The organism is Myxococcus sp. CA023, assembly GCF_010998615.1.
Taxonomy (GTDB): domain Bacteria; phylum Myxococcota; class Myxococcia; order Myxococcales; family Myxococcaceae; genus Myxococcus.
The window spans coordinates 1-55224 of sequence record NZ_JAAEAH010000065.1 but is presented as its reverse complement, the minus strand read 5'-3'; the positions used below and the strand labels follow the sequence as shown (position 1 = coordinate 55224).

Sequence of the window (55224 nt, the reverse complement as noted above, 5' to 3'; positions counted from 1 at the left end):
CGGGCTGGCCCGCCGCATCCTGGCCAAGAAGGAAGCGCGCACGAAGTTCATGGCCGGCTACCCCGCCAAGGTCGTGAAGGAATTCCGCAAGCTGAAGGCCGATCAGGAGAAGCAGCTCACACTGAGAGAGGCCCAGAAGGCGCATGGCCAGAAGAGCTGAGCGCTGAGCAACAAGCCTTGCGACGGCTGCACGACAGTCGCGAGAAAGTTGCGATGTGAGGGGTAACCAAACCCGCGGACCATGGGCACTGTGCGCCGGGCGGGAGAACCCCACGGGTCCTCCGTGGAAGGACTGGAGCGATGACGCTCCAACCAATGCTCTGCGCCAACTTGGAGAGCACTGCAATGTCGGGGCTACAAATCCACCGTGAGGAGTCCGCAGGTTCCGTGACGCTGCGACTGGAGGGCACGCTGGATGGCAAGACGGCGGAAGAGGTCCGGACCTCTCTGAGCGCCCTGAGTGGGTGCGAGGTCGTCCTGGACTTCGCCCACCTGCGGGAGTTCAAGGACAGCGCAGTGGGAGTCCTGACGCGAGGCCTGGTGGAGCGCCCCGTCCAGCTGCGCGGCCTGGCCACCCACCACGAGCGGATGTTCCGGTACTTCGGTGTGGGCACAGGGACGTCGCCGCGCCCTGCCTACTACACGCCCGAGGACGTCTTCCTGGCGTAGGCCCTTCGCCGCCTCGGGAGGGAGGGAGCGTCCGCGCTGCAAGCCCGGACGCGAAGCGTGTTGGCAATCGAGGGAGTCGGCTACAGTGGCGGCAGATGAACCAGCCTGCCCGCGCCCTCTCCCCGGTGCCTTCCCCCGCAAACGCGCGCTCGGCGATGGAACGCATCGCCACCCAGCTGGGCCGCGCGGTGCAGGGAAAATCCTCCCAACTCCAGCTCGTGGTGACGTCCCTGGTCGCCGGCGGCCATGTGCTGCTGGAGGACGTCCCGGGCGTGGGCAAGACGACGCTCGCCGAGGCCCTGGCCAAGGCCTGCGGCCTGAGCTTCGCCCGCGTCCAGTTCACCGCGGACCTGATGCCCGCCGACGTGCTGGGCGCCCAGGTCTTCCACGCGCAGACGGCCACCTTCCAGTTCCGTCCCGGTCCCCTCTTCCGGCAGCTGGTGCTGGCGGATGAGCTGAACCGCGCCCCGCCGCGCACCCAGTCCGCGCTGCTGGAGGCCATGGCCCAGGGCCAGGTCTCCCTGGACGGCGCCACGCACGCGCTGCCCGCGCCCTTCACGGTGGTGGCCACGCAGAACCCGGTGGACTTCTCCGGCACCTACCCGCTGCCGGACTCGCAGCTGGACCGCTTCATGGTGCGCATGTCCCTGGGCCACCCGACGCCGGAGGTGGAGGCCGGGCTGCTCGTCACCCGCGATGGCACGCCGCCCCTGGACGCGGTGGAGACCGTCTCCGGTCCCGAAGAGCTGGCGTCACTGCGCTCGTTCGCCGCGGCGCTGCGGTTGGACGCGTCGGTCGCGGACTACGTGGTGCGGCTGGCCACGGCCACGCGCTCGCACGGCGACCTGGAGCGAGGCGCCTCCACCCGCGCGGTGCTCGCGCTGGGCGCGGCCGCACGGGCTCACGCGCTGTGGGACGCCCGGGACTTCGCCACGCCCGGTGACGTCCGCGCGGTGCTGGTGCCCTGCTGGGCCCACCGCATCATGCTGCGCAGCGCCGTGCAGGGCGTGTCCGCGCGCGACGAGGCGGCGCACCTGCTGGAGGAGATTGCCCGAAAGGTCCCGGCGCCCCGTTGAAGCCCCGGCTGCCGTCATGGTGGGCCCGGGTTCGCTCGCGGCTCCGCCCGCCGCGCACCCTCAAGGTGACGCGCATCGGACGCACCTATCTGGTGGTGACGTTCGGCGTGGGCCTGGGCGCGCTCAACACCGGCAACAACCTCCTCTACCTGCTGCTGGGCCTGCTGCTGAGCATGGTGGTGGTGTCGGGCGTCCTGTCCGAGCGCTGCCTGCGCTACCTGTCGGTGCGGCGCGTGGGCGCGGACGCGGCCTTCGCCCAGGAGCCCTTCGCCTTCCGGTGGGCCATCTCCCGCGGTCAGGGCCACGCCTTCGCCCTCACGCTGTCAGAGGCGGACTCGCCGCTCACCGGCGCGGGCGGCGTGGGTTACCTGCCCACGGGCGTGGACCACGTCGTGCGCGCGGACCTCACCGCGCCCCAGCGCGGGCCCGTGCGGCTCACGGGCGTGCGTGTCACCACCACCTGGCCGCTGGGGCTGTTCGCCAAGACGCGCACCTTTCCGCTGGAGAGCACGCTGCTCATCTACCCGCGGCGGACCTACGCCTGTCAGGACCCGGGCGCGCCGGAGCAAGGCCCCGTGGGTGACGCGGGCAACCCCCGCCGCAATGACGGCAACGGGGACCTGAGCGGCCTGCGCGAGCTGGCGCCGGGTGAGGACGCCCGGCGCATCCACTGGATGAAGAGCGCCTCCGCAGGGAAGCTGCTGCGGGTGGAGCGCGAGCACGAGGAGCGGCGCACCTTCGTGCTGACGGTGGCGAACGGGCTCGACGCGGAAGCGCTCGAGCGCCGCTGCGAGGAAGTGGCCGCGCTGGCCCGCCGGCTCATCGAAGAAGGCCACGAGGTGGGCCTGGACACGCCGGAGGAGCGCATCCGGCCCGCCGCGGGCACGGCCCAGGAGCGGCGCCTGCTGCGGGCGCTGGCGTGGCTGGGGCACGAGCGCCCTCGCGGTGACGAGGAGGCGGCATGAGGAAGGGCACGCGGCTGAGGCTGGTGCTGCGAGACCTGGGCTCCGGGTTCGCCTTCGCCTCCATGGCGGTGTCGGGCCAGCTCCCCATCTGGTCGCTGGTCCTCTACGGCGTGGCCCTGGTGATCGCGCTGGCGGGGCGGCGCCCCTTCGCCAACCGGGTGAAGCTCACCGCGCTGCTGCTGCTGGCCGTGGCGCTGACGCTGGGAACGAACGTGCTCGCGGGCTCGCTCAACTTGGTGGTGGCGGCCTGTGCCTTCGCCGGCCTCATCTCCGCGCAACGTCTGCTGTCCACGCCGGACGCGGCCACCGACGGACAGGTCCACCTGTCCGGCCTGTTGATGGTCGCGGGCGGCGCGGCGCTCTCCGGCGAGCTCATCTACGGCCTCTTCCTGATTCTCTTCGGCGTGCTGGCCAGCATCGCCCTGGCGCTGGGCGTGGTGGAGTCCGCGGTCCCCGAAGGCGAGCCGGTGCCAGTGCGCGCGGTGATGGGCCCGCTGGCCATGGGCGTGGGCTTCGCCGTGGTGGGCGCGGTGGCCTTCTTCGTCCTCTTCCCCCGCCTCAACTGGAACATGATTGGCCCCAGCGCCTCGCCCGGACTGGGCGTGGCCACCGCGGGCTTCTCCAACACCGTGCGCCTGGGCGGCGCGGGCACCATCAAGGGCAACCCGCGCATCGTGCTGCGCGCCACCCTGACCCCGGACCCGGAGAAGGAAGCGCTCGACGCGTACTGGGTGGGCCGCACCTATGACGTCTTCGACGGCATGGAGTGGTCCAACGCGCGCGCCACCAGCGACGGCTCCGAGTTCATGACGACGCTGCGGCCGGGTCAGAAGAACCTGGTCCACCAGCACGTGGAGCTGATGCCCGCGTACGGCGCGCGCACGCTGGTGGCGCTGGAGACGCCCTCGCGGCTGGGCAACGCCGTGGCCAACACACAGATGGGCTCCCGGCGCACGCAAATCCACGAACTGGGCGGCGGCGAGGTGCGCTTCCGCGACTCCGGCATCTCCTATTCATATGAGGCCTACAGCCTCCCGCCCGGTGCCAGTGGCGACGACGTCCAGGACCTGCCCCCGGAGGAGCAGGATGCCCTGCTGTCGCTGCCGGAGGGACTGGACATCCGCGTCGGCCAGACCGCCGCGCGGGTGCTGAATGGCGAACGCGACCCGCTGGCCGCCGCGCGGAAGCTGTCCGCGTGGCTGCAACGCGAATACAGCTACACGCTGGAGTTGAGCGGCGACGTGCCGGACCCGGTCGCCGACTTCCTCTTCCAGCGCAAGCAGGGCCACTGCGAGCACTTCGCCACTGCGCTCACGTTGATGCTGCGCACCCAGGGCATGCGGGCGCGGCTGGCCACCGGCTTCTTCGGCGGCGAGCGCGTGACGGGCGGCTACGTGGTCCGCGCGGGTGATGCGCATGCCTGGACGCACGTGCTGGTGCCGGGGCGCGGCTTCATCACCGTGGACGCGACGCCGCCGGCCCACCGCGCGAGCCAGTCCCCTCGCCTGCTGGAGCAGCTCATCAACTTCTATGAAGTCGTGGAGTCGCAGTGGCGTGACGTCGTCCTGGACTACAACTTCCGCGATCAGCTGACGGTCGTCCGCTCGCTCACTCGTTCGCACGAGATCCCGAAGAAGAACGAGCCGCCCAGCCGCGCGCCGCCCCCCCGGGCCTTTGGTGCCGCGCTGCTCGCGGCCGCCGCGGCCTATACCGCCTGGCGGTTGCTGACGCAGTTCCTGTCGCGTGAGCGGCCGTTGGAGGCCACGCGCTTCGCGGACGCGGTGGAGGCGCAGCTCGCCTCCGCGCGAATCACACGCGTCGACGGTGAGACACTGGAAGCACTGGACGCCCGGCTTGCCCGGGAGCGACACCCGCTGTCCCCCGCCCTGACGCCCGTCGCCCGGCGCTACCTGGAAGCCCGCTTCGGCGGTCGTCCGCTCCAACAGGGAGAGGCTACGCGGCTGCTGACGGACTTGAGACGCGCTGTTCTCACGGAGTCCCAGCGCGTCGCCAGCGAGGGCACTCGCCCGCCCCAAGCGCGCGCTTCCTGACACCCAGACCTCGGTCCTCGCGCCTGACCGCCAGGCCGCCCACCGCGCGTGCCGGCGGCCCGGGTGTGTCAGCGGCCTGAGGCGTCGTTACGCCTTTTCCCGCGGGCGGCCACGTCGTGTGACGGGCATCGCTCCAATGGCCGCGCCCTCACAGGGAGCACGGCCCTGCGCAGCCCCCGGGAGGCTTGAATGCGAACAGTTCTGAAGCTCCTACAGCTAGCGCATCCGGCGATTCATGCCGGTGCGACGTAACGGTTACAGGATTGCGGCGCTGTACACGCCGCTGGAGCACGCCAACCCCTCGCAGACATTGGGAATGGCCCTTCGGGGCAGGTTGGCATTTCTGTTGCTCAAGCTCCCTTCGTCACGTTGTCAGACGAAATCCATCCATCCCAGCCTCACCGCGAGGCTCACTGTCGGAGAAATCATTCATGCAGGCATCCACCGAGCAGTCGTCCAACTCCGGCTCCCTGGCGATGTACCTCTCGGAGATCAACCACTACTCCCTCCTCAAGGTGGAGGAGGAGCAGGAGCTCGCTCGCCGCTTCCTCAAGGGCGACCTGGCGGCCGGGCACCGGATGGTGACGGCCAACCTGCGCTTCGTGGTGAAGGTCGCCTATGAGTACCGCTCATACGGCATCAAGATGTCCGACCTCATCCAGGAGGGGAACATCGGCCTGATGAAGGCCGTGCAGAAGTTCGATCCGGACAAGGGCATCCGCCTCATCTCCTACGCGGTGTGGTGGATTCGCGCGTACATCCAGAACTACATCCTCAAGAGCTGGTCGCTCGTGAAGCTGGGGACCACCCAGGCGCAGCGGAAGCTGTTCTTCAGTCTGGCCCGCACGCGCCGCGAGTTGGAGAAGTTTGGCAGCGGTGACGCGGCGGTGAACGTGGATGACATCGCCCGCCGGCTCCACGTGAAGCCGGGCGAGGTGCGGGAGATGGAGCAGCGCATGGGTGGCCGTGACCTGTCGCTGGACGCGCCCATGGGCGAGGACGGCGGCAACAGCCACGTGGATTTCGTGGTGAGCGCCGCGGCCCCGCAGGACGACGAGTTCGCGGACAAGGAGGAGGCGGGCCTCATCAACGCCCGCGTCCGTACCGCGCTGATGCGCCTGGACCCGCGTGAGCGCTTCATCATCGAGCAACGCGTCATGAACGAGCGCCCCATGACGCTCAAGGAGCTGGGTGAGCACTTCGGCTTCTCGCGCGAGCGGGCCCGCCAGTTGGAGATTCGCGCCAAGGACAAGCTCAAGTCGGAGCTGGCCGCGCTCATGGCCGAGGTGGACCCCGAGGCCGTCGCCGCCCAGCAGTGAGCCGGGATTGCCCCGGCCAGTGCCCCGGCATTCCGGGACAGGCCCGCATCAAGGCGCCTCCGCCCTACTGGCGGGGGCGCTTGCCTTTTGAGGGTGTTGTTTCACGGCCAGCCGGGGGCCTGCTAGAAAGAGCCGGTTTCCCTTCGAAGGAGCCCCCTGCTTGGCCCACGGTTCGCCGCCGCTCTCCGAGGATCGCGTCCCGATCGCGCAAATGCTCGCGACAGTCGCCCATACCCCGTACGTCCCCCCCGACAAGTCTCCGGCGGAGATGACGATACGAGCCCTGGTGCTCGGCTCGGTGCTGGGCATCGTATTCGCCGCCTCGTCCGTGTACCTGGCCGTCAAGGTGGGCCTCACGGTCTCCGCGTCCATTCCCGTCGCGGTGCTCTCCATCGCCATCTTCCGGGCCCTGGGCAACTCCAGCATCCTGGAGAACACCATCGTCCAGACGACGGGCTCGGCCGGCGAGTCGATCTCCTTCGGTGTGGCCGCCGCGCTCCCCGCCCTGCTGCTGCTGGGCTACGACATCAGCCTCACCCACGCCTTCCTCACGGCGGCGCTGGGCGGCGTGCTCGGCGTGCTGATGATGATTCCGCTGCGCCAGGGCCTCATCGTCCAGGAGCACGGCAAGCTGCCCTACCCGGAGGGCACCGCCAGCGCGGACGTGCTCATCGTCGGCGAGCAGGGCGGCACCAACGCCCGCACCGTCATCACCGGCTTCGTGGTGGGCGGCGTCTACAAGCTCGCCTACTCCGGCATGAAGCTGTTCCGCGAGGTGCTGAGCACGCCGCTGCAGGGGCTCAAGAGCGCCACCGTCTCCACCGAGGTGAGCCCGGAGCTGCTGGGCGTGGGCTACATCATCGGCCCCCGAGTGGCGGCCATCACCTTCGCCGGTGGTGTGCTGAGCTACCTCATCCTCATCCCGGCCATCTCGTTCTTCGGCAGCGGGCTGGAGACGCCGCTGCTGATGCACAACGGCCAGCTCATCCGGGACATGTCGCCGGACCAGATTCGCAATGCGTACGTGCTCTACATCGGCGCGGGCGCGGTGGCGACGGGCGGTCTCATCAGCCTCATCCGCTCGCTGCCCACCATCATCGGGGCCTTCAAGCGCAGCCTGGAGTCGCTGAAGGCGTCGCGGGGCCAGGGCGCCATGCCGCAGCTGCTGCGCACGGAGCAGGACCTGCCCATCACCGTGGTGCTGGGTGGCAGCGCGCTGCTGGTGCTGGCCATCTGGCTGGCGCCGCCGCTGGAGGTGAACTTCATCTCCGCCGTCCTCATCGTCATCTTCGGCTTCTTCTTCGTCACGGTGAGCGCGCGCATCACCGGTGAGATTGGCAGCTCGTCCAACCCCATCTCCGGCATGGTGGTGGCCACGCTGCTCATCACCTGCCTCGTCTACCTGCTCATGGGCTGGACGTCGTCCGAGGACCGCTTCATGGCCCTCACCACGGCGGCCATCGTCGGCATCGCCGCGTCCAACGGCGGCACCACCGCGCAGGACCTCAAGACGGCCTTCCTGGTGGGCGGCACGCCCCGGCGCCAGCAGTTGGCGCTGTTCGTCGGTGTGCTCACCAGCGCGATGTTCATCGGCCTGGTGCTGGTGACGCTCAACCGCGGCGCCACCGTCACCATCCCCGAGCCCCACCCGGGAGTGAAGGTGACGGAGTTCTCCGACGAGACGCGCGTCCAGCACACCTTCCCCTGGGCCGTCTCCGCCGACACGATGGCGGCCCGCGGCCTGGACGAGGCAGCGCTGCGCAAGGCCGTCTGGGCGCAGGGCTACGAGCTGAACACGCAGAGCGGCGCGATGGAGCTGCGCAGCTGGCGCGACGTGTCCTCGCAGGACCTGGGCGCGGTGACGCTCAACGTTCCCAGCGGCGCCCCCATCAAGGTGGCGGACCTGGGCACCGTCACGGACGGACCGGAGCGCACGTACAAGGAAGGCTACGTGCGCGGCGCGGACACGGTGGTGCCCGCGGGCAAGTACCTGCCCGATGAGTCCGACACCATCCAGTACGTGGTGGACCCGGGCATCGGCGGCCGCATCAGCGTCTACGAAGGCCAGCAGCTGACGCGCTACGCGGCGCCCAAGGCGCAGCTGTTCTCGCTCATCATCGACGGCATCCTCACCCAGAAGCTGCCGTGGGATTTGGTGCTCCTTGGCGTCTTCATCGCGCTGATGCTGGAGCTGTGCGGCGTGTCCTCCCTGCCCTTCGCGGTGGGCGTGTACCTGCCCATCAGCAGCAGCGCGCCGCTCTTCGTGGGCGGCATGGTGCGCTACTTCGTGGACCGCATCCGCGGCGGCGAGTCCGACTTCTCGCCGGGCACCCTGCTCTCCTCCGGCTTCATCGCCGGTGGCTCCATCGCGGGAGTGCTCATCGCCTTCCTGGAAATCGTCACCGACGGAGCAGGCACCCGCGCGCTGAACCTGCCTGCCCTGCTGGGCAACCATGGCGGCCTGGGCAGCTTCCTCAACATGGTAGGCGAGAGCGAGCACGCCCACCCGCTGTGGTCCAACCTCTGGGGCCTGCTCTTCTTCGCCGGCCTGACGCTGTTCCTGCTGCGCTCCGCCCTCAAGGGCCCGAGCGCCGCCGTGTCCCCGCCGCCGCAGAAGGAGGCGTAGGCCACGTGCCCGGGCCTCCTCCTGGAGGCCGGGTGAAACACCGCTGAGACACCCGGGGCGGCGAGGAGCAATCCTCGCCGCCTCGCTCATTTCCAGGGCGGGTGCGGCGTGCCTCCTGAAACCCCGTCCAGGAGGCGGCGAGCACCCACCCGGGCCGTCTCGCTCAGAGCGGCGAGTGGGAGGACGGCACGGGCTCGGGCGGCACGAGGCCAGCGGCATCCGCGGCATCCGCGCACACGTACTCCGTGCGCAGCGGCGCGACGACGCCGAAGGTCGCCGCGAAGACGACGGGGCCCCACCACGGCCAATACACATCCACGCGGGAGAAGCCGTGCTGGCACTCCGGCGTCACCACATTCGAGGTCGTCAGTCCGGCGACCAGGCTCACTCCGGTCTGCTCTTCGGGCGCTCCTCCGCGCGGCGCTCCGGAACGGAGGCTCATCCGGAAGCACCCCGTCAACGAAACCAGCAATAGCGAGCACGTCAGCAACCGAGCCATGGACGTCGCCCCGTTCCGGCGGATGACGCATGTGGCAACACAACCGGGAATCCCCGTCATTCTCATGCCCCGTCACGGGGACGACACCCAAGCCATGAGACTGCTACGGGCCGTCTCCTGGGTAGCCGTCCAAAATCGGGTTAGGCTTGGGTGACAGCATGGCCCACCCCCCTAAAGCCATCCAAGAATCCAACGCGGAGCCCCAGCTTTCGCCTGAGGCACGCGAGAAGGTTGAATTGGCGAAGACGTTCGCCTTCCACCTGCTCAAGGGCATCAAGCAGATCGGGATGTATCGCCACAACGAGTCGCGCTTCCCGGAGTTCCTCGGGAAGGCGCTCGAGTCGATTGCCTCCTACACCGACAAGTTCGGTCCCCTGTCGATGAAGGTGGAGCAGCAGAACTTCCTGCTCCTCGGTGAGTCGCTGTTCTCCGAGGACACCCCGCTGCCCTACAAGTTCTTCCGCGACGGCATCCGGCAGCTCATCTTCCGCCCGGGTCTCACGGTGGAGGAGCTGACCACCTTCACGCTCATCGCCCTGTCCGAGCCGGAGCGCGGCGCGGAGGATGTGCTGGCGCAGCTGTGGCGCGCGAGCATGGAGCACGTGGAGTACGTGGTGGTGGAAGGCTTCTCCATGGAGAACGCCAGCGAGGAGGAAGTGCAGGTCGAGGTGGACAAGGTGGTGGGCTACCTCTACTCGCGCCTGCAGACGAACTCGGATGACTACCTGCGCTTCGCGCGCGTGTCCGCGGAGGACTTGGACGCCAAGCTGGACGGCGTGGAGCAGATTCGCGGGCTCGTGGTGGGTGGACGGCATGCCTCGGACGAGCTGAAGGCGAAGCTGCAGCGCGAAGTTTCCGAGGAGGAGAACGCCCGGCTGTTTCCCAAGCTGGTGAGCGCCGTGTTCCAGGTGGTGGAAGGCGGCGTGGATGACGCGTCTCTGCTCGAGGAAATCTTCGTGCAGTTGCTGGACATGCTCCTCCTCCAGGACGACTTCGGCACCATCAACCAGATCGTCCTCAAGCTGCGCGCGCTGTCCCAGCGCGAAGGCAGCGAGGACCTGGCGAAGATGTTGGAGAACTTCCTCCACAAGATGGGCGAGGAGCAGCGACTGATGCGGGTGGGCGAGTCGCTCAAGTCGACGCGACCGAAGAACCCCGCGGACGTGTCGCGCTACCTCCAGGTGTTGGACCGGGACTCCATCATCCCCCTGCTGTCGGTGCTGGAGAGCATCGAGGTCGCCGACAACCGCACCCTGCTCTGTGACGCCCTCGCGGGTTTCGCGCGCGAGGTGCCCGAGCCCTTCGTCGCGCGGCTGATGTCAGAGCGGCCGCAGACAGTGCGCGACATGGTCTACATCCTGGAGAAGAGCAACCACCCGGACCGGGTGAAGATGTTCGGCCAGGTGCTCAAGAGCCCCAACCTGGTGGTGAAGTTGGAGGTGCTCAACATCATCGGCCGCGGACGCACGGGCGAGGCCCGGCGCATCATCGCGGACGCACTCACGGACTCCATCTCCCAGGTGCGCATGCTGGCGGCGAAGCTGCTGCCGGAGTTCGACCGCGACAAGGGCTACGCGGACCTGATGCGCCTGGTGCGGGAGCCCGGCTTCGACAAGAAGACGCCCGACGAGCGCGCCGCGGTGTACGCGGCCATCGGCTCCACGGGCACCCCGGGCGCCCTGTCGATGATGCAGCAGATGCTCGCGACGAAGCCCTCGCTGCTCAACAAGAAGCGCGTGCTGGAGGACAAGCTGCTGGCCATCCACGGCCTGGGCGGCGCGTGCTCCATCCAGGGCTACAAGCTGTTGCAGGCGGTGGTGGAGGACAAGAACCAGCCATTGGAGGTCCTCACCTCGGCTCGCAAGGCGATGTACCAGACGAAGAAGGCGCTCTTCGGAGACTCGGCGCTGTCGGAGGAGGCATAGGCGTATGGCCGACAACCTGAAAATCACCCAGTCGCAGGACGAGAACACCAGCGAGTTCGGCCGCGAGCACAACGAGAAGCTCCAGAGCCTGGCGCGCTCGCTGGTGGCCGGCCTGTACATGCTGGTGCGCTCGGTGAAGATGTATGACCCGGAGAACGCGGTCTTCCAGAAGCCGCTGCACCAGCTCCAGGACATCATCAATCAAATCATCGGCAAGGAAGGCCGCCTGGAGCTCACGGGCGTCAAGGAGTCGTTCTACCTGAACGGCATGCTGGTGAAGGTGGACCTCAACTCCATCGAGAACCAGCGATACCTGCTGACGGAGCTGCGCTCGAAGGACGTGGGCGGCTTCACGCTCACCAAGCCCGTCACCGTTCCGGAGCTGAAGAACTTCATCTGGATCTTCAGCAAGGAGCAGACGACCGCGTCCGAAGAGGACGGCCTGTCCAACCGCAAGCTGCTCAACATGCGGGTGGCCAAGTTCTCCAAGCTGAAGGAGAAGCTGAACAAGGACCTGGACAACCCGGGCGACCAGAAGGTGGACCGCAAGAAGTACGCGATGACCATCTACGCGCGCGCCGTGTTCTTCCTCACGAAGTACCTGCAGTCGGTGCGCGCCGGAAAGCCCATCAACGCCTCCAAGGCGCTGCGCCTGGTGCAGGACTTCGTCGACATTTCCTACGAGCAGCGGACGCACTTCCTGGGCATGACGACCATGCGGCGCGAGGATGACTACCTCGTGTATCACCAGGTCAACGTGTGCCTCATGAGCGTCGTCTTCGGCGCGGAGCTGGGGCTGACGAAGCCGCAACTGCGCGACCTGGGCTACATCGCCCTCTTCCACGACGCCGGCATGGCCACGCTGTCGGAAGAGCTGTCGACGAAGCGAGGCGCGCTGACGCCCGAGGAGAAGCAGACGGTGCAGCGCGCGCCGCTCATCTCCGTGCGCAACATCCTGATGGAGAAGGGCTTCAGCCGCTCCACGCTGCTGCGCGTGGTGACGACGTTCGAGCACAAGACGGACTTCGGTACCGCCGTGCGCGACTCCCGCGGCAACATCCAGATGATCATCCCGAAGACGAACCTCGGGGTGTACGCGAAGATCATCGCCATCTGCGACGCGTACGACGCCCTCACCTCCAAGCGCCCGTACCGGGATGCCTACGGCCCGGAGGTGGCGCTGATGTTGATGTGGTCGGAGATGCGGAACAAGTTCGACCCGGAGCTGCTGTCCGTCTTCATGCGGGTGATGGCCATCCAGCCCGTGAAGGTGCTGTCCAAGCGCCAGCAGTCGCTCAGCGTGTCCGGCCTGTAGTCCGCTTCGAGCCGCCCGCCGCCTTCCGGGGCGCGGGCTGCTTTCGGGTGGCGGGCGGGGCCTCCGGCGCGGGGACGGTGGCCCGGAGCAGCGTCAGGGCCGCCTCCAAGTCCGCGGGAATGGGCGCCTCCAGCTTCAGCACCTTGCCCGTGCGCGGGTGCGCGAAGGACAGGCGCCACGCATGGAGCGCTTGGCGCCCCAGCCGCTCCTGGGCCTCCGCCGCGGCGCCCTTCGCCTTGCGTCCGGCGCCGTAGAGCGCGTCGCAGAGCAGGGGGTGGCCGGCCTCGGAGAGGTGCACGCGAATCTGGTGCGTGCGGCCGGTGAGCAGGTCCACCTCCACCAGCGCGGCGCCATCGAAGGCCTCGAGGACGCGGTACTCGGTGATGGCGTTCTTGCCCTCCTTCACCTTGCCCGTGAAGCGCTGGCGGTGGATGGGGTGACGGCCGTAGAGCGTCTCGATGCGCCCTTCCGCCGGCGGCACACCGTGCACCAGCGCCAGGTACGTCTTCTCCACCGCGCGCGTCTTGAAGGACTTCTGGAGCGCCACCAGCGCCTGCTCGTTCTTCGCCACGACGAGACAGCCGGTGGTGTCCTTGTCGAGCCGGTGGACGATGCCCGGCCGCAGCTCGCCCCCGACACCGGCCAGGTCCTTCACCCGGTGCAGCAGCGCGTTGACCAGGGTGCCGGAGGCATGGCCCGCGCCGGGGTGGACGACCATGCCCGCCGCCTTGTCGACGACGACCAGGTCACGGTCCTCGTGCAGCAGCGCGAGCGGGAGCTCCTCCGCCAACGGGACGGCGGGAACGGGCGCCGGAATGTGGAGGACGAGCAGCTCACCGCCGCGCAGACGCCGGGCCGGTTTGGCCGGCTGGCCGTCCGCGAGCACATGCCCGGCCTCGATGAGGCCGTGGATGCGAGAGCGCGTGAGGTCCGGGAACGCGCGCGCGAGGTACTGATCGACGCGCTCGCCGCGAGCTTCGGGCGGAGCGCGGTGCTCTCGCGTGTCGGGCGCTACCACGGGGAGGGGGTCACCAGATCTTCGACTTCACATGCGCCTTCGAGCGCAGGACGATGTCGTTGATCGCCCGCTCGAAGAAGTTCATTCTCGTGAAGATCTCCTGGCTGACGCGGCTCTTGTAGAGCTCGCGGCCCTCTTCCAGTTCCTCCTTGAGGACCTCGAAGAGGTTGTCCTGTTCGATTCCCTTGATGATCTTCTGCTCGTTGTAGAGCGAGATATCCGAGGCAATCGCACGGGCGAGCCGCATCGCCTTGACCTTTTCCTCGTCCGTCATCGTGCTACCTACTTAGGCAGCGGCTGGAGGCGAGTCAACTTTCCTCGCAACGCCGGTGACATCCGAGCACTTCCGGGCGCCTCCCCTACTTCCGGCCTGACTTCTCAGAAGACAGGGCCAGGTAGCTCTTGGAGACGCGGAGTGGATCCAACCCCAGCTCGCGGGCGAGGCTCATCAGGATACCTCGCAGGTAGACCGAGGGCGGGAGCAGGTTGTAGCGGTCCGCCTCGACGTTCTCCAGGTGCATGCGCGTGATGCGGGTGCGGTCGGCCACCTGCTGGAGGGTCACCCCCCGGGCCTCGCGGACCTGCCGGAGCAGTTCGCCGTTGAACTCGGCATCGGACGGGATGTCCGGGGCGCGAGGCCGGGGCTCACGGGCCCGCGACGCGGCCTGGGACGCCTGCGCCAGCGCCGCCTCCGCCGTGGCGATGGCGGAGTCCTGGGCGATCTGCGGCGCGTCTCCCAGAGGCCGCCCGGGACGCGCTCCAGCCCGGCCCGGCTCGGACGGAGCCTCCGAGGCGGGCGACGGACGGGCAGGGACGATGGCGGTCGGCTCGGCCTCGGGCGCCTGAGGGGCCGGCGGTACCGGGCCGGCACTCGCTGGAGCCGGCGGGAGGGGCGCAGCGCTGGCTTCCGATGCCGGGGCGCCAGTCACGGCGGTAGCAGGCGCCGAAGGGGGCAGAGCCGCCGCGGCGCTGACCGGAGCGCCTTGCGTGGGGACCGGCGCGGCGGCTGGGCCGCTGCCCGAAGTTGCCGAGGCAGTCACCGCGGCACTGCTTTCCGCCACCGGGGCGCTGACGGGAGCGGCCGGGGCGGGAGTCGGTGCGGCGGCCGAAGCAGTCGCCGGGGCATCACTGACTGAAGCCGGCGCGCTGACGGCCGCTCCCGATGCAGGCGGCGGCACGGCCGAAGCAGTCACCTGTGCATCGCTGGCCGAAGCCGGAGCGCTGACAGTGGCTGCCGTCGCAGGCGTCGGCACGGCGGAAGAAGCAGTCACCGAGGCATCACTGCCCGAAGCAGGGACGCTGACGTTGACCTGCGGAGACGTCGCCGGAATCGGCGCGCTGCCCGTTACCGCAGGGGCGCTCGGGGAAACCGAAGCAGCCTCGCTGGCCGGAACGGAGCCAGGCGCCACCGCAGCAGCCCCCTGGGTCACAGCCGTCTCACCCACCGGAGCCGCAGCCACCGCACCGGAGGCCTCGCGCTGCGACTCAGCGCTCGCGGCCCCCGTGCCCGTTCCACCACCCGAAACCTGGGGCTGAATCGACGCAACGGGAACATCCACCGCGCTCCCCAGCCGCTGCGTGTCCTGCAACGAGCTGGACACGTACGCGAACGAGAACCCACGGAAAAACGACGCCCGGAAGTCCGCCTGTCCCAAGGACGCCGGCACCGGCTCCACCCGAGGCTCCGTCGCATTGGCCCCGGCCTCCCCTTCCCCATCCCGCCCCGTCACCGCGGTCTCCGAGTCCTCCACCGGCACGTCTCGCACTGCTCCTGGCCTCCCGTTCGTCCCCGTTTCGGGGACCTGCGTCGAAAGGTGGCCAGTTTGATCTTCCGCGCCGGAAGCGGCAACCCCAACGAGCTCCGGCTCCTCGCGCCTCTCCACCGGCGCGTCGGCGTGTGCCACCTCGCCCCCGGTCGACACCGCGTCCATCAACCGGCGGGCCGGGAGCCCCAGGTCCTTGTCGTACTCGGCACGCAGCTCTTCGTCGGAGAGAATCTCCAGCGCCTCGGCGATCCGAGTGCGGAGCCCATCCACCTGGCCCTCGTCCACGAGCGCATAGACGGCGATGGAGTCCGGCGAATACAGCTCCGTCAGCCGTTCGTACGCCGCCCGAATCTCCTCCGTCGGAGCGGTAACGGGGACTTCGAGAATCTCGTAATAGGTCTGCTGCTCGAAGGGCTTCATGGTGTGGAGCGCTGGGGGGAGCCGTCGAGTGTGAGGATACGTGTTGCGATGCCCTGAATGGCAGTGGCCGCCGCGGAATCCGGTCGCTCGATGAGGACGGGCTTGCGCTTGCGCACCGCGCGCCACGCCTCGTCGTCGTAGCGAATGGCACCCAGGACATCCATTTCGATGCCAAAGAACTTCTTCCATGCGGCGGCCACCGAGGTGCCCACCGACAGGTCCGCATCCGTGCGCGCCTGGTTCACGATCAGCCGGATGCGGAACGCGGAGAGCTCGCGCTCCAAGCGGTCCGCGATGGCCGGGTCCTTGCGCCGGGCCTGCGCCAGCACGTCATGCAGCGTGCGCAGCGCCCCCTCACGGGTGGTGAGCGCGTCCTCCACCAGGTCCTCGATGCCGTACTGCGACTCCACCTGCTGGAGCTTGCGGAAGAAGGCCGCCTTCGCGAAGCGGTAGGCGTTCTCCACCGACGTGGGCTCGGGCAGCATCACCAGCACGCCGTGGTCGGCGAGGATGAAGAAGTCGATGGTGTTGAAGCTCGTCCCCGCGCCCAGGTCCAGGATGAGGTAGTCCGCCGACGTGCCCATCAACGTCCGCAGCAGCTTCTGCTTCTGCGCGTACTTGAGGTTGGCCGCGTCCAGCGCATCCTGCGCGCCGGCGATCAGCGACAGCCGGGGCACGCCCGTCGGAACGATGACCTCTTCCAGCTGCGCCTTGTTGCGCCGCAGGAAGTCGGACAGCGTCGCGGTGGGCTGCCCCACCCCCAGGCACGTGTGCAGGTTGGCCCCGCCCAGGTCCACGTCCACGAGCAGCACGTTGGCCCCGGATTGGGCCAGGGCCACGCCCAGGTTGGCGGACACCATGGACTTGCCAATGCCCCCCTTCCCGCCTCCCACGGCGATGATGCGCCGGGGGCGAGGACGGCGTGACAGACCAGGAGGGCCGGAGACCATGGAGCCTGGCTCCGTGGGGCCCAGGACACGGGATTCGGTCCGGGGCGCTGGCGAGGGTTGGGGCATGCCCCCCCATCAAATCCCGAACCCGGGGTCGCGTCGACTCCCCGGCCTTCTGCATCCGTTCAGTGGAACATCCCGGCCCGCGCATGCGCCGGAAACCCGTCACTCCCGGAGTTTCCAGCCCCTGCGGCGAGCCCGGATGCCCACTAGGTAGGCGCTACTCGTCGAGCAGCTCGACGTTCCAGTACGACGCATCCGCCAGGTGCAGGAACGGCAGCCACTCCCGGTACGTCACCTTGCGGGTGGCGCCGCGGAACAGCGGCGTCCAGCGCGGGCGCACGGGCTTCTTGAGCAGCTTCATGTGGGCCTGCTCCGGCGTCCGCCCGCCCTTCCTCAGGTTGCAGGGCACGCAGGAGCACACGACGTTCTCCCACGTCGTCTTGCCGCCCTGCGTGCGCGGCATGACGTGGTCCAGGTTCAGCTCGCTGCGGGGCAGGTTCTTGCCGCAGTACTGACAGGTGTCGTTGTCGCGCGCGTAGATGTTGAGTCGGGAGAAGCGCACCCGCCCTCGGGGCAGATGGTCATACGCGCTGAGCACCAGGACACGGGGAACGCGAATGGTGCGCTCGATGGTGGTGATGCAGTCCTGTGTCGCGCTCAGCTCTGCCCAATCCGCGAACTCGTAGAGCCGGTACTGCGAGTCGATGGCCTTGGCCACCCCCAGGTACAGGAGCGAGAACGCCCGCTTCACCGAGGTGACATGCACCGGCTGGTAGTACCGGTTGAGGACAAGCACGGCGCTGTTGATCATGGCGGGTTCCCTGGAATGGCGGCCGCGACGGCATCCGCGACAGCCTGGAGCTCCTCCTCCTCGAGACACCGGACGTCGAGGAGCACCTCGCCATCCGCGATCCTCCCAATAACCGGCGACATTCCTCCGCGCAGGCGCTCCAAGAATTCTTCCGGCGTCCCTAGGGTGAGGATGCACGCGGAGGACGGCAACCTGGCCAGCGGCATGGCACCCCCACCCACCTGTCCCACCACGCTGGCCACCCGCGCACGCACACCCCGCCCCGCCAGCAGGCCCTGCAACCGTACCGCCCGGGCGCGCAGGTCTTCCGGCGACTGGGCAAGCAGGCGATGCACCGGAACCTCGTCCGCCCGGCCATCCCGGTACAGCGCCAGGGTGGCTTCAAGCGCGGCGACCGTCAGCTTGTCCACCCGCAGGGCCCGCATGAGCGGGTGAGCCTTGATGCGTGCCAGCAGCACGGACCGGCCCACCACGACTCCCGCCTGGGGTCCTCCCAACAGCTTGTCTCCCGAAAAGGCGACCACGTCCGCGCCCGCCGCCACGGCCTGGGCCACCGTGAGCTCCCGGCTCAGGCCCTCGCCCTTCAGCGGCACCAGCGCGCCCGCGCCCAGGTCCTGGAACACCGGCACGCCGCGCGCGCGGCCCAACGCCGAGAGCTCCGCGACCTCCACCTCTTCCGTGAAGCCCACCAACGCGAAGTTGGAGCGGTGCACCTTCACCAGCAGCGCCGACTCCGGGCCCAGCGCCGCCGAGTAATCCGACAGCCGCGTCCGGTTGGTGGTGCCCACCTCCACCAGCTTCGCGCCCGACTGCCGCATCACCTCCGGGACACGGAAGCCGCCGCCAATCTCCACCAGCTCACCGCGCGACACCACGCACTCGCGGCCGGACGCCAACGCCGCCAGCACCAGCAGCACCGCGCCCGCGCAGTTGTTGACGACGACCGCGTCCTCCGCGCCCGTCAGCGAGCGCAGCAGCCCCACCAACGGCGCGTAGCGACTGCCCCGCTCTCCCTCATCCAGGTCGTACTCGAGGTTGGAGTACCCCCGGGCCACCTCCGCCACGCGCGCCACGGCCGAGGCCGCCAAGGGTGCGCGTCCCAGGTTGGTGTGCAGCACCACCCCGGTGGCGTTGAGCACGGGCCGCAGCCCCGGTGTGGCCAGCGTGTTCAGCGCGTGCTGGACGTCCGCATCCTCGAAGCCCGGACCGCCTGAGGCCACCAACCGGCCCCGGGCCCGGTCGACCGCCAGCCGGAGCGCGGCCACGGCCCGGGCCCTGGGGACTCCACTCAACAGGGGTTCCAGCGACGGGCGCCGCAGGAGCTGCTCGACGGAGGGGAGCGCGCGCAAGAGCGCATTCTTCCCACCGTCTCCACTGTTCGACGGGGCGCCCACGCCCCGAGTCTAGGGGAGCCGCCGGGCAAGTTCCAGGCGAGCCCTGGAACATCGGGGTGACAAAAAGGAAAAGGCCCAGCCTCCCTCGGGGAGACTGAGCCTTCGGACTAAGCGCTATGAGCGCTCAGTAGGTACTCAGACCGGGCGAACGTTCTGAGCCTGCAGGCCCTTGGGGCCACGGGCCACGTCGAACTCGACCTTCTGGCCTTCCTGCAGCGTGCGGAAGCCCTGGGTCTGAATCGCAGTGTGGTGGCAGAAGAGATCCTCGCCCCCGCCGTCCTGCATGATGAACCCAAAGCCCTTCGCGTCGTTGAACCACTTCACGGTACCAGTCGCCATTACGCTTCTCTTCGTCTTTCTCTACCAGCTTCATGAATTGAGCTGGTTGCCACGCCGTGTGAGGGTGCGGCCCTGGCCATGTGTCACGTTTCCGGCCAGTTGCATAGGGGGTCCCCCACACGCAGGCACCCTTTTTCCGGGCGTGGACATAACCCGCGGCATTCGCGCCCCATTCCGCACGAATTCTCCACCGCCACCACCCGGCATGCGCCCGGATGGCAGCGGCGCACCTACTTCGCGGCGCTCTTGAGCACGGGCAGCTTGGGCGCCCGTCCGTACAGCAGTTGGTACGTGTTGAAGGAGCGCAGCACGCGCTTGATGTAGCCGCGCGTCTCGGAGATGGGGATTTCCTCCACCCATGCGTCCAGCGCCAGGTCCGGCCTGTCGGACCTCCAACGATTCACCGCGCCAGGACCGGCGTTGTAGCTGCCCACCGCAAAGGGCGTGTGTCCGTTGAAGCGCTTGAGCAAGCCGCCCAGGTAGTGGGCCCCCATGCGGATGTTGAGGTCGGGCTGGAGCAACTGGTCCACGCTGAAGCGCTTGAGCTTCAGCTCGCGCGCCACGCCCTTCGCGGTGGACGGCATCAACTGGGTGAGGCCCATCGCTCCCGCCCACGAGAGCGCCTTGGGGTCCAGCGCACTCTCCTCCCGCATCAACGCCTGGAGCAGGTCCGGCTCCACGCCCACGTCCGCGGTGTGCTTCTCGATGCTGTCGCGGAAGGCGTTGGGATAGGCCACCTCCCACACCACGCGCGTCTCCGGAGTGATGCGCCCGCTCAAGTCCTTCCGCAGCGCCAGCCGCGCCACCGCGTGGGCGGAGCGCTCGTCCCCTGCCTCGTGCAGCACCAGCACCAGCAGGCGCACGGACTCCGCGGGCAGATTGGTCCGGTTGACGGCCAGCATCTCGGACGACACGGCTTCCTTGAAGCCCAGGCGGTACAGCTCCACGCCCGCGCGGAAGTGCGGGTCCTCGCCCATGGGGCCGGCGAACAGCGGCCAGGGGCTGGCGGCCTCGGGCACGGCGAAGATTTCGGCGGACACCTTCTCCAGCCGCGGCAGGTCCACCTTCGCCAGCTGCGAGCGCGCCATCAGCCCGTAGTAGGTCGCCGGGTGGTCCACGGAGAGCTTCTCGAACAGCTCCGCCGCGCCCTGGACGTTGCCCTTCTCCTGCATCGTCCGAGCACGCCAGTAGCGCGCGCGCTCCACGTCGTAGCTCTCGTCCGCCTTGGCGAACTGCGCCTCGATGCGGTCCAGGAACGACAGGCCAGAGTCCTCCACGCCAGTGGTGCGGGCAATCCAGAACGCCTTGAAGAGCGCCTCGCCCAGGAAGTCCCCCTGCGGGTACAGCCGGGCCAACGTGTCCAGGCGGGCCATGGCCTCCTTCGGACGGCCCGTCTTCAGGTAGAGGTCGGCCGCGTAGAAGAGGCCGTCATCCGCGAACGAGTGGTCCGGGAACTCGCGCGCCAGCCGCTCGTAGGTCTCCGTGCCCCGCGCCTGGTCGACGATGGAGCGCGACGAGCCGAGCACGTACAGCACGCGCGCTAGCAGGTCGCGGTCCTGGCACTTCTCCGCCACGGGCGTCAGCACCTGGATGGCGCGCGTGTGCTGGCGCTCCTTGCGCATGCCCTTCCCGTAGGCGAAGTGCGCGCGACAGGCCAGCGGGTCCGGAAGCGCCAGCTTCGGCAGCAGCGGCTCCAACTGCTCCAGGCCGGCCTTGTTCCGGTGCAACTCCACCAGCGCCTCGCCACGCCCCACCCTCGCATCGACGGGCGGCGTCTGCCCCTTGAGGCGCTTCTCGGCCTGCTTCGACAAGGCGGACAGCGGGTGCGCGGCCCACAGGCGCCACAGCGCGGCGCGCTCGGCGGCCTTGTCTTTCTTCTCCGCGGCGATGTCGGCGATGGCCATCAGCGCCTCGGCGCCCACGTTGCGGCCCCAACTGGGCGCCGCGCGCGACGTGAGCGGCTCCAGCGCGGCCATGGCGCCCGCCGCGTCCTTCTTCTTGCGCAGCACGCGCGACAGGGCCAGCCGCGCGTCCACGTACAGCTTGGACTCGGGTGGCACCTGCTCCAGCAGCACCGCGGCCTCATCGAAGCGGCGCAGGCTCTCCAGCGCCACGCCGCCATGCGTCAGGCAGCGGTCCTTCAGCGCGGGATAGTCCGGGGCCAGCGCGGTGAATTCCTTGGCGGCGGACGCGTCATCTCCGGCGCGGACGGCGGCCAGGGCGCGCAGGTAGCGCACCGGCGGGCTGTCGCCCTCGTCCTTCAGCAGCTCGCGGGCGCGCGTGTACTGTCCACGGTCGAACGCGTCACGGGCCTCCTTCTTCTTGCCCTCGCCGAAGTAAGGCGCCAGGTCCTCCAGCGCGTAGCGGCGGCCTCGGTGCACCACCGGCGTGGGCGGCGCGGCATTGGGGAAGGCGGGGTTGAGCACCTCCACGTAGCCCACCGGAAGCGGCGCCTTCTCCGAGTCGGGAGGGGGCGACAACTGCGCCTCTGGAGGCGCGTTGCTGGGGTGCTGGGCCGGCGCTTCGGACGCCTCGGGCTCGGCCGGGGTGGACGAAACCGCCTGAGGGGCGGGGGCCTGCGCGGTCATCAGGAGCGCGGAGGCGGCGACGGCGAGCTTGGAAAGGAAGGGCTTCATACGCGGGGGCTGGGTCCCAGGGAGATGCGCGCGGGCTCGCCCCAGGACAACCGGCAGGTCATGGAAAATTTCCGGAGGCTGACACAGGTTAGACTGTCCGCCTCCTCATGGACATCCGGACACAGAGCGCGCTGCTGGCATCCATCATCGGGCTCGCCCTGGGCGTGTCCATGTTGCTGCGGCCCGGCAGGCCCAGGGTACTGACGCTGTACTCCGTCTTCGCGCTGACGGTGGCCGGCTACTACCTTTCGCTCTTCTTTCACAGCGTCTTCCCGGCCGGCGACTACCCGTGGACATCCCGCATCTTCGTGGGCGCCACCATCCTGGTGGGTTCCCTGGTGCCGGGCGCGGCTGTTGCCTTCTTCCTGGAGTTCCTGGGCGTCAGCAAGGGGACGAACCTGGTGGGCCGCCGGCTCGCCCTGCTGTCCGCCGTCCTGGGGCTGACCGTGGCGGTCACCCCCCTGGCCGACAAGCTCTGGGCCCGGGTGGGCATGGGCGTGTGGGTGCTGGGCACGTTGCTGACCTACGGTTCATTGCTGCTCCACCGGGTCCGCACCACGGAGTCGCGCATCGAGAAGTTCCGGCTGGCGTACCTGGCCATTGGCGCGGGCGCGGCCATCCTCTTCTCCGCGCTGGATTTCCTGGTCAGCTTCGGCATCCCCTTCCCCACGCTGGGGTCGGTCTTCTCCACGCTGTACCTGTTCTTCCTGGCCCACACGCTGCTGCGTCTGCGGCTCATGGACCTGCACGAACTGCTGGGCAAGATTGCCTCGCAGACGGTGCTGGCCAGCATCCTGGCCGCCGTCTTCACGGTGCTGACGGCGTGGGGCAAGGAGAACACCGGCCTCTTCCTCTTCAACACGGTGGTGGCCGCGTTCGTCATCCTCATCCTCCTGGAGCCGCTGAAGGTGAAGGTGGAGGAGATGGTGGTGCGCATCTTCTTCCGCGAGCGCTTCGCCCTCCTGGACTCGCTGGGCGCGCTGCGCGCGCGCATGGCGAACGTCATCGAAATCTCCGAGCTGGCCCGGCTGGTGCTGGACACCCTCCACGAGACGGGCCGCGTCACGCACGCCTCCGTGTACCTGCTGGCGGAGGACCGGCCCGGGTACCGGCTGCTGGATTCGCGCGGCCCGCTGCCGGTGGCCTTCCTGGACACGGCGGTGGCGCGCGGCCTGCTCTTCGCGGCGGCCAGCGGACAGAAGGCGGTGCTGCGGGAGAACGTGGAGCGCCGCATGGCCACCATGCGGCTGCAGGCGGTGGAGGGCAAGCGCTACCGGGACGAGCTCAAGCGGCTCAACGATACGCGCACGGCGCTGGTGCAGGTGAAGGCCGGCATCGCCGTGCCGCTGATGGGCAATGACCGCGTCATCGGGTTCCTCAACCTGTGGGACGAACGGGTGCCGGAGGCCTTCGCGTCCGACGAAATCGCCATCATCCTGGAGGTGGCGGAGCGGCTGGCGACGGTGCTGGAGAACTCCAAGCTCTACGAGAAGATTCGCGAGCGGGACCGCCTGGCTGCCCTGGGTGAAATGGCGGCGGGTCTCGCGCATGAGATTCGCAATCCGCTGGGCGCCATCAAGGGCGCGGCGCAGTGCCTGGACCCGGCGCACTACCAGGGCGAAGACGCGGAGTTCCTCGAAGTCATCGTCGAGGAGGTCAACCGGCTCAACGGCGTGGTGACGGCGTTCCTCGACTACGCGCGCCCGCTGAAGCAGAGCTTCGGCACCACCGACCTCAACGAGGTGGTCACGCGCACCATGCGGCTCATCCAGAACGATGTGCCGTCCAACCTCCACCTGGTCGTGGAGTTGGACTTGATGCTGCCGCGCGTGGACGGCGACGCGGAGCAGCTCAAGCAGGTGCTCATCAACCTGGTGCAGAACGCGGTGCAGGCGCTCGAGACGCGCGAGGGCCGCATCAGCGTGCGCACGGAGAAGCCGGAGCGCTTCGGTGAGCTGCGCAGCGCCGGCACCGAGTTCGTGGAGGTGCGAGTGTCCGACAACGGGCCCGGCATTCCTTCGGACCAGCACCCGCACATCTTCGTGCCGTTCTACACGACGAAGCAGAAAGGCACCGGCCTGGGGCTGGCCATCTGCCAACGCATCGTGAAGAACCACGGCGGCAGCATCTCCGTGCAGAGCAAGATGGGCGAAGGCACCACGTTCGTCATCCGCCTCCCCTCCCTCCCCTCCGAGCAGCCACCCGCGGAGGCCATCTCCGTGGACGGCCTGCCTGCCGGGAAGCGGCCGTCGCAGTCATTGCCCGTGTCCGACGAACTGCGCGACGCGGGCAAGCCATCGCATGTGGACGCCCGCGTCAAGCGGGAGCGCCGCAAGCGGCTCCGCGCGTAGCGACACCGGGCGGCGCACCTGGGGAACACACCTTCCGGACATTGCTGCTTTCGCCCCTGGGGGCGAGCGCCTATAGGTCATCCCCATGAGCGCATGCCCCTTCTGCCAGAACTCGATGCAGCTCACGCCCAGCGGTGAGCTTCCCCTGGAGACCTGTGGCGCCTGTGGCGCGGTGTGGTTCGAGGGCGAAGCGCTCACGAAAGTCATGGGAGGCTCCGTGTCGGATGCGCTCCTGCGACGCGCGGAAAACCGCCCAGGATGCTGCAAGGGTTGTCAGGGCGAGCTCCGGTTCGTCCCGGAGTGCGCACACTGTGGAACCCGCGCCCCCACCTGTCCGCGCTGTGGCCACGCGCCCCTGCCCGTGGTGGAGGTGTTCGGGGTCCCCATGGAGGTGTGCTCGGGCTGCGCGGGCGTGGCCCTGGACGCGGGCGAGCTCCAGCAACTGCAAGACGCCGTGGAGACGTACCGCAATGAGCCGCTGGATGCCCGCGCCACGGTGCGGCTCGAAGGGCCTCCCTGCTGTGCCGCGTGCCGACGCAAGCTACGGCTGGAGCACGGCTTCGTCGCGGAGGAGCGCCTCTACTGCGGGAGCTGCGCGCCCAGTGGCGCCACCCCCTACAGGGAAACGTTCAGCAGCCATGACATCCCGATGTTCGTCCCCACCCGGCGTGGAGGCCAGGCCTTCAACCTGGGCGGGTACGCCTCCGAGGGCTTGATGTGGCTGCTCCACCGGATGCTCACCCAAATGACCCGGGCGAGCGCCACGCGGCCCTCATCCCAGTGACGCGGACGCCTCGGCCAGCTTCTCCTGCGCGGCCTCCCAGCGGGCATAGAGGTCTTCCAGTTCCTCCTTGCCCGCGCGGTGCGTTTCCATCAGCGGCTTGGCGCGCGCGAAGTCGTTGTAGAGGGCCGGGTCCGCTAGCTGCGCCTCGCGCTCCTTCTGTCCGGCCTCCACCTCGGCGATGCGCGCCTCCAGCTTCGCAATCTCCTTCTTGAGGGGCCCTTCCACCACGCTGCGGCGCTGGCGCGCCTCCGCCTCCAGCCGCTTGCGGTCCTTCTCCGTCATCGGCCCGGAGGCCACCTTCTCGCCCCGCGCCAGGCCCGCCGCCATGGCCGCGGCCTCCGCGGCCGCCTGCTGCAGCTTCTGCTGGTGGTACAGGTAGTCGTCCAGGTTGCCCGGGTGCGGCGTGAGCTTCCCGTCCGCGACCTCCCATACGTGCGACGCCAGGCCGTTGATGAAGCTCCGGCTGTGGCTGACGAACAGCAACGTGCCGCCGTAGCCCTTCAGCGCTTCAATCAGCATCTCGGCCGAGTCCAGGTCCAGGTGGTTGGTGGGCTCGTCCATCAGCAGGAAGTTGGACGGCACCAGCAACAGCTTGGCCAGCGCCACCCGCGCGCGCTCACCACCACTCAGCACGCCAATGGGCTTCTCCACATCGTCGCCGCTGAAGAGGAACGCGCCCAGCACGCCGCGCACGTAGCTCTCCGGCTTGTCCGCGGCCAGCGGGCGCACCTCTTCGATGATGGTGTTCTGCCGGTTCAGCTTGTCCGCGTGGTGCTGCGCGTAATAGCCCACCACCACGTTGTGCCCCAGCGTCACCGTCCCGGTGTCCGGCGCCAGCTCGCCAGCGACCATCTTCAGGAGCGTCGTCTTGCCCGCGCCATTCGCGCCCACCACTGCGATACGCTGCCCGCGCTCCACGCGCCCGGTGAGGCCGTCGTAGATGGTCTGCGCGCCGTACCGTTTGGTGATGCCCTCCAGCGTCACCACGTCGCGCCCGCTCCGCTCGACCTCGGGGAAGCGGAACTTCATCGACGTCCGCTCCTCCAGGACCTGCACCTTCTCCAGCTTCTCCAACATCTTGGCGCGGCTCTGGGCCTGACGCGCCTTGGTGGCCTTGGCGCCGAAGCGGTCGATAAAGCCCTGCAGCTCCGCGCGGCGCGACTCCACCTTCTCGGCGCGGGCCCTCAACAGCTCCTTCTCCTCGGCGCGCAGGCGCTTGTACTCGTCGTAGTTCCCCGCGTATTCGCGCACGCCCTCCACTTCCAGGGACACCACCCGGTTGATCTGCCGGTTGAGGAAGTCCTTGTCGTGGGAGATGAGCACCAGCGCCTTGTTGGAGCGGCGCATGAAGTCGTCGAACCACGTGAGCGTGGGCACGTCCAGGTGGTTGGTGGGCTCGTCCAACAGGAGCAGGTCGGGGTCCTGGAGCAGCAGTCCCGCCAGGGCCGCGCGCATCCGCCAGCCGCCGGACAGCGCGGAGGTGGGCTTGGCCAGGTCCGTGTCGCGGAAGCCCAGGCCCTTGAGGATGCGCTCGGCGTGGTGGCGGCCGTAGCGGTTCTCGAAGTCGTCCAGCTCCGCGTGCAGGTCCGCCAGGGACTGGGACAGCTCCAGCTGGTCCTCCTCGTCCATGGCGGCGGCGAGCGCCTCCTCCGTCTCCTTGAGGCGCGCCTCCATGGCATCGCGGCCGGGCACGGTGCTCATCACCGCCTCCACCACGGTGCCATCCGGCAGCCCGGCGATTTCCTGCGGCAGGTAGCCCGCTCGGGCCTTGCGGCTGTACTGCACCGTCCCCGAGTCGGGCTGGGCCACGCCCGCCAGGATTTTCATCAGCGAGCTCTTGCCCGTCCCGTTGGCCCCTACGAGGCCCACCCGGTCCCTGGGACCCAGTGTGAAACTGTCCTGTTCGAAGAGGACCTTCTTTCCGTAGGAGAGACAGAGGTCCTGGGCGATGACGAGGCTCATGGCGCCGGGGATGTAACAGCCCGCGAGCCCCTCGGGAATGTCGGATGTGCCCGCCCGTTCGCTCTGGGGCCCTACAGGGGCTTTCCGGGTTGGGCCGGGGCCTGTCTATACTCCGGCCCCACATGGCTGCCCCCTGTCCCCATTGCGGAAGCACCGACGGCGTCGACCACCTCTGTTCAGGCCAGAGCCTCCAGCTCCTCGGCCAGGTGCTCGACGGCCGTTATAAAATTGAAAGCGTCCTGGGCCAGGGCGGCATGGGCATGGTGTTCCGCGCCACCCAGACGTCCGTGCAACGCCCGGTAGCGGTGAAGACGCTCAACCCGTCGCTGGCCGCCGCCCCCCAGTTCTTCGAGCGCTTTCGCCGGGAGGCGGAGCTCGCCAGCCGACTGCGGCACCCCAACGTCATCACCATCTTCGACTTCGGCCGGTCGCCGGACGGCACCTGCTACTACGTGATGGAGCTCCTGGAAGGCGAAAGCCTGAAGGAGACGGTGAAGCGCCAGGGCCCCATGTCCCTGCGACGGGCCTTGAGCCTCGTGGAGCAGGCGTCGCAGGGCTTGGCGCACGCGCACGCGGAGGGCTGCGTCCACCGCGACCTGAAGCCGCACAACATCATGGTGCAGCAGCTCAGCGGCCAGGACTTCGTCAAGGTGCTGGACTTCGGGCTGGTGAAGGCCATGGAGTCCGAGGAGGAGGAGCAGCTCACCTCGACCGGACAGGTGCTGGGCACGCCCCAGTACATGCCGCCCGAGCAGGCCGGCGGCGAGTCCGTGGACCAGCGCTCCGACCTCTACTCCATGGCGGGCGTGCTCTATTTCTGCCTCACCGGCAGCTCGCCCTTCGGCGCGAACACGGTGCGCAAGGCGCTGACCGCGTCGCTCACCCAGGCGGTGCCCTCCGTCAACACCAAGCGCCAGGGCGCCCCCGTGCCGGCCGCGCTGGATGCCTTCTTCAAGAAGGCGCTCGCCCCGGAGAAGGAGGATCGGTACCAGAACGCGCAGGAGTTCATCGACGCGATGCTGGACACAGTGGCGGACCTCTCCTCCGAAGAGCTGGACGCCATGCCGAGCGGCGGCGTCCCCAGCGCCAGCGAGCGCGGCAGCAACAGCCGCAGCCGTTCCAGCCGTCAGGGCAGCCAGAGCGGTATCCGCTCCTCGCGGGTGGGCGCCGCGCCGACCCTGGGCCGGGGCTCCACGCCGTCCAACGTCGTCGTCGCCAGGCCCCAGGGCGGCGGGAGCGGCTCGTCGTCCTCTCCCAGCCGCGTCCGCTCGCAGACGTCCCGGTCCGCGCCGCCTCCTCCGCCCCCGCCTCCCGAGCCGGAGGGCATGTCCACCGGCAAGAAGGTGGCCCTGGTCGCCGTGCCGCTGGTCCTGCTGGGCATTGGCGCGGCCGTGGTTCTTGGCAACCCGGGCGGCAGCGCCCCCGCGACGCCGGTGGTCGTGAACGTCCCCCGCGACGCCTCATCGGCCACGACGCAGACCGCGACCGGCACGACGGGAACGCCCGAGGAGTCGTCCGTCCTCACGGTGAGCCTCGATTCGACGCCGTCCGGCGCATCCATCTACGAAGGCGAGGAGATGGTGGGCACCACGCCCACGAAGCTCCAGCTCCGCCGCGACAAGGTGCACTCCTTCAGCTTCCGCATGCCGGGGCACCAGGACAAGGAGCTCACGCTCAACCTGCGCCGGGTGGCCGGGGATACGCAGACGGCGAACGTGGTGCTTGAGCCCGTGCGAACCGCGGCCCCCGGGCGTTCGCCGCGCCCCCCGCCGAAGCCGGCGAGCCCGTCCGGGCCTGACATCTCCGTCTTCGAATAGTCCCCACGGGGGCACGCGGAAGCGCCGCGGTGCCCCCTGTCCTTCAGACACCCGCTTCAGGCGAGCTTCGCGAGGGTCGGGAGGACTTCCCCGCTCTTGCCCACGATGCGGTGCTCGAAGCGGTTGGAGTTCTCCGCCGGGTCCAGGTTGACGAGCCACGTCTTCCCGCCCGCCTTGCGCACCTGGTCCACGATTCCAGCGGCCGGGTACACGGCGCCGGAGGTCCCCGCCGCCAGAAAGACGAAGCGTCCACCCGAGGTGGCGGCCCGCAGCGAGAAGTCCTCGATGCGCTGGATGTCCGCCGGGTCCAGGTATTCGCCGAACCAGACGATGTGGGGCCGCAGCAGCTTCCCACACGCGTCGCACTCGGGCACCGACCCCGTGGGGTACACGGTGGCGTCCTCGAACGGGGGCCGCTCGCAGCGGCTACAGCGCGTCTTGAAGAGGTTGCCGTGCATCTCCACCACCCGCTGACTTCCGGCGCGCGAGTGCAGGCCGTCGACGTTCTGGGTGGCGAGCAGGAAGCGGTCCCCCAGGTGGCGTTCCCAGGCGACGAGCGCCTCGTGGCCCGGGTTGGGGTGGACGGCGGCGGCGGCCTTGCGGCGCTCCGAGTAGAAGCGCCACACCAGCGCCGGGTCCTTCCGGAAGCCCTCGGGCGACGCCACGGCCTCCACGGGTTGGTCCTCCCAGAGTCCGCTCATCCCGCGGAAGGTGGGGACTCCGCTTTCAGCGGAGACTCCCGCGCCCGTGAGAACGAGCAGCCAGGTATTCGAATCGAGGATGAGCGAATCCATGTCGGCTCCTGTGCGGTGGAAAGCGAATCAAGCTATGGATGGGACGCTGACCCTACCGGGGCCTGACGCTCGCGGGGGTCGCCTTGCGAGGTCCCATCATGGCGGAAGTCACCCTGGATCTGCGCGGCATGCCCAAGGCCGAAGCCTACGCCGAGCTGAAGCAGCATGCGCGCGCGGTACTCGAGGGCATCGACGACGACATCACCGGCATGGCCACCATGAGTTGCCTGCTGCACCACGCCTTCGGGAACCTGTGGACGGGATTCTACCGCGTCGTCACGCCGGGCCGGTTGCTGCGGGTGGGCCCTTACCAAGGCACGCTCGGGTGCCTGGAAATCCCGTTCGGCAAGGGCGTGTGCGGTGTCGCCGCGGCGAAGGGCGAGTCGGTGGTGGTGGCGGACGTCCACGCCTTCCCGGGCCACATCACCTGTGACGGGCGCTCGGCATCGGAAATCGTCGTCCCGGTGTTCGGCCGCAACCGGGAACTGCTGGCCGTGCTCGACATCGACTCCGAGCACAAGAACACCTTCGACGAAGTGGACCGCCGCGAGTTGGAAGAGCTGATGCGCTGGTTCCAGCGGTAGCGGCGGCCCGCGTCCGGGTACTCAGCTCGCGCGTGCGTACGCCACGGCGAGCTGACCGGCGAAGCGCGCGTTGTTGGTGAGCAGCGCCAGGTTGGCCTTGAGCGTCTTCCCCCCGGTGCGCTTCGCCATTTCCGACAGGAGGAAGGGCGTCACGGCCTTGCCGCGGATGCCCTGCCGGTCCGCGTCGGCGAGCGTCGCGGCGATGTGCAACTCCACCTCGTTGCGAGGCAGGGACGTCTCCTCGGGCGGGGGCACGGTGTAGAGCACCCCACCCTGCTTCAGCGACTCGAAGCGGGCGCGGGCGATGCGGGCAGCCGTGTCCACGTCATCCGCGCGGTGCTCCAGAGGGATGCCAGAGCCCTGGCTGTAGAACGACGGCAGTTCGTCCGTCCCCACGCCGATGACGGGCACGCCGGCCGTCTCGAGCAGCTCCATCGTCTTGGGCAGGTCCAACACGGACTTGGCGCCCGCGCACACCACGGCGACGGGGAAGCGCGCCAGCGCGGCGATGTCCTGGGAGATGTCGAAGTGCTCCGACGCCCCGCGGTGCACACCCCCAATGCCACCGGTGGAGAAGACACGAATGCCCGCGGCGGCGGCCATCTCACACGTGGCGCTCACGGTGGTGCCTCCCGTGGCGCGCGTGGCCATGGCGACGGCCAGGTCCCGGGACGCCACCTTGAGCAGGCGCTCCTTGCCCTCCGCCAGCCGGCGCATCTCCGGCTCCTCCAGCCCGACGCACAGCTGCCCGTCGATGATGGCGGTGGCGGCGGGAACGGCGCCAGCGCGGCGGATGGCCTCCTCGCACGCTCGGGCCGCGGCCAGGTTGTCCGGATACGGAAGGCCCTGGGCCACGACGCTCGTCTCCAGGGCCACCAGCGGTTGGCCGGCCTCGAGCGCGCGGCGCACCTCTTCCGAAAAGCGTAGGTCCATGCCCAGGCGTTTAGCATGCCCGGCTCCAAACGTCGGCTTGCGCGCGCGGCCCCTCGGGCCTATTCCCCTGCCGCCGTGTCCACGCCCACCACCGCCGTTGTGCCCGCCCCCTCACGCGGCATCTCCGCGTCCGACCTGGCCATCGTCGGCGTCGTGATTGCCTGGGGCACCAACTACACAGTGGTGAAGGAGGCGATGGAGACGCTCCCTCCCCTGGCCTTCATGTCGCTGCGCTTCACCATCGCGGCGTTGGCCATGGGCGCGCTGCTCCTCGGCGTCGAAGGCTGGAAGCCGCTTCCGCGCCCGGTGTTCCTCAAGCTGCTGGGGCTCGGGCTGGTGGGCAACACCGTGTACCAGGTGTGCTTCATCCTCGGCCTGGCGAACACCTCGGTGGCCAACAGCGGGATGCTGACAGCGGTGACGCCGGTGCTGGTGGCCACGCTTGGTGCCCTGTTCGGCGTGGAGCGGCTCACCCGCCCGCTCGTCGCGGCACTGGCGCTGGGCGTGGTGGGGATGCTGCTGGTGCTGGGGGGACGCGGCGCGTCCGAACATGGCGCGTCCTTGCTTGGCGACGGGCTCATCGTCGGCGCGAGCCTCTGCTGGGCCATCTACACGGTGGGCATCCGCACCGTGGGCCCGGAGGTGTCCGCGCTGCGCATCACCGCCATCAGCATGCTCACGGGCGCACCGGGCGTGGTGCTCGCGGGAGTGCCCGAGCTGCTGCGACTGGAGACCGAGAACATCCGCGCCGGCGCCTGGGCGGGCGTCGTGTACTCGGCGCTGGTGCCGCTGGTGCTCGCGTACTTCATCTGGGGCCGCACCGTGCAGAAGGTGGGCAGCAGCCGCGCGGGGCTCTACAACACGGGCATCCCCGTGGTGGCCGCCCTCACGGCGTGGGCCGTGCGTGGAGAGCGGCCCACCTGGATGCAGGTGCTCGGAGCGGGGCTCGTCCTCTCCGGCGTGCTGCTCAGCCGGCGGAAGTGGTAGGCGCCGCGTCCCGACTCACTCCCGGCGCCCCCGCTCCACCGCGAGCCCGTACTCCTCAATCTTCTTGTCCAGCGTGGGCCGGCTGATACCAAGCAGCGCCGCGGCGCGGACCTTCTTTCCCGACGCCTCGCGCAGGGCCTCGGCGATGGCATCGCGCTCCAGCCGGGCCACGCGTCCCTGCAACGTCTTCGCGCCCTCGTCGCCGCCCTCCTGGAACTCCGGGGGCAGTTGCAGCGCACCCACTCGGCTCGCCGCGTACAGCAGGCCCAGGCGCTCCCCCACCAACTCCAGCTCCCGCAGGTTCTGCGGCCACCCGTACTCCGTCAGCAGCCGCCGGGCCTCGGGACTGAGCGTCGGTGGCTCCTTGCGAATCCGGCGGGCCGCGCGCGCCGCGAACTGCTCCAGCAGCGGCAGCACGTCCGCACGCCGCTCGCGGATGGGCGGGGCGTCCAGTTCGAAGCCCGACAGCGCCCGAGCCAACGAGGCCTCCACGTCGCCGCGCGCCGCCAGCAACGACACCGACGCGGGCGCGGTGGCCAGCACCCGCACGTCCACGGGCTCCTCGCCGCCTTGCCGCGCGGGCGCTGAACGGCGCGCCAGGGCCCTCGCCAGCCGCTCCGATGCAGGCCGCGCGAGCGACTCCACGTGGAGCAGCACCAGCGAGCCCCCATCCGCGCGCAGCAGCGCGGATACGACAGGCGGCTGCCCGGGCGCGCTCGCCCTGCCAAACAGCGCCTCCTCCACGGCATCGGCGGGCTCCCGGCAGTCCACCACGATGAAAGGCCCCAGGGCCCGAGGCGAACGCGCATGGACGAAGCGAGCCAGCAGCGCCTTGCCCACGCCCGGCTCGCCATGAATCACCACCGGCGCGGCGCTGGCGGCCACCCGGCGCGCCAGCTCCAGCAAGGCCCGAAGCGGTCGGGACGTGCCGGAGAGCGCGGCCACGGGCGGCTCCGCATCCACTCGGGAGCGCACGGTGGTGTAGGCCTCGCCCCCCAACCGTCCCAGCGCCGCGAGCAACTGGCCCTCGCCCTCACTGAACTTGGGCTCCGCCCGCGTCACGTACAGCACGCCGAAGGGCATGCCGCCTGAGGCGACCAGGGGCGCGCATAGGACGTCATCCGTCTGGACCAACTCCTTGCGCTCCAGCGCGGCCTGCGCCAGCGCGCGCGGCATCGTCAGCGCCTCCGCGCCCGCCACCGCCGCGGTAAGCAAGCCATCACTGCTGCCCAGCAGCGCGGCCGCGCGGTCGGCATTGAGTGCGTGCGCGACCTCATCCGCCAGGCGCCGCAGCACCAGGGCGCCACTCGTCGCTCCCAGCAGTGCAATGCCCGCCGAGTACATCGCCGCCGCCGCGCCCACGTGAGGCAACACTTCTTCGATGGGCACCTGCCCCATCTTCTCTGGCCCGTCGGCCACCAGGGTCACCGGGGGCGGCTCGAAGAGGGCCGTTGTCACGCCCACGCGCACCTGGTCACCGGGCTTGAGCACCACCTCATCCACGAGGCGCTCGCCGTTGACGAACGTCCCGTTGCGCGAGCGCAAGTCGCGGATGCGCGCCTGCCCGTCGAGAACGGAAATCAACGCGTGCTTGCGGGAGACCTGATGGTCATCCAGCGGGATTTCACACGACGGACTGCGGCCAATCGTCGCCTCCGCGAGCACGTCGTGACGACGCCCCGCGGAAGGACCGGTGAGCAGCAGGAGGGCGGGCATGGGGCGCGGAGCCTAGCGCCCCGCGATGGCTGGGCAAGGCCCCCTGGCGCCGCTTGCTACATCGGCCGTTCGGCGTTCAGGAGTTCACGGAGTTCCCGCTCGTCCAACGCCCGGCCTTCCCGGCTGATGGCCAGCGCGTTGACCTGGGTCTCCGCGACCTCTACGTGGGCACCCTTGCGCCACTCGGTTGTATGCACCGCGCCATCAACGAGCTTGCCCACCACGGAGCCCTCGTCCCGGCCCATGACCTCCAGCCACAGGTTTTCCGTGACGGTGTTCCCTTCGGGATGCGTGTCGAAAGGAGCGCGCACCAGGAAGGTGAGTGGCTCCATCAGGCCCCTGCGCTGGAAGCGCGCGAGGAATGATGGGAGCACCAACTGGGCCTCCCGCCGCATGGCCTGGGTCTGCTCCTCAGGCTCCGTCTCGAAGCGCTCGCGGTAGGGCTCCAACAACTGGGACGTGTTGTGCCGGCCCAGCGGGGACACCACCGTGAGGAAGAGCCCCTCGTGGCCCTCGAAGGTGTCCAGGGGGACGCCCAACAGGTTGGCGCGGGCCTCTTCCGAGGGCACGAGCGTGAAGACCTGTCCCTCGCTGGTGCCTACCTGGGTGCGCAGCGCTGGCCCCTGCCCGAAGGCCAGGTCGGTGCACAGCTCGTGAAGGAAGCTCTCCGCGGCCAGCAGGTCCTTCTCGGCCAGGTGGAAGATTTCCAGGTCCCGGGCCCCGAACTTCTCCATCCCGTGCGAGTGCACCCACAGGGGCGTGTCCCCCTCCGTCGCCTCCACGGCATGGAGGTGGACGTGGTCGCGGATGTCGAAGTCCAGCTCCGTGATTTCCGCCACATCGTCGGGCTCGTGGAGCTTGAAGGCGGTGAGGTCCACCAGCACGCCCTGCACGTGCTCCAGCAGCGTGCGCACGGCCCACAGGGCCTCGAAGACAGGCAGCGTGGGCTGCGCCCCGCCCGGCTCCACGGACAGATGGTAGTAGGCCTTGGCGCGCCCCAGCCGCTCGAAGGCCTCCGGGCTGCCGCTGAACACCTCCTTGCGGAAGCGCGGCAGTCCCTCGGAGCCCCGCGTCAGACGCACCAGCACCTCGGAACCGTCCGCCCGCAGCGTGAAACCCTCGCCGTCCGCGTCCGGGGTGAACTCCACCTCGTCGTTCGCGAAGGACGCGCGCAGTGCATCGAGAGGAGCCGGGCCCTCCTGCTCCGTCGCCAGCAGGTAGACCTCCATCACAGGTGCTTCTCGATCTGCCGGAAGAGGTCCACGCGGTCCACCAGGTTGGTCAAATAGTCGAGCTTGTCCGTGGGCAGCACGAGCACCGGTGACAGGCGGTAGCCCTCGAACCACTCCTCGTAGAGGGCATTGAGGCGCTGCAGGTAGCGGGTGGGGATGTCCCGCTCCATGGCCCGGCCACGGATGCGGATGCGTTCACGAATCGTCTGCACCGGGCAGCGGAGGTAGATCATCAGGTCGGGGGGCCGCAACGACTCCGAAATCGTCTCGTACAGCTCGCAGTACGTCTTCCAGTCCCGCTTGTCGATGAGCCGCTGCCGGTGGAGGTTCTTGGCGAAAATCTCCGCGTCCTCATAGAGGGTGCGGTCCTGAAGCACCGTCCCGGAGGTACGCTCCAGCTCCCGGTGCAGGCGGAACTTGTGCGTCAGGAAGAAGAGCTGTGAGCGGAACGCCCACGTCTTCATGTCCTTGTAGAAGTCCGCAAGATAGGGGTTCTGGTCGTTGGGTTCGAAGGAGGGCGTCAACCCGTACTTCCGGCAGAGGAAGGACGTCAGCTCCGTCTTTCCGGCGCCGATGTTGCCCGCGATGGCGATGAACTTTTTCCTGGCCACACCACCCCTGCTTGTAACCCCGCCGAGCTGCGCGCACCAGAAACAACGTGTAGGTAGGACATGGTAGAAGGAGTGCATGCCCCCCCGTCGTCCCGTTCAACGCGTGACAGGTGCCGCCGTCCTCCCTCATGGGAGTCGCCGCCTGAGCGTCTGGCCAGGGAGCTTCGGCGGGCAAGCCCGCGGGCCCGGGCACCTTCTGGCCCTGAACATCGGCCCCCAGGAGGCGGGCTGAGGGATGCGCAAGCTCTTTTGCATTTTCGTGGCGGGCGTCTGGACGCTCTTCTGTTTCCCCCTTGCCATCTTGGCGATGCTGCTCACGCTCAACCCATCGCGCTCCATCTGGGTGGCGCGCGAGCTCTGGTCGCCCGTGCTGCTGTGGGCAGGGGGCGCGAAGCTGGAAGTCATCGGCCAGGAGAACGTGGACCCGAATCGGCCCACCATCTACGTGGCCAACCACCAGTCCACCATCGACATCCCGGCGCACTTCCTGGCCGTCCCCGTCCCTTTCCGCTACGTCGCCAAGACGCAGCTCAAGTGGGTGCCCCTCATCGGCTGGTACTTGGCGCTCGCGGGCCACGTCTTCATCAACCGGTCCAACCGCTCCAAGGCCATCGCTTCGCTCAACGCGGCAGCGGCCAAGATTCGCGGCGGCACCAGCATCTTCCTGTATCCGGAAGGCACCCGCTCGACGGACGGCCGCGTCCTGCCCTTCAAGAAGGGCCCCTTCGCCCTGGCGCTGAAGGCCCGCGTCCCCGTCTGCCCCGTCACCATCGAGGGCTCCGGCGACCTGATGCCCAAGTCCACCTGGAACATCACCCCCGGTCCCATCCGCGTGAAGATTGGCAAGCCCATCGACACGACCACGTTCGCCGAGAACGACCGCGAAGGGCTGGCCCGAGCCGTCCGCGCCGTCATCATCGCGGACAGCCTGTCCCTCGGGGGCAAGGGCGGCGACGTGGATGACGCCGTGGCCGCCGCGGGCGCCGAGGGCGTCAGCGACGCGCGCGCCCGAGCCCTCTCCTCCACCTGAGACGCCTCTCCGAGATGACCATTCGCCACCTCCGTTCCCGTCCCTGGATTCGCGCCGCAGTACTCGGCGTGGGCCTCCTGACTGGTTGCAGCACCACCTCCTCCAACTCCGCCAAGGCGCGCCCCACCGATCCTCTCTCCCAGGCGCGGGCCTACCTGGACGAGCATCAGCCCACGAAGGCCCTGAGGCTGCTGACGGACCTGCACCGGCAGACGCCGGACGACCTGGACGTGGCGCGCTCGCTCACCGAGGCCTACGTGAAGGCGGGGCAGACGGACGCGTGGATCGCGGAGCTCCAGAAGCGAATCGCGGCGGGTGAGCGCGCGGTCGACCAGTACATGCTGGGCCTCGCCCTCTTCTCACGCGCTCGCGACGCGGGGGCGCCCAGCGTCGCCGCCTTCGAGCGCGCCGCGACCCTGGCACCGGACACCGCGGAGTTCCACTACCGGCTGGGGCTCGCGCAGCTGGAGTCCGAACAGTACACGGAGGCGCTCGGGCCCCTGCGGCGCGCCACGGCGTTGGCGCCAGCCCGCACCGCCTGGCGCCTGCCGTTGGCCAAGGCGCTGCACCGCACGGGAGACGCGCCCGGGGCCGTGGAAGCCCTGGGCACGGTGGTGCGGGGCCAGCCCACGCCGGCCGACGTCACCACCGCGCGGGCATTGATGGAGCAGATCGCGGATCCGTTCTCCGGCTTCCCCAAGGCCGCCGAGGCCAAGCTGGAAGAAGGCATGCGCTACCTGAAGGACCTGGATGCGCCCCAGCACGCCATCCTCGCCTTCGAGGAGATCCTGCTCGACTACCCGGACGTGGCGGTGGTGCACGCCCTGCTGGGCCTGGCCTACCAACGCCTGGATGACGCGGGGCGCGCGGTGGACGAGTTCAAGCAGGCCATCGAACGCGCCCCCCGCGACGGCAAGAACCACTTCTATCTGGGCGAGCTCTACCTGGCGCGCCAGCGCCCCGACGCGGCCCGTGTCTCCTTCGAGAAAGCCGTGGCGCTCCATCCGCTGCTGGAGACCGCGTGGTTCCACTTGGGTGACATCCACCTGGAGCGCAGGGACCTCACGGCCGCCCGCGAGTCCTTCACCGTGGCCACCGCCCTGGCACCGGACGCCGTGGCGATGCGAGGCAAGCTGGCGCTCGTGTACCAACTGGAGGGTGACTTCGCCGCCGCCGAGCGCGAGCTGCGCCGCGTGGTCGAAAAGGACCCGGAGAACATGGAGTTCAGCCTGCGGCTGGGACTGCTCTACACCGAGCAGGCGATGAAGGCCTCGCGCCCCGAGGCGCGGAAGACAGCGGCCAGCGAGGCCGAGCGTTGGCTGATGAAGGTGCTGGAGACCCAGCCTGAAAACGCGGTGGCGTCACGCGCGCTGCAGCAACTCAAGGCACAGTAGCCATCCACGGGCCCAGCCCTCTACACTCGTTGTCCGATGAGCGACGGTCGCAAGCCCCCCCAGCATGGAACGCAGCCTCCTCGGGCGGCGTCTCCGTCTGGCTCTCAGCCGCGCACGCCGACGAACCCCGGCATGCCGCGCGCACCCAGCCAGTCCAACCTGCGGGTGATGTCCGCCGCGCGCGCCGAGCCGCTCCTGAAGGAGAAGCCAGACGGCCCGCTGGGGAAGCGCCTGGCGGGAGATGCGTCGAACCACCTCCTCAATGGCCTCTCCATCCTCAAGGAGCTGGTCGCGGATTTCCGACGGAGCGATCGCTTCTTCAAATACAAGGCGTCCATCATCGCCGGCTGGCTGCTGATGACGGTGACGAGCCTGGCCATTGCGTGCCCGGGCAGCACGGTGCGCAAGGGGGACATGGACGCGCGCCTGGTACTCAGTGACAGGTTGGACCGGCCCTCGGTCACCATCTGGAACGAGAGCAAGGAGCCCTGGTACGACGTCACCCTCACCGTCAACGGGCAGTACCAGGCGGCGGTGCTGACGGTGGCCCCGGGTGAGTTCATCACCATCACCCCCAAGCAGCTGATGGGCTCCAGCGGCACCGCGCCCGCGGACCTCCGCTTCCAGTCCATCCAGATGCGCAGCCGGGATGACAGCGCGGACCTCACCGAGGACCTCAACGCCGCCTGGGAGCGCATTCGCAAGCCGCAGCGATAGTCCGCCGTGGAAACACGAAGGGCGCCCTTCCTCTCGGAAGCGCGCCCTCGCGTTGCTCCCAGCCCCTTCTCTCGAAGGGGCCAGGTATGCAGTCCGTGCTGGACTACTCCGCCTTCGTCTCTTCCGCAGGCGCAGCCGCCTCGGTGTCGACGGGAGCGGCCTTCTCCGGCCGGTCCACGAGCTCCAGGAGGGCCATCTCCGCGGCGTCGCCCCGGCGGAAGCCGAGCCGAACGATGCGGGTGTAGCCACCGGGACGGCTGGCGTACCGGTCCTTGTACTCGCTGAACACCTTCTGCAGCACGTCGCGGTCCTTGACCGTACGGGCCGCCAGGCGAACGTTCGCGAGGCCGCCACGCTTGCCCAGGGTGATGATCCGCTCCGCGATCTTCCGGGCCTCCTTGGCCTTGGGAAGCGTGGTGCGGATGGCCTGGTGCTCCAGCAGCGAGGTCACCATGTTGTTGAGCATCGCGAGCCGGTGGCTCGTGCTGCGGTGAAGCTTCCTCTGTCCGACCTTATGGCGCATCGTCGTGCTCCGGAGTCCTGGTGAGGACTCCACCACTCCGGCCGTATCAGGTACCGGGTGGGATGGGCGGACCCGGTACGGGGCCCGCCGCTGTCATTCGGACCGGAAGACGTCCCAGCCCCCTCCCCTCGCGCCGCTGACCGCCGTACCCGCGGCCGCGTGGGGAGGCCCTGCGTGAACCCTACTACGCCTTCGGCTGCGCGGGAGCCGGCGCCTGCTTCGGCGGCCAGTTCTCCAGCTTCATGCCCAGCGACAAGCCCATCTCCGCGAGGATCTCCTTGATCTCCTTCAGAGACTTGCGGCCGAAGTTCTTGGTCTTGAGCATCTCGGCCTCGGTGCGCTGCACGAGGTCGCCAATGGACTTGATGTTCGCCTGCTGCAGGCAGTTCGCCGAGCGGACCGACAGCTCGAGCTCATCCACCGAGCGGAACAGGTTCTCGTTCAGCTTCGCCTCTTCCTTCGGCGCCTCGGCGACGACGGGCTCCTCCGTCTCGTCGAAGTTCACGAAGACGGTGAGCTGCTCCTTGATGATCTTCGCCGCGTACGCCACCGCGTCCTGCGGGGACACGGAGCCGTCCGTCCAGACCTCGAGCGACAGCTTGTCGAAGTCCGTGACCTGGCCGACGCGCGCGTTGGTGACCTGGTAGTTCACCTTGCGGATGGGCGAGAACAGCGAGTCGATGGGGATGGTGCCGATGGGCGAACCGGCGACCTTGTTCACGTTGGCCGGCGTGTAACCGCGGCCGCGGCGGCAGGTCAGCTCCATGCGGAGCTTACCACCCTCGGAGATGGTGCAGATATGGTGGCCCGGGTTGAGGATCTCGGTGTCCGGGTCGGTGATGATGTCACCGGCCTTGACCTCCTTGGGGCCCTCCGCCTCGATGCGGAGCGTCTTCGTCTCGTTCGTGTGCATCCGAAGGAGGACTTCCTTCAGGTTCAGCACGACGTCCGTGACGTCCTCGGACACCTCGGGGATGGTCGTGAACTCGTGGTCCACGCCTTCAATCTTGACGGAGGTGATGGCGGCGCCCTGCAGCGACGACAGCAGCACCCGGCGGAGCGAGTTGCCCAGCGTCGTACCGAAACCGCGCTCGAGCGGCTCCGCGACGAACTTGCCGTAGGTGGGGGTCGCGCTGTCCTGATCCACCTCCATGCGACGGGGCTTGATCAGGTCACGCCAGTTCTTCGCAACGAACGTATCAGCCATGGTGTACCGCTCCTCGGTTCGTGCCGCACCACCGACTTACCCACCGGCCTGGCGGGAGGGTGCGCACGCGGGGACTGCGACTGCTTGAAAGCAAGACGCCCCGGCCTCGTCGGCCAGGGCGTCCACTGCGACATCCAGCGTGCTTACTTCGAGTAGAGCTCGACGATGAGCTGCTCGGAGATGGGCATCGTCAGGTCCTCACGGTTCGGAACCGTGGTGACCGTGCCCTTGAACGCCTTCTTGTCCAGGGAGATCCACTGCGGAACGCCACGGCGGTCCACCGTCTCCAGCGCCTCGGAGATGCGGAGCACCTTGCGGCTCTTCTCCACCACCTCCACCGCGGTGCCCGGCTTCACGGCGAACGAGGGGATGTTCACCTTGCGGCCGTTCACCTGGAAGTGACCGTGACGCACCAGCTGGCGCGCCTCGTTGCGCGTGTCCGCGAAGCCCATGCGGAACACCACGTTGTCCAGGCGGAGCTCCAGCTGCTGCAGGAGGTTCTCACCCGTCTTGCCCTTGGCGGCGGACGCGCGGTGGTAGTAGCCGCGGAACTGGTTCTCCAGCAGGCCGTACATGCGCTTGACCTTCTGCTTCTCGCGCAGCTGCACGCCGTAGCCGGAGAACTTCACGCGGCCCTGGCCGTGCTGGCCCGGGGGATAGGGGCGGCGCTCAATGGCGCACTTGTCCGTGTAGCAACGGTCGCCCTTGAGGTACATCTTCAGGTTTTCGCGCCGGCAGATACGGCAGGCGCTGGCAGTGTAACGAGCCATTGAGAGGTCCTTAGAGGTGATCTGGAGCCGCCCCCACACCAGGGTGTAAGGGCAGCCCTGACGAAGGGGTTAGACGCGGCGACGCTTGGGCTGACGGCATCCGTTGTGCGGGATGGGCGTCACGTCGCGGATGAGGTTGATCTTCAGACCGGCGGCGGCCAGCGCGCGCAGCGCCGACTCGCGGCCCGCGCCCGGGCCCTTCACGAACACGGACACGTTCTTCAGGCCGTGCTCCATCGCCTTCGCCGCGGCATCGCCAGCGGCCACCTGCGCCGCGAACGGGGTGGACTTGCGGCTTCCCTTGAAGCCACGCGCCCCGGCGGACGACCAGGAGATCACGTTCCCGGACACGTCCGTGATCGTGATGATGGTGTTGTTGAACGTGGACTGGATGTGGACCACGCCGTTGAGGATGCTCTTCTTGCCCTTGCGCTTCGACTTCTTCGCGGCAGGGGCCTCGCCCTCGGCGCCCGTGGACGCCGCAGCCGAAGTATTGATCTCGTCAGCCATGTGAATTGCTGCTCCTGGGAGGAGGTGATCGACGCCGGCACCTTACGGGCCGGCGCTGCGTTTACCGGGCCGGAGCTGCCGGCTTCGCCCGGACGATGCCCCGCTTCGGACCCTTGCGGGTACGCGCGTTGGTGTGGGTCCGCTGGCCACGAACCGGCAGGCCCTTGCGGTGACGAAGGCCCCGGTAGCAACCCAGGTCCATCAGCCGCTTGATGTTCATGGTGACTTCGCGCCGGAGGTCGCCCTCCACCTTGTAGCTGGCCTCGATGATCTCGCGGATCTTACGGGCCTGCTCCTCGGTGAGGTCCTTGGTCCGGGTCGTGGGATCGATGCCCGCCGCGGCAATGATGTCTTGCGCGGACTTGTTTCCGATCCCGTAGATGTACTGGAGCGAGATCACCGCGCGCTTGTTGGGCGGCAGATCGATGCCGGCGATACGAGCCATCTTCGGTCTTCCTTCTTAGGTGGAGTTGGTCTGAAGCCAACGGCCGCTTGGCCGTTAGCCCTGGCGCTGCTTGTGCCGGGGGTTGGAGGCGCAAATGATGCGCACGATTCCCTTACGGCGAACAACCTTGCACTTGTCGCAGATCTTCTTGACGGACGCCCGAACCTTCATTGGAGCGAACTTCCTTCCTCAGCTAAAGAAAAGCCCAACGGGCGGCCCGCCATTCCCAGGCGGGTACACCCTACTACTTCGCCCGGTACGTGATCCGCCCGCGCGTCAGGTCGTACGGAGACAGTTCGACCTTCACCTTGTCACCCGGGAGGATGCGGATGAAGTGCATCCTCATCTTGCCCGAGATGTGCGCGAGCACCTTGTGGCCATTGTCCAGCACCACGCGGAACATCGCGTTCGGGAGGGGCTCCATCACGGTCCCCTCGACTTCGATGGAATCATCCTTCGGCAAGCGTCAGACTCTCTTCCCCGGACCACGAACCTCTTGGAAGCGCGGCGGGATAGCACTTTGGTCCGCAAGTGGCAAGCGTCGCGCGACTGCAAAACTTGGATTCCTACTAACCCCACATAACAGCGGGCCACTTCACCCGCAGTTGTGGCAAAATCAACTCACTCTGTGAGACCCACGTCAAGGTCCACACCTGGAGAGTGTGCTCTCCCGGCGGGGTGAAAATGCGCCCGTCCCTTCCGGGAGTCCAGATCCCCCCAGGCCGGAGCTCCCCGCGTCCAGGGAAAGCAAGCTCCGTCGCTGAAGCGACGAACCGGCGAGGAGGTACCAGCCAGGCTGGCACCCCACCCGCCAGATGGATCAGGCCTTGCCCGCAGCGGCCTTGATCTCCTCGTAGATGCCCTCGGGCGTGCCCACGCCGTCCACGCTCTTGAGCAGGCCCTTCTTTTCGTAGAAGGCCTTCAGCGGCGCAGTCTCCGAGTCGTACTTCTGAAGGCGCTTCTCAATGACCTCGGGCATATCATCCGGGCGCTGGACAAGCCCGGTATTGCACTTGTCACAGTACCCCGCCCGCTTCGGGGGGCTCTGGTAGACGTGGTAGACGCTGCCGTCCACCGGGCAGACCCGCCGGCCGGAGCCGCGCTCCACCAGCTTCGCGTGCGGCACCTCGAGCGAGATGACGGCGCTCAGCTGCTTGCCCAGGCGACTCAGCATCTTGTCCAACGCGTCCGCCTGGCCCGGCGTGCGCGGAAAGCCGTCCAGGACGAAGCCCTTGGCTACGTCCGCCTCCTTGAGGCGCTCCTCGACGATGCCAATCACGACGTCGTCCGGGACGTACTGCCCGGCGGCCATCAACGGGCCGGCCACCCTGCCCAGCTCCGTGCCCTCCGCGACTGCCTTGCGGAGGATGTCCCCGGTGGAGATCTGGGGGATCTGGAAGTCGGCGAACAGGCGCTTCGCCTGCGTCCCCTTCCCCGCGTTCGGCGGCCCCAACAGGATCAGGTTCATGTGTCCTCTTTGCTCCGAAGGAAGGCACGGAAGTCGTAGGACTCAAACCCCCGAGCGCGCTCCGTGTGCACCAGCGAATATCCTTGAACAACACCTAGCCTGGGAACGACGAGGCGCCCCTCCCCGCGACGGGGAGAGGCGCCCGGAACGCCCGCGCGGAGGCTCAGGCCGCCACGCGCACCCGGCCCCGGATGCGCGGGCCGCGAGGGCCGGCGAAGCCCTCGTAGTTACGACTGATGAGGTGGCCCTCGATCTGCTGCACCGTATCCAGCGCCACGCCCACGACGATCAGCAGCGCCGTGCCGCCGAAGGTGAACCGCACCCCCAGCAAGCCGCTGATGACCGACGGAATCACGCAGACGACCGACAGGTAGATGGCACCACCGAACGTGAGCCGGTTGAGCACGCGCTCGATGAACTCCGCCGTCTGACGGCCCGGACGGATGCCCGGGATGTAGCCACCCTGCTTCTTGATGTTGTCCGCCACGTCATCCGGCCGGAACGTCAGCGCCGTATAGAAGTAGGCGAAGAAGATGACCATCAGGACGAACAACCCGTTGTAGATCCACAGGTTGCCTTCGATGGCGCGCTGGAATCCCTGCAGGAACGGGAACCAGGTTCCCAGCGTGGCCGGGAAGGACAGCACAGCGCCCGCGAAGATGGGAGGAATCACGCCCGAGGTGTTCACCTTCATCGGGAAGTACGTCGCCTGGCCGGCGAACATCCGCCGTCCCGCCATCCGCTTGGCGTACTGGATGGGGATGCGCCGCATGCCGCGCTCCACGTAGACGACCGCGGCGATGATGATGAGCATGAAGACGACCAGCGCGAGCACCTCGGCCATCGAGATGACGTCCTGACGGGTCAGGTCCAGCAACTGCTTCGCGCCCGGGAGCAGGCCCGCCACGATACCGGCGAAGATGATGAGCGAGATGCCGTTGCCGATGCCGCGCTCGGTGATGCGCTCACCCAGCCACATGATGAAGGCCGTGCCGGCCGTGAGGCTGACCACCGTCATGAAGGTGAACCAGACGCTGTCGTCGGGGACGACCACCTGGTTGAAGCCGCTCTGGCCACCGTCCGAGCGGCCCAGCGACGCCAGCCACCGCGAGATGCCGATGCCCTGCACGATGGAGAGCGCGATCGTGCCGTAGCGGGTGTACTGGTTGATCTTCTGCCGGCCGCCGGCGCCTTCCTTCTGCAGCCGCTCCAGGCTGGGTACGACCACGGCGAGCAGCTGCATGATGATGGAGGCGCTGACGTACGGCATGATGCCCAATCCGAAGATGGACATCTGCTCCAGCGCGCCGCCGGAGAAGAGGTTGAACAGCGAGACGAGGCCGCCCGACTGCTTCTGGGCGTCCATGAACGCGTTCATCGCCGAACGGTCCACGCCTGGCGTGTTGATGAAGATGCCGATGCGATAGACGGCGAGCAGCGCGAGCGTATACGCGAGCCGACTGCGCAGCTCAGCGATACGGAAGACGTTGGCGAAGGCGTTCAGAGCCACGGGGTAGCCATCCTCTTCGAGAGGGTTCTGCCAGGACGACAAAACGCCCCTGTTCCACGAGTGGGAAAGGGGCGCAGAAGCCTACACAAGCGAAACTGCGCGCACCACCAGCAAGTGATGCGCGCCAGGCACGCTCAGGCCTTGGGCTGCCGGGGAGCCTTGACGCCCTTGCCAGCGTGCGCCTTGGCCGCGGACTCCGGCTTGTGGGCCACCAGCGGAATCTCTTCCACCGCGCCGCCCGCCTTCTGGATGGCCGCCTTCGCCGCCTCAGACGCCTTGTGCACGACCACGGTGACCTTCTTGGTCAGCTCGCCGCGGGCCAGCAGCTTCACGCCGTGGTAGCGGCCCTTGACCAGGCCGACCTTGCGCAACGTCTCCACATCCGCCGTGGCGCCGGCATCGAAGTGCTGCTCGAGGTCCGACAGGTTGACGACCGCGTAGACCGTCCGGTTCGGCGGCGTGAAGCCAAACTTCGGCAGGCGCCGCTGCAGGGGGCTCTGGCCACCCTCGAAGCCTTCGAACCGCATGTTACCGGTACGGGCCTTCTGGCCCTTACCACCGCGGCCGGCCGTCTTGCCAAGACCACTACCCTGGCCGCGGCCTACGCGCTTCTTGCGGTGCCACGAGCGCGCCGGACGCTGCAGTTTGTTCAGAGTGCTCATCGTCTCGATCCTCTCGTGACTCAGGCCTTGTCCTGCTTGGCCTGATACGCGATCGCCCGCTCCCGCAGGGCAATCTTGGCGGGCTTGCGGCGCTTGGGCGCCGGCGCGTCGCCGGAAACGGTTTCCAGGGTGACCAGGTGCTTCACCTTGAACGCCATCCCGCGAACCGCAGGCGTGTCCTTGAGGAGCCGCTCGTCACCGAACTTCTTCAGGCCCAGCCCACGGATGGTGTCCAGCATGTCGCTGGACGCACCCGCAAAGCTCTTCACCAGCTTCACCTTGAGCGCCATGGGCTAGCCCCTCTGCTCCCCGGCGAGCTTCGCCGGCTCGACGTCCTTGCCACGGAGACGCGAAACCTGCTCCGCGCTGCGCAGCAGCTTCAGGCCAGCGACAGTGGCCTTCAGCACGTTGTGCGGGTTCCGCGACCCCTGGCTCTTGGTCAGGATATTCCGGATGCCCGCCGCCTCCAGCACCGCGCGAACCGCGCCGCCGGCGATGACGCCCGTACCCTGGGTGGCCGGCTTCAACAGCACCCAGCCAGCGCCGAAGTGCCCGAGCACCTCATGCGGAATGGTGTGACCCACGAGCGGGACGCGGAACAGGTTCTTCTTCGCGTTCTCACCACCCTTGCGGATGGCCTCGGGGACTTCGTTGGCCTTACCCAGGCCGACGCCCACGTGTCCGGCGCCGTCCCCCACCACCACCAGGGCGGCGAACGAGAAACGGCGGCCGCCCTTCACGACCTTGGCCACGCGGTTGATATTCACCACGCGGTCGGTGAGGTCCAGATCGTTCGGATTGATCGGAGTTGCCACTTGGGGGATTCCTTTCGAATTCTTAGAACTTCAGCCCGGCCTCGCGCGCGGCGTCGGCCACGGCGGCGATGCGCCCGTGATAAGGGAAGCCGTTGCGGTCGAACACCACCGCTTCGACGTTGGCGGCCTTGCACTTCTGCGCAATCAGAGCACCAACACGCTTCGCATCCGCCTTCTTGTCGCCCTCGTCCTGACCCTTCAGGTCCTTGGACAGCGACGAGGCAAACGCGAGCGTCTTGCCCGTGGTGTCGTCCACCACCTGCGCGTAGATGTGCTTGAGGCTCTTGTACACGGTGAGCCGCGGCCGCTCTGTCGTACCCGACAGCTTCTTGCGGATGCGGTTCTTCCTCTTGAGACGGGCTTCAATCTTCGTAGGCATGGCTGCTTCCTTTTCCGTCCGGAGGCGATGCGGCCTTCCGCCTCCGGATGATGCCACCAGGTCCCGAGGACCCGGTGGAGTTTGGAACACTTAGGAAAGACAGGACGACTAGGTCGTACCGGTCTTGCCCTCCTTGCGGCGGATGCGCTCCTCGGCGTACTTGATGCCCTTGCCCTTGTAGGGCTCGGGGGGACGCAGCGAGCGGATGTTCACCGCCGTCGCGCCCAGCGCTTCCTTGTCCGAAGAACGGAGCGTCAGGCCCACGGTAGGCAAGCTGTCCTCGTTGCGCGGCGCCTTGTCGACTTCGGCGGTCACGCCCTCGGGCAGGTTGAACACCACCGGGTGCGAGAAACCCAGCGAGAAGTGAATGGCCTTGCCCTTCACCTCGGCGCGGAAACCAACGCCGCGAATGTCCAGCTTCTTCTCGAAGCCCGTGCTCACACCCTTCGCGGCGTTCGCGAGGATGGTCCGGGTCAGGCCGTGCAGGCTGCGCGCCTCGCGCGAGTCATCCTCACGCTGCACGGTCATCTGGCCGTCCTTGATCTCGACCTTGACCTTGCCAGGCAGCTTCACCGACAGCTTGCCCTTGGGGCCCTCGAAGTTCACCTGCTCGCCGGCGATGACGGCCTTCGTCTTGTCGCCGAGCTTGATCGCCAGTTTTCCAATCCGACTCATGGTTGCCTCGGTCCTGTGTGCCTGGGGCGCGCTCCCTCACGGGGCGCCGCACCCTGGCGGCTGGCTAGTAGACGGTGCAGAGCAGCTCGCCGCCGACCTTCTGCTTGCGGGCCTCGGAATCCACCATGATGCCGCGAGAGGTGGACAGGATGGAGATACCCAGGCCACCCAGCACCTGCGGAATCTCACGCGCGGCGGCATAGCGACGCAGGCCCGGCTTCGACACGCGGCGGATACCGGTGATGGCAGGCGCACGGTCCGGACCATACTTCAGCTGCACGGAGATCTCAGGGAACACCGTGCGCTTGTTCTGCACGGTCTGCTCGTGCACCACGAACTCGCCGATGTAGCCCTCGTCCTTGAGGACCTTGATGATCTCGAGCTTGAGCTTCGAGTGGGGGATGACGACCTTGTCGTGACGCGCGCGCGAAGCGTTGCGCAGGCGGGTCAGCATGTCGCCGACGGGATCATTGACCGGCATGGAGTACCTTCCCAAGCGAGGCCCCGTACCGGGCGCCCCGCGTTCGCAGCCACCACGCCTGCCGGGCCCATCCCGGGGGTTCGCGCTGACCGCCACTACGAACTTCCTACTTCAATGTGCCTGGCCGGCCGATGAGGCCCGCCAGGCACCCTGCCCTTCCGGCTACCAGGACGACTTGGTAACGCCGGTAACCTCGCCGCGGAGGGCGCGATTGCGGAGGCAGATACGGCACATCTTGAACTTGCGCAGGAACGCGCGCGGCCGGCCACACAGCGGGCAGCGGTTGTACTGGCGCACCGAGAACTTCGGCTTGCGCTTTGCCTGGGCGATCTTGGAGAGCTTGGCCATGTTTCGTCGGGTCCTTGACTCGAGGGCTTACTGACGGAACGGCATGCCGAAGTGACGCATCAGCGCCAGCCCCTGCTCGTCGTTGGCGGCAGTGGTGACGAAGCTGATGTTGAGCCCCTTCACCTTCTCGATCTGGTCGTAGTTGATCTCAGGGAAGATGATCTGCTCGCGCACGCCGAGCGTGTAGTTGCCCTTCCCGTCGAACGCCTTGGGGGACACGCCCTTGAAGTCACGCACGCGCGGCAGCGCCACGGTGATAAGGCGGTCCATGAACTCGTACATGCGGTCGCCGCGCAGCGTGACGGCGGCACCGATGGCCTGCCCCTGGCGCAGCTTGAAGTTCGCGATGGACTTGCGGGCGCGCGTGACGATCGGCTTCTGACCGGTGATCGCCGCGAGCTGCTCCACCGCCGACTCCAGGATCTTGTTGTTGGCGAGCGCCTCGCCCAGACCCATGTTGACGACGATCTTCTCCAGCCGGGGAACCTGCATCGGGTTCTTCAGGCTCAGCTCCTTCAGGAGGGACGGAACACCTTCCTTGAAGAAACGCACCTTCAGACGGGCCGGCTTGGACTCCAGGCCTTCCTCGATATTGGCGGCGAAGCCAACCTTCTTGGCCTCTTCCTTCTTGCCCCGCTTCGCCTTCTTTTCCTTCTGCTCGGCCTTCTTCTCGTCAGCCATCGTCCTGTCCTCTGCTTCGGGGCGCCGTCGTGGACCCAGCACGCCCGATCAGTCCTTCGTATGGAACCTGGAAACACCGCGAGGGCCCCTGTTGCTCCACGGGCCCTCCATGCCTGCACGCCCGCCCTTCGCCACCACCAGGGTGGACAAAGGGCGCGCATACATGCACCAACGCGGACACCTAGTCAATCAGGGCGTCGCAGTTCTTGCAGAACCGCTTCTTCTTGCCCTCTTCACCTTCAGTACGGATGCCCACCCGGGTCGGCTTGTCGCACTTGGCGCAAACCACCTGCACGTTCGCCAGCGCGATCGTGCCCGGCTTCTCTACGATGCCGCCTTCTGGGCTCTGGGGCGTCTTCTTCATGTGACGCTTGACCAGGCGCAGGCCCTCGACCGTCACGCGCTCAGCCTCGCGATCGATCTTCAGCACCTTGCCGCGCTTGGTCGCCGGGTTCTTCTCGGAGGCTTCGGCCCCGGCCATGACCTGGATCGTGTCTCCAACCTTCAGCTTCTGCATGGCTTCCTCTCTCTGGCTGCTCGCCGTCCGGCCTGCCGTCCTCTCAGAGGACTTCGGGCGCCAGCGAGATGATCTTCATGAACTTGCGGGCGCGGAGCTCACGGGCCACCGGCCCGAAGATACGCGTACCAATGGGCTCCATGTCCTTGTTGATGAGGACCGCGGAGTTGCCGTCGAACTTGATGTAGCTACCGTCCGGACGACCCACCTCGCGCTTGGTGCGAACGATGACGGCCTTGGCCACGTCACCCTTCTTCACCTTCGAGTTGGGAAGCGCCTCGCGCACCGAGACGACAATCACGTCGCCGATGGACGCATACTTGCGCTTCGAGCCGCCGAGCACCTTGATGCAGAACACCTTCTTCGCGCCCGAGTTGTCCGCCACGTCGAGCACGCTCGTCATCTGAATCATCTGGGAATCTCCTGTCGCCGGTGACCATCCCGCGCCGCCTCACGGCCGCGCGGAAGGGACATGCGTGCTAGACGTTCTTGCTCTTCTCCAGCACCTCGACCACGCGCCAACGCTTGTCCTTCGAAGCGGGCTTGGTCTCGGCGATCCGGACCCGATCACCCTCGTTGATGGTGATCTTCTTGGGGTAGTCGTGATCCTCCACGTGCGCCTTGTACTTCTCGCGCAGGCTCATGATCTTCCCGTACTTCGGGTGCGGAGCCCGGCGCTGGACGGTGACAACCACCGTCTTCTGCATCTTGTTGGAGGTGACAATCCCCACGCGCGTCTTGGGACGGCCACGGGTGGAAGTCTCGGAAGCCTGCGTCTCGGTCGCTTCAGCCATCTTCTCTCTCACTGTCTCTCATGCACCCGGGCATTGGCGCCCGGATGGCCGCACGCGCTCCTCTATCAGCTGAGCGCGCTTGGAGTCGTGGGTGTTCAGCCCTTAAGCCTTCGTCTTCTGGGTCAGCACGGTCAGAACCCGCGCCAGGTCCCGTCGGTGCTGGGTGCGCTCGGCCGGGTTATCCAGCGAACCGGTCCGCCGCTTCAGCTGGTCCTGGAACAGCGTCGCGCGCAGCTCGGCCGCGCGCTGCTTCAGGTCGTCCGCCGACAGTTCCTTCAATTCCTTCGCAGTCGCCATTTCACTCTCCATGCGAGCGGAAGCCGTCCTGTGGACCAGCTCCCGCCGCTCGGTGCCTTAGAGGCTCAGGTCCGCCCGCTTCACGATCTTCGTGAGCACCGGCAGCTTCGCCTGCGCCAACTTCAGCGCCCCGGTGGCCACTTCCGGCGTCATACCCTCCATCTCGTAGAGGATGCGGCCGGGCTTCACCACCGCGACGTAGTACTCCACGCCACCCTTACCGGTACCCATACGGGTCTCAGCGGGCTTCTTGGTGATGGGCTTGTCCGGGAAAATACGGATCCAGATCTTGCCGCCACGCTTCACGTGACGCGTCATCGCGATACGAGCCGCCTCGATCTGCCGAGAGGTGATCCACCCCGGCTGGAGGCTCATCAGGCCGTACTCACCGTAGGTCATGTCGCTACCCCGGTGGGCACTGCCAGGCATGCGGCCCTTGTGCATCTTGCGGTACTTCGTACGAGCAGGCTGAAGCATCGTCGCTGTCCTTCGCCGCCCTGCCCCGGGCGCCCCTTTTGGGAGCGCCCGGCGCGGGTGGGCTGATTACCGGTTGGAGGGCATGGGGGCCTGGCCACCCTTGCCCGGGAGGACCTCGCCCTTGCAGACCCAGACCTTGCAGCCGATCTTGCCGTAGGTCGTCTTCGCCTCGGCGAAACCGTAGTCAATGTCCGCGCGCAGGGTGTGCAGGGGCACGCGACCCTCGCGGTACCACTCGTAGCGCGCCATCTCCGCGCCACCGAGGCGGCCCGAGCAGGCCACGCGGATGCCCTTGGCGCCGAACTTCATCGCCGTCTGCAGGGCCTTCTTCATGGCGCGGCGGAACGCGATGCGGCGCTCGAGCTGCGTGGCGATGTTCTCCGCCACCAGCTGCGCGTCGGTCTCAGCCTTGCGGACCTCGACGATGTTGAGGAAGACCTCGTTCTTCGTGAACTGCTGGAGGTCCTTCTTCACCGTCTCAATGCCCGCGCCGCGCTTGCCGATGACGATGCCCGGCCGCGCAGTGTGAACGTTGACCTTGACCTTGTTGGCCGCGCGCTCGATCTCCACCTTCGACACGCCCGCGTGGTTCAGCGACTTCTTCACGAACTCGCGGATGCGGATGTCCTCGTGGAGCCACTGCGCGTAGTTCTTGTGCTCGAACCACTTGGAGTCCCAGGTCTTGATGACACCAAGCCGGAACCCGATCGGATGAACTTTCTGTCCCAACGTGATTCTCCTTGAAGCGTCCGGGCAGGGCCCGACGGGTCCTACTTCTTCGCCTCGGCGAGCACCACGTGGACGTGGGCCGTCTTCTTCTTGATGGGGGTGGCCCGGCCCATGGCGCGCGGCATGAACCGGCGCTGGGTGGGACCCTGGTCCACGGAGATGGTCTTCACGTAGAGCGTGTCCACGTCGACCTGGCCCTTGGACTTGTCAGTCGCGTTGGCCACGGCGCTCTTGATGAGCTTCTCCACCGGCTTGGCCGCGGCGCGCTTGGTGAACTTCAGGATGTTGAGGGCCGCCTCAACAGGCTTGCCCCGGATGAGCTCCGCAACGGTAGAAATCTTGCGGGGGCTCATGCGCAGGAAACGCAGATGTGCAGTCGACTCCATGGTCTTCTCCTCAGGCTCTCAGGCAATGCGCCAGGCTACTTGCCCGGGGCCTTGGCGACCTTCTTCTCCGCCGAGTGACCGCCGAACGTACGCGTCGGGGCGAACTCGCCGAGCTTGTGGCCAACCATGTTCTCCGTGACGAACACCGGGATGAACTTCTTCCCGTTGTGCACCGCGAAGGTGTGACCCACGAACTCCGGAAGAATCGTGGAGCGGCGGGACCACGTCTTTACGACGGCCTTCTTGTTCGTCTTGATCATGTCCTCGATCTTCTTCACGAGGAAGTCGTCGACGAACGGACCCTTCTTGATCGAACGAGCCATGGAATCCTCTTACTGGCTGCGCGCGCCCTGGCGGCGGCCGGACACGATGAACTTGTCAGTGCGCTTGTTAGTGCGCGTGGTGAGACCCTTGGTCTTCTTGCCCCAGGGGGACACAGGGTGCGGGTTACCCTGACCGGACTTGCCTTCACCACCGCCGTGCGGGTGGTCGACCGGGTTCATCGCCAGACCGCGGACGGTGGGACGAATGCCCAGCCAGCGGCTCTTACCCGCCTTGCCGATACGGATGATTTCGTGCTCGATGTTGCCCACCTGGCCCACGGTGGCACGGCACTCGATGAGGACCTTGCGGACGGTGCCGGAGGGCATACGCACCTGCGCGTAACGGTCCTCCTTCGCCATCAGCTGTCCGGACGTGCCGGCGGAGCGGATGACCTGGGCGCCACGGCCCGGCTTCAGCTCCACGTTGTGGATGACCGTACCCACCGGGATGTTCTGCAGCGGCAGGCTGTTGCCAGGCCGGATGTCAGAGCCCTCGCCAGCGAACACCGTGTCACCCACGCTCAGGCCCACCGGAGCGAGGATGTAACGCTTGTCGCCGTCCGCGTAGTGCAGCAGCGCGATGTTGGCGGTGCGGTTCGGGTCGTACTCGACGGCCACGACCTTCGCGGGGACGCCATCCTTGTCCCGGCGCTTGAAGTCGATGACGCGGTAACGGCGCTTGTGGCCGCCACCCTGGTGCCGGCGGGTGATGTGCCCGTGGACGTTGCGACCACCGGAGCGCTTGAGCGGCTCGGTGAGGCTCTTCTCGGGCGAGTCCTTGGTGATGTCCGCGAAGTCGGACACCGTCATCAGACGGCGGGCGGCGCTAGTCGGCTTGTACTTCTTGATGCCCATGGTGTGTTCCTCAGGCTGGCTCGACGCCGTGGCGTCAGGCCGCCCCTCCCTCGAAGAGTTCGATCGAGTCGCCCTGCTTCAGCGTCACAACCGCCTTCTTGAAGTTGGGCCGCTTGCCGATGCTACGACCCACCCGCTTGATCTTGCCGCGGACGATGTTGGTGTTCACGCCCTCGACGGTGACCTTGAAGAGCGTCTCCACCGCGCGGGCCACGTCGTGCTTCGTCGCCTTGCGGTCGACGATGAACGAGTACTGGCGGAACTTCTCGCGGGCCTTGTCCAGCTTCTCGGTGATGAGCGGGCCCTTGATGACGTCGTTCAGATTCATGACAGCGCCCCCTCGAGGGTCTTCGCGGCCGCGGACGTGAGGACGAGGTGCGAGTGCCGGAGAACGGCCTCGAGGTTCAGGCCCTCGGGCGGCAGCACGTCGAACTTCGCCAAGTTACGCACGCTGCGGTGCAGGTTGGTGTTGCCCTTGTCGTCAATCACCAGGGCGTTCTGGAGCTTCAGACGCTTGGTGAGGACCTCGAAGGCCTGCTTGCTCTTCGGAGCATCCAGGGAGAAACCGTCCAGGATGATGAGCGTCTTCTCCTGGGCCCGCAGGGACAGCGCGGACTTCAGGGCGCCGCGGCGCACCTTGCGGGGCGGGCGGTAGAAGTAGTCGCGCGCCTTGGGAGCCATCGCCTTACCGCCGCCCACCCAGTGGGAAGCGCGGATGGAGCCCTGACGAGCGCGGCCGGTGCCCTTCTGCTTCCAGGGCTTCTTGCCGCCGCCGCTGACCAGCGAGGTGTTCTTCACCCCGACCGTGCCGCGGCGCCGGTTGATCTGTTGCATCTTCGCCACCTCGTAAAACAGGTGGGCGTTCGGCTCGGTGCCGAAGACATCGTCGGAGAGCTCAATCTCCGACACCTTCTTCAAATCCAGGTCGACAACGTCAAACTTCGCCATGGCACTTTCCTCGCGGGGGTCGGAGTGTAACCACTCGAACGCCCACCCGCTTCCTAGGACTTGATCTCGACGTCAACGCCAGCCGACAGATCCAGCTTCATCAGCGCATCCAGCGTCTGCTGCGTGGGCTCGAGAATATCGAGCAGGCGCTTGTGCGTGCGGATCTCGAACTGCTCACGGCTCTTCTTGTCCACGTGCGGAGACCGCAGCACCGTGAACTTGTTGATGCGCGTGGGAAGGGGGATCGGACCGGCCACCTTCGCGCCTGTGCGCTTGGCCGTCTCGACGATCTCACCCGCGCTCTGGTCCAGGAGCTTCGAGTCGTACGCCTTCAGCCGGATGCGGATCTTCTGTGTCGCCATTCGCAAGAACCTCTTTGAACGGACTCTGCCTCTGCCGCGGGAGGGCGTTACGACCGACGTCCCCTGGATTTCACAGAGCCGTTTCTTCAGAACGAAGGGGCGCGGTGTGTACCATCCCGCCCCAGGGTGTGCAACAGGATTCCCAACGGCTCCCTGAAGTTTCCCGGAATTGGGAACGCAGGGAGCCACTGGGGGTTTGCGCTACTCGATGATTTCCGCCACGACGCCGGCACCCACCGTGCGGCCACCCTCGCGAACAGCGAAGCGCAGCTCCTTCTCCATGGCCACGGGGGTGATGAGCTCCACCTCGATGGCGATGTTGTCGCCCGGCATCACCATTTCGACGTTCTCCGGCAGCTTCACCGAGC

At 68.0% G+C, this 55224-nt stretch carries 61 protein-coding genes and 1 pseudogene (1 of these 62 only partly in view); 17 read left to right on the top strand and 45 right to left on the bottom strand.

Features of this window, described 5'->3' with window-relative positions:
- The 7 genes from F8M74_RS26510 to F8M74_RS26480 form a co-directional block, all read left to right on the top strand.
- Positions 1-160: part of a lytic transglycosylase domain-containing protein coding region (locus tag F8M74_RS26510; RefSeq protein WP_141279611.1), annotated on the top strand (this coding region is incomplete at its 5' end). The annotated region extends 538 nt beyond the left edge of the window; the window shows 160 of its 698 annotated nt.
- A gap of 185 nt (positions 161-345) precedes the next feature.
- Positions 346-669 carry an STAS domain-containing protein gene (locus F8M74_RS26505; protein WP_020478756.1) on the top strand — a complete coding sequence of 108 codons (324 nt, stop codon included), beginning with the start codon at positions 346-348 and terminating at the stop codon, positions 667-669.
- A 95-nt stretch (positions 670-764) separates the two neighbouring features.
- Complete coding sequence (locus F8M74_RS26500; protein ID WP_141258352.1) at positions 765-1745, top strand: MoxR family ATPase; 981 nt, start codon at positions 765-767, stop codon at positions 1743-1745.
- The gene (locus F8M74_RS26495) at positions 1742-2710 is read left to right on the top strand and encodes a DUF58 domain-containing protein (protein ID WP_141258354.1); all 969 of its coding nucleotides are present in this window, start codon (positions 1742-1744) and stop codon (positions 2708-2710) included. Before F8M74_RS26500 ends, F8M74_RS26495 begins: the two co-directional genes overlap by 4 nt.
- Positions 2707-4761, top strand: coding sequence for a DUF3488 and transglutaminase-like domain-containing protein (locus F8M74_RS26490; RefSeq protein ID WP_141258356.1), 2055 nt, complete (start codon positions 2707-2709; stop codon positions 4759-4761). The genes F8M74_RS26495 and F8M74_RS26490 overlap by 4 nt, the downstream gene beginning before the upstream one ends.
- A gap of 431 nt (positions 4762-5192) precedes the next feature.
- Positions 5193-6080, top strand: coding sequence for an RNA polymerase factor sigma-32 (locus F8M74_RS26485; RefSeq protein ID WP_020478755.1), 888 nt, complete (start codon positions 5193-5195; stop codon positions 6078-6080).
- A 160-nt stretch (positions 6081-6240) separates the two neighbouring features.
- Positions 6241-8706, top strand: coding sequence for an OPT family oligopeptide transporter (locus F8M74_RS26480; RefSeq protein ID WP_162295126.1), 2466 nt, complete (start codon positions 6241-6243; stop codon positions 8704-8706).
- Between the two features lie 163 nt (positions 8707-8869).
- On the opposite strand, the gene F8M74_RS26475 is transcribed toward F8M74_RS26480, so the two are convergent.
- A complete protein-coding gene (locus F8M74_RS26475) occupies positions 8870-9094 on the bottom strand; it encodes a hypothetical protein (RefSeq protein ID WP_228560331.1) in 225 nt (74 codons plus the stop codon).
- Between the two features lie 269 nt (positions 9095-9363).
- Between F8M74_RS26475 and F8M74_RS26470 the strand changes: the two genes are divergently transcribed.
- Together F8M74_RS26470 and F8M74_RS26465 are read left to right on the top strand one after the other, a co-directional pair.
- Positions 9364-11130 (top strand): HEAT repeat domain-containing protein, encoded by a 1767-nt coding sequence (locus F8M74_RS26470; protein ID WP_141258362.1) that lies wholly within the window; start codon positions 9364-9366, stop codon positions 11128-11130.
- 4 nt (positions 11131-11134) lie between these two features.
- Positions 11135-12445, top strand: coding sequence for an HD-GYP domain-containing protein (locus F8M74_RS26465; protein WP_141258363.1), 1311 nt, complete (start codon positions 11135-11137; stop codon positions 12443-12445).
- Here F8M74_RS26465 and F8M74_RS26460 read toward each other — a convergent pair.
- From F8M74_RS26460 to F8M74_RS26425, 8 genes are all read right to left on the bottom strand, one after another.
- Positions 12426-13463: an RluA family pseudouridine synthase gene (locus F8M74_RS26460; RefSeq protein WP_141258365.1), complete on the bottom strand. Its 1038-nt coding sequence runs from the start codon at positions 13461-13463 to the stop codon at positions 12426-12428. The two genes, F8M74_RS26465 and F8M74_RS26460, sit on opposite strands and share 20 nt — an antisense overlap.
- A gap of 10 nt (positions 13464-13473) precedes the next feature.
- Positions 13474-13737: a hypothetical protein gene (locus F8M74_RS26455; RefSeq protein WP_141258367.1), complete on the bottom strand. Its 264-nt coding sequence runs from the start codon at positions 13735-13737 to the stop codon at positions 13474-13476.
- An 85-nt stretch (positions 13738-13822) separates the two neighbouring features.
- Positions 13823-15649 carry a helix-turn-helix domain-containing protein gene (locus F8M74_RS26450; protein WP_141279613.1) on the bottom strand — a complete coding sequence of 609 codons (1827 nt, stop codon included), beginning with the start codon at positions 15647-15649 and terminating at the stop codon, positions 13823-13825.
- Positions 15646-16599: a P-loop NTPase gene (locus F8M74_RS26445; RefSeq protein WP_141259141.1), complete on the bottom strand. Its 954-nt coding sequence runs from the start codon at positions 16597-16599 to the stop codon at positions 15646-15648. The genes F8M74_RS26450 and F8M74_RS26445 overlap by 4 nt, the downstream gene beginning before the upstream one ends.
- Before the next feature lie 220 nt (positions 16600-16819).
- Positions 16820-17413, bottom strand: coding sequence for an HNH endonuclease (locus F8M74_RS26440; protein WP_140862554.1), 594 nt, complete (start codon positions 17411-17413; stop codon positions 16820-16822).
- Positions 17410-18807 (bottom strand): L-seryl-tRNA(Sec) selenium transferase, encoded by a 1398-nt coding sequence (selA, locus tag F8M74_RS26435; RefSeq protein WP_141279616.1) that lies wholly within the window; start codon positions 18805-18807, stop codon positions 17410-17412. The genes F8M74_RS26440 and selA overlap by 4 nt, the downstream gene beginning before the upstream one ends.
- 135 nt (positions 18808-18942) lie before the next feature.
- On the bottom strand, positions 18943-19146 hold the full coding sequence (locus F8M74_RS26430) for a cold-shock protein (RefSeq protein ID WP_011553379.1): 204 nt from the start codon (positions 19144-19146) through the stop codon (positions 18943-18945).
- A gap of 230 nt (positions 19147-19376) precedes the next feature.
- Positions 19377-21782: a transglycosylase SLT domain-containing protein gene (locus tag F8M74_RS26425; protein ID WP_141256640.1), complete on the bottom strand. Its 2406-nt coding sequence runs from the start codon at positions 21780-21782 to the stop codon at positions 19377-19379.
- 107 nt (positions 21783-21889) lie between these two features.
- Here F8M74_RS26425 and F8M74_RS26420 point away from each other — a divergent pair, with 107 nt between their 5' ends.
- Both F8M74_RS26420 and F8M74_RS26415 read left to right on the top strand, forming a co-directional pair.
- Complete coding sequence (locus F8M74_RS26420; protein WP_141256639.1) at positions 21890-24133, top strand: ATP-binding protein; 2244 nt, start codon at positions 21890-21892, stop codon at positions 24131-24133.
- 85 nt (positions 24134-24218) lie between these two features.
- Positions 24219-24917 (top strand): zf-TFIIB domain-containing protein, encoded by a 699-nt coding sequence (locus tag F8M74_RS26415; protein WP_141256638.1) that lies wholly within the window; start codon positions 24219-24221, stop codon positions 24915-24917.
- Here the strand turns inward: F8M74_RS26415 and F8M74_RS26410 are convergent.
- Positions 24906-26879 (bottom strand): ABC-F family ATP-binding cassette domain-containing protein, encoded by a 1974-nt coding sequence (locus F8M74_RS26410; RefSeq protein WP_141256637.1) that lies wholly within the window; start codon positions 26877-26879, stop codon positions 24906-24908. The two genes, F8M74_RS26415 and F8M74_RS26410, sit on opposite strands and share 12 nt — an antisense overlap.
- 122 nt (positions 26880-27001) lie before the next feature.
- Here F8M74_RS26410 and F8M74_RS26405 point away from each other — a divergent pair, with 122 nt between their 5' ends.
- The gene (locus tag F8M74_RS26405; protein WP_163884571.1) at positions 27002-28696 is read left to right on the top strand and encodes a serine/threonine-protein kinase; all 1695 of its coding nucleotides are present in this window, start codon (positions 27002-27004) and stop codon (positions 28694-28696) included.
- A 56-nt stretch (positions 28697-28752) separates the two neighbouring features.
- Here the strand turns inward: F8M74_RS26405 and F8M74_RS26400 are convergent, their stop codons facing one another.
- A complete protein-coding gene (locus tag F8M74_RS26400; RefSeq protein ID WP_141256636.1) occupies positions 28753-29490 on the bottom strand; it encodes an NAD-dependent deacylase in 738 nt (245 codons plus the stop codon).
- Between the two features lie 98 nt (positions 29491-29588).
- Here F8M74_RS26400 and F8M74_RS26395 point away from each other — a divergent pair, with 98 nt between their 5' ends.
- Entirely contained in the window at positions 29589-30074 is a 486-nt protein-coding gene (locus F8M74_RS26395) for a GAF domain-containing protein (protein WP_141256635.1), read from the top strand.
- A 21-nt stretch (positions 30075-30095) separates the two neighbouring features.
- Here F8M74_RS26395 and F8M74_RS26390 read toward each other — a convergent pair whose 3' ends face one another.
- Entirely contained in the window at positions 30096-31007 is a 912-nt protein-coding gene (locus tag F8M74_RS26390) for a pseudouridine-5'-phosphate glycosidase (protein WP_141256634.1), read from the bottom strand.
- Between the two features lie 75 nt (positions 31008-31082).
- Between F8M74_RS26390 and F8M74_RS26385 the strand changes: the two genes are divergently transcribed.
- The gene (locus F8M74_RS26385; RefSeq protein WP_141256633.1) at positions 31083-31994 is read left to right on the top strand and encodes a DMT family transporter; all 912 of its coding nucleotides are present in this window, start codon (positions 31083-31085) and stop codon (positions 31992-31994) included.
- Positions 31995-32009: 15 nt separating this feature from the next.
- Here the strand turns inward: F8M74_RS26385 and F8M74_RS26380 are convergent, their stop codons facing one another.
- The 3 genes from F8M74_RS26380 to F8M74_RS26370 are packed head-to-tail and all read right to left on the bottom strand — an operon-like array spanning position 32010 to position 35553.
- The gene (locus tag F8M74_RS26380; RefSeq protein ID WP_011553368.1) at positions 32010-33710 is read right to left on the bottom strand and encodes a sigma-54-dependent Fis family transcriptional regulator; all 1701 of its coding nucleotides are present in this window, start codon (positions 33708-33710) and stop codon (positions 32010-32012) included.
- A 56-nt stretch (positions 33711-33766) separates the two neighbouring features.
- Positions 33767-34942 carry a DUF2314 domain-containing protein gene (locus tag F8M74_RS26375; protein ID WP_171410298.1) on the bottom strand — a complete coding sequence of 392 codons (1176 nt, stop codon included), beginning with the start codon at positions 34940-34942 and terminating at the stop codon, positions 33767-33769.
- A complete protein-coding gene (locus F8M74_RS26370) occupies positions 34939-35553 on the bottom strand; it encodes a deoxynucleoside kinase (protein WP_011553366.1) in 615 nt (204 codons plus the stop codon). Before F8M74_RS26370 ends, F8M74_RS26375 begins: the two co-directional genes overlap by 4 nt.
- Before the next feature lie 235 nt (positions 35554-35788).
- On the opposite strand from F8M74_RS26370, the gene F8M74_RS26365 reads away from it, so the two are divergent.
- From F8M74_RS26365 to F8M74_RS26355, 3 genes are all read left to right on the top strand, one after another.
- The gene (locus tag F8M74_RS26365; protein ID WP_140798344.1) at positions 35789-36583 is read left to right on the top strand and encodes a 1-acyl-sn-glycerol-3-phosphate acyltransferase; all 795 of its coding nucleotides are present in this window, start codon (positions 35789-35791) and stop codon (positions 36581-36583) included.
- A gap of 14 nt (positions 36584-36597) precedes the next feature.
- Positions 36598-37977, top strand: a complete 1380-nt coding sequence (locus tag F8M74_RS26360) for a lipopolysaccharide assembly protein LapB (protein ID WP_141256631.1) — start codon at positions 36598-36600, stop codon at positions 37975-37977.
- Positions 37978-38109: 132 nt separating this feature from the next.
- A complete protein-coding gene (locus tag F8M74_RS26355) occupies positions 38110-38694 on the top strand; it encodes a hypothetical protein (RefSeq protein ID WP_228560325.1) in 585 nt (194 codons plus the stop codon).
- Positions 38695-38797: 103 nt separating this feature from the next.
- Here F8M74_RS26355 and rplQ read toward each other — a convergent pair whose 3' ends face one another.
- The 30 genes and pseudogenes from rplQ to tuf all read right to left on the bottom strand — a co-directional run.
- Positions 38798-39217, bottom strand: coding sequence for a 50S ribosomal protein L17 (gene rplQ, locus F8M74_RS26350; protein ID WP_140791200.1), 420 nt, complete (start codon positions 39215-39217; stop codon positions 38798-38800).
- A gap of 184 nt (positions 39218-39401) precedes the next feature.
- Positions 39402-40424: a DNA-directed RNA polymerase subunit alpha gene (locus F8M74_RS26345; protein WP_140791198.1), complete on the bottom strand. Its 1023-nt coding sequence runs from the start codon at positions 40422-40424 to the stop codon at positions 39402-39404.
- A gap of 143 nt (positions 40425-40567) precedes the next feature.
- Positions 40568-41194 carry a 30S ribosomal protein S4 gene (rpsD, locus tag F8M74_RS26340; protein ID WP_090491283.1) on the bottom strand — a complete coding sequence of 209 codons (627 nt, stop codon included), beginning with the start codon at positions 41192-41194 and terminating at the stop codon, positions 40568-40570.
- Between the two features lie 69 nt (positions 41195-41263).
- The gene (gene rpsK / locus F8M74_RS26335; protein WP_140862539.1) at positions 41264-41704 is read right to left on the bottom strand and encodes a 30S ribosomal protein S11; all 441 of its coding nucleotides are present in this window, start codon (positions 41702-41704) and stop codon (positions 41264-41266) included.
- A 61-nt stretch (positions 41705-41765) separates the two neighbouring features.
- Positions 41766-42149 carry a 30S ribosomal protein S13 gene (gene rpsM, locus F8M74_RS26330; RefSeq protein ID WP_011553358.1) on the bottom strand — a complete coding sequence of 128 codons (384 nt, stop codon included), beginning with the start codon at positions 42147-42149 and terminating at the stop codon, positions 41766-41768.
- 54 nt (positions 42150-42203) lie between these two features.
- Complete coding sequence (gene rpmJ / locus F8M74_RS26325; protein ID WP_043321360.1) at positions 42204-42320, bottom strand: 50S ribosomal protein L36; 117 nt, start codon at positions 42318-42320, stop codon at positions 42204-42206.
- Between the two features lie 73 nt (positions 42321-42393).
- Positions 42394-42612, bottom strand: a complete 219-nt coding sequence (gene infA / locus F8M74_RS26320; RefSeq protein ID WP_002614803.1) for a translation initiation factor IF-1 — start codon at positions 42610-42612, stop codon at positions 42394-42396.
- Positions 42613-42969: 357 nt separating this feature from the next.
- The gene (locus F8M74_RS26315) at positions 42970-43617 is read right to left on the bottom strand and encodes an adenylate kinase (RefSeq protein WP_141256629.1); all 648 of its coding nucleotides are present in this window, start codon (positions 43615-43617) and stop codon (positions 42970-42972) included.
- Between the two features lie 163 nt (positions 43618-43780).
- On the bottom strand, positions 43781-45127 hold the full coding sequence (gene secY, locus F8M74_RS26310) for a preprotein translocase subunit SecY (RefSeq protein ID WP_141256628.1): 1347 nt from the start codon (positions 45125-45127) through the stop codon (positions 43781-43783).
- A 134-nt stretch (positions 45128-45261) separates the two neighbouring features.
- Positions 45262-45789, bottom strand: coding sequence for a 50S ribosomal protein L15 (gene rplO / locus F8M74_RS26305; protein ID WP_011553354.1), 528 nt, complete (start codon positions 45787-45789; stop codon positions 45262-45264).
- A gap of 20 nt (positions 45790-45809) precedes the next feature.
- Positions 45810-46079 (bottom strand): 50S ribosomal protein L30, encoded by a 270-nt coding sequence (rpmD, locus tag F8M74_RS26300; RefSeq protein ID WP_141256627.1) that lies wholly within the window; start codon positions 46077-46079, stop codon positions 45810-45812.
- A 3-nt stretch (positions 46080-46082) separates the two neighbouring features.
- Positions 46083-46604, bottom strand: coding sequence for a 30S ribosomal protein S5 (gene rpsE / locus F8M74_RS26295; protein WP_011553352.1), 522 nt, complete (start codon positions 46602-46604; stop codon positions 46083-46085).
- Between the two features lie 22 nt (positions 46605-46626).
- Positions 46627-46983: a 50S ribosomal protein L18 gene (gene rplR, locus F8M74_RS26290; protein WP_026114014.1), complete on the bottom strand. Its 357-nt coding sequence runs from the start codon at positions 46981-46983 to the stop codon at positions 46627-46629.
- Positions 46984-47091: 108 nt separating this feature from the next.
- Positions 47092-47658: a 50S ribosomal protein L6 gene (gene rplF / locus F8M74_RS26285; RefSeq protein WP_011553350.1), complete on the bottom strand. Its 567-nt coding sequence runs from the start codon at positions 47656-47658 to the stop codon at positions 47092-47094.
- Between the two features lie 64 nt (positions 47659-47722).
- Complete coding sequence (gene rpsH / locus F8M74_RS26280; RefSeq protein ID WP_011553349.1) at positions 47723-48139, bottom strand: 30S ribosomal protein S8; 417 nt, start codon at positions 48137-48139, stop codon at positions 47723-47725.
- Between the two features lie 162 nt (positions 48140-48301).
- Positions 48302-48487 (bottom strand): type Z 30S ribosomal protein S14, encoded by a 186-nt coding sequence (locus F8M74_RS26275; RefSeq protein ID WP_011553348.1) that lies wholly within the window; start codon positions 48485-48487, stop codon positions 48302-48304.
- Between the two features lie 27 nt (positions 48488-48514).
- A complete protein-coding gene (rplE, locus tag F8M74_RS26270) occupies positions 48515-49168 on the bottom strand; it encodes a 50S ribosomal protein L5 (protein ID WP_020478749.1) in 654 nt (217 codons plus the stop codon).
- Positions 49169-49349: 181 nt separating this feature from the next.
- Entirely contained in the window at positions 49350-49685 is a 336-nt protein-coding gene (rplX, locus tag F8M74_RS26265; RefSeq protein WP_011553346.1) for a 50S ribosomal protein L24, read from the bottom strand.
- Between the two features lie 43 nt (positions 49686-49728).
- The gene (gene rplN / locus F8M74_RS26260) at positions 49729-50097 is read right to left on the bottom strand and encodes a 50S ribosomal protein L14 (protein ID WP_002633598.1); all 369 of its coding nucleotides are present in this window, start codon (positions 50095-50097) and stop codon (positions 49729-49731) included.
- A 67-nt stretch (positions 50098-50164) separates the two neighbouring features.
- Positions 50165-50491 carry a 30S ribosomal protein S17 gene (rpsQ, locus tag F8M74_RS26255; protein ID WP_011553345.1) on the bottom strand — a complete coding sequence of 109 codons (327 nt, stop codon included), beginning with the start codon at positions 50489-50491 and terminating at the stop codon, positions 50165-50167.
- A 90-nt stretch (positions 50492-50581) separates the two neighbouring features.
- A complete protein-coding gene (rpmC, locus tag F8M74_RS26250) occupies positions 50582-50788 on the bottom strand; it encodes a 50S ribosomal protein L29 (RefSeq protein ID WP_171410299.1) in 207 nt (68 codons plus the stop codon).
- A 45-nt stretch (positions 50789-50833) separates the two neighbouring features.
- Positions 50834-51253, bottom strand: a complete 420-nt coding sequence (gene rplP, locus F8M74_RS26245) for a 50S ribosomal protein L16 (protein WP_002633601.1) — start codon at positions 51251-51253, stop codon at positions 50834-50836.
- Positions 51254-51319: 66 nt separating this feature from the next.
- Positions 51320-51982, bottom strand: coding sequence for a 30S ribosomal protein S3 (rpsC, locus tag F8M74_RS26240; protein WP_002633602.1), 663 nt, complete (start codon positions 51980-51982; stop codon positions 51320-51322).
- Positions 51983-52023: 41 nt separating this feature from the next.
- Positions 52024-52368, bottom strand: coding sequence for a 50S ribosomal protein L22 (gene rplV, locus F8M74_RS26235; protein ID WP_002633603.1), 345 nt, complete (start codon positions 52366-52368; stop codon positions 52024-52026).
- Positions 52369-52403: 35 nt separating this feature from the next.
- The gene (gene rpsS, locus F8M74_RS26230; protein ID WP_002633604.1) at positions 52404-52691 is read right to left on the bottom strand and encodes a 30S ribosomal protein S19; all 288 of its coding nucleotides are present in this window, start codon (positions 52689-52691) and stop codon (positions 52404-52406) included.
- Positions 52692-52700: 9 nt separating this feature from the next.
- Positions 52701-53546 carry a 50S ribosomal protein L2 gene (gene rplB, locus F8M74_RS26225; RefSeq protein WP_002633605.1) on the bottom strand — a complete coding sequence of 282 codons (846 nt, stop codon included), beginning with the start codon at positions 53544-53546 and terminating at the stop codon, positions 52701-52703.
- 34 nt (positions 53547-53580) lie between these two features.
- Positions 53581-53874, bottom strand: coding sequence for a 50S ribosomal protein L23 (locus F8M74_RS26220; protein WP_002633606.1), 294 nt, complete (start codon positions 53872-53874; stop codon positions 53581-53583).
- A complete protein-coding gene (rplD, locus tag F8M74_RS26215; RefSeq protein ID WP_002633607.1) occupies positions 53871-54494 on the bottom strand; it encodes a 50S ribosomal protein L4 in 624 nt (207 codons plus the stop codon). Before rplD ends, F8M74_RS26220 begins: the two co-directional genes overlap by 4 nt.
- 53 nt (positions 54495-54547) lie before the next feature.
- Positions 54548-54856, bottom strand: a complete 309-nt coding sequence (gene rpsJ, locus F8M74_RS26210; RefSeq protein ID WP_002633608.1) for a 30S ribosomal protein S10 — start codon at positions 54854-54856, stop codon at positions 54548-54550.
- Positions 54857-55057: 201 nt separating this feature from the next.
- Positions 55058-55224: pseudogene (tuf, locus tag F8M74_RS26205) on the bottom strand (elongation factor Tu); the annotation flags it as partial.

Coding starts and splice junctions, on each gene's coding strand:
- F8M74_RS26505 (WP_020478756.1), top strand. CDS start 346: ATGTCGGGGCTACAAATCCACCGTGAGGAGTCCGCAGGTTCCGTGACG.
- F8M74_RS26500 (WP_141258352.1), top strand. CDS start 765: ATGAACCAGCCTGCCCGCGCCCTCTCCCCGGTGCCTTCCCCCGCAAAC.
- F8M74_RS26490 (WP_141258356.1), top strand. CDS start 2,707: ATGAGGAAGGGCACGCGGCTGAGGCTGGTGCTGCGAGACCTGGGCTCC.
- F8M74_RS26485 (WP_020478755.1), top strand. CDS start 5,193: ATGCAGGCATCCACCGAGCAGTCGTCCAACTCCGGCTCCCTGGCGATG.
- F8M74_RS26470 (WP_141258362.1), top strand. CDS start 9,364: ATGGCCCACCCCCCTAAAGCCATCCAAGAATCCAACGCGGAGCCCCAG.
- F8M74_RS26465 (WP_141258363.1), top strand. CDS start 11,135: ATGGCCGACAACCTGAAAATCACCCAGTCGCAGGACGAGAACACCAGC.
- F8M74_RS26455 (WP_141258367.1), bottom strand. CDS start 13,737: ATGACGGACGAGGAAAAGGTCAAGGCGATGCGGCTCGCCCGTGCGATT.
- F8M74_RS26450 (WP_141279613.1), bottom strand. CDS start 15,649: ATGAAGCCCTTCGAGCAGCAGACCTATTACGAGATTCTCGAAGTCCCC.
- F8M74_RS26445 (WP_141259141.1), bottom strand. CDS start 16,599: ATGGTCTCCGGCCCTCCTGGTCTGTCACGCCGTCCTCGCCCCCGGCGC.
- F8M74_RS26440 (WP_140862554.1), bottom strand. CDS start 17,413: ATGATCAACAGCGCCGTGCTTGTCCTCAACCGGTACTACCAGCCGGTG.
- F8M74_RS26430 (WP_011553379.1), bottom strand. CDS start 19,146: ATGGCGACTGGTACCGTGAAGTGGTTCAACGACGCGAAGGGCTTTGGG.
- F8M74_RS26425 (WP_141256640.1), bottom strand. CDS start 21,782: ATGAAGCCCTTCCTTTCCAAGCTCGCCGTCGCCGCCTCCGCGCTCCTG.
- F8M74_RS26420 (WP_141256639.1), top strand. CDS start 21,890: ATGGACATCCGGACACAGAGCGCGCTGCTGGCATCCATCATCGGGCTC.
- F8M74_RS26415 (WP_141256638.1), top strand. CDS start 24,219: ATGAGCGCATGCCCCTTCTGCCAGAACTCGATGCAGCTCACGCCCAGC.
- F8M74_RS26410 (WP_141256637.1), bottom strand. CDS start 26,879: ATGAGCCTCGTCATCGCCCAGGACCTCTGTCTCTCCTACGGAAAGAAG.
- F8M74_RS26405 (WP_163884571.1), top strand. CDS start 27,002: ATGGCTGCCCCCTGTCCCCATTGCGGAAGCACCGACGGCGTCGACCAC.
- F8M74_RS26400 (WP_141256636.1), bottom strand. CDS start 29,490: ATGGATTCGCTCATCCTCGATTCGAATACCTGGCTGCTCGTTCTCACG.
- F8M74_RS26395 (WP_141256635.1), top strand. CDS start 29,589: ATGGCGGAAGTCACCCTGGATCTGCGCGGCATGCCCAAGGCCGAAGCC.
- F8M74_RS26390 (WP_141256634.1), bottom strand. CDS start 31,007: ATGGACCTACGCTTTTCGGAAGAGGTGCGCCGCGCGCTCGAGGCCGGC.
- F8M74_RS26380 (WP_011553368.1), bottom strand. CDS start 33,710: ATGCCCGCCCTCCTGCTGCTCACCGGTCCTTCCGCGGGGCGTCGTCAC.
- F8M74_RS26365 (WP_140798344.1), top strand. CDS start 35,789: ATGCGCAAGCTCTTTTGCATTTTCGTGGCGGGCGTCTGGACGCTCTTC.
- F8M74_RS26360 (WP_141256631.1), top strand. CDS start 36,598: ATGACCATTCGCCACCTCCGTTCCCGTCCCTGGATTCGCGCCGCAGTA.
- F8M74_RS26355 (WP_228560325.1), top strand. CDS start 38,110: ATGCCGCGCGCACCCAGCCAGTCCAACCTGCGGGTGATGTCCGCCGCG.
- rplQ (WP_140791200.1), bottom strand. CDS start 39,217: ATGCGCCATAAGGTCGGACAGAGGAAGCTTCACCGCAGCACGAGCCAC.
- F8M74_RS26345 (WP_140791198.1), bottom strand. CDS start 40,424: ATGGCTGATACGTTCGTTGCGAAGAACTGGCGTGACCTGATCAAGCCC.
- rpsD (WP_090491283.1), bottom strand. CDS start 41,194: ATGGCTCGTTACACTGCCAGCGCCTGCCGTATCTGCCGGCGCGAAAAC.
- rpsK (WP_140862539.1), bottom strand. CDS start 41,704: ATGGCTGACGAGATCAATACTTCGGCTGCGGCGTCCACGGGCGCCGAG.
- rpsM (WP_011553358.1), bottom strand. CDS start 42,149: ATGGCTCGTATCGCCGGCATCGATCTGCCGCCCAACAAGCGCGCGGTG.
- rpmJ (WP_043321360.1), bottom strand. CDS start 42,320: ATGAAGGTTCGGGCGTCCGTCAAGAAGATCTGCGACAAGTGCAAGGTT.
- F8M74_RS26315 (WP_141256629.1), bottom strand. CDS start 43,617: ATGAACCTGATCCTGTTGGGGCCGCCGAACGCGGGGAAGGGGACGCAG.
- rplO (WP_011553354.1), bottom strand. CDS start 45,789: ATGAGCACTCTGAACAAACTGCAGCGTCCGGCGCGCTCGTGGCACCGC.
- rpmD (WP_141256627.1), bottom strand. CDS start 46,079: ATGGCGCTCAAGGTGAAGCTGGTGAAGAGCTTTGCGGGTGCGTCCAGC.
- rplR (WP_026114014.1), bottom strand. CDS start 46,983: ATGCCTACGAAGATTGAAGCCCGTCTCAAGAGGAAGAACCGCATCCGC.
- rplF (WP_011553350.1), bottom strand. CDS start 47,658: ATGAGTCGGATTGGAAAACTGGCGATCAAGCTCGGCGACAAGACGAAG.
- rpsH (WP_011553349.1), bottom strand. CDS start 48,139: ATGCCGGTCAATGATCCCGTCGGCGACATGCTGACCCGCCTGCGCAAC.
- F8M74_RS26275 (WP_011553348.1), bottom strand. CDS start 48,487: ATGGCCAAGCTCTCCAAGATCGCCCAGGCAAAGCGCAAGCCGAAGTTC.
- rplE (WP_020478749.1), bottom strand. CDS start 49,168: ATGGCTGACGAGAAGAAGGCCGAGCAGAAGGAAAAGAAGGCGAAGCGG.
- rplX (WP_011553346.1), bottom strand. CDS start 49,685: ATGCAGAAGCTGAAGGTTGGAGACACGATCCAGGTCATGGCCGGGGCC.
- rplN (WP_002633598.1), bottom strand. CDS start 50,097: ATGATTCAGATGACGAGCGTGCTCGACGTGGCGGACAACTCGGGCGCG.
- rpmC (WP_171410299.1), bottom strand. CDS start 50,788: ATGGAGAGTGAAATGGCGACTGCGAAGGAATTGAAGGAACTGTCGGCG.
- rplP (WP_002633601.1), bottom strand. CDS start 51,253: ATGCTTCAGCCTGCTCGTACGAAGTACCGCAAGATGCACAAGGGCCGC.
- rplV (WP_002633603.1), bottom strand. CDS start 52,368: ATGGAGTCGACTGCACATCTGCGTTTCCTGCGCATGAGCCCCCGCAAG.
- rpsS (WP_002633604.1), bottom strand. CDS start 52,691: ATGGCTCGTTCGATCAAGAAGGGTCCGTTCGTCGACGACTTCCTCGTG.
- rplB (WP_002633605.1), bottom strand. CDS start 53,546: ATGGGCATCAAGAAGTACAAGCCGACTAGCGCCGCCCGCCGTCTGATG.
- F8M74_RS26220 (WP_002633606.1), bottom strand. CDS start 53,874: ATGAATCTGAACGACGTCATCAAGGGCCCGCTCATCACCGAGAAGCTG.
- rplD (WP_002633607.1), bottom strand. CDS start 54,494: ATGGCGAAGTTTGACGTTGTCGACCTGGATTTGAAGAAGGTGTCGGAG.
- rpsJ (WP_002633608.1), bottom strand. CDS start 54,856: ATGGCGACACAGAAGATCCGCATCCGGCTGAAGGCGTACGACTCGAAG.